Annotated in this window: 52 protein-coding genes (1 of these 52 cut by a window edge); 34 read left to right on the plus strand and 18 right to left on the minus strand. The window is 62.3% G+C overall.

The annotated features are described in order from the left end of the window. Window positions 1–8 precede the first annotated feature (8 nt). The 5 genes from fadA (at window position 9) to FQ664_RS10810 (ending at window position 5,211) form a co-directional block, all read left to right on the plus strand. Window positions 9–1,184 carry an acetyl-CoA C-acyltransferase FadA gene (gene fadA / locus FQ664_RS10785; RefSeq protein ID WP_144171905.1) on the plus strand — a complete coding sequence of 392 codons (1,176 nt, stop codon included), beginning with the start codon at window positions 9–11 and terminating at the stop codon, window positions 1,182–1,184. Window positions 1,185–1,261: 77 nt separating this feature from the next. Further along, window positions 1,262–1,513: a DUF1653 domain-containing protein gene (locus FQ664_RS10790; protein ID WP_144171906.1), complete on the plus strand. Its 252-nt coding sequence runs from the start codon at window positions 1,262–1,264 to the stop codon at window positions 1,511–1,513. A 100-nt stretch (window positions 1,514–1,613) separates the two neighbouring features. After that, window positions 1,614–4,223, plus strand: coding sequence for a type I DNA topoisomerase (gene topA, locus FQ664_RS10795; protein ID WP_144171907.1), 2,610 nt, complete (start codon window positions 1,614–1,616; stop codon window positions 4,221–4,223). A 188-nt stretch (window positions 4,224–4,411) separates the two neighbouring features. Further along, window positions 4,412–4,927, plus strand: coding sequence for a DUF6586 family protein (locus FQ664_RS10805; protein WP_144171908.1), 516 nt, complete (start codon window positions 4,412–4,414; stop codon window positions 4,925–4,927). Window positions 4,928–4,977: 50 nt separating this feature from the next. Continuing rightward, a complete protein-coding gene (locus FQ664_RS10810) occupies window positions 4,978–5,211 on the plus strand; it encodes a hypothetical protein (protein ID WP_003248777.1) in 234 nt (77 codons plus the stop codon). Between the two features lie 49 nt (window positions 5,212–5,260). Here FQ664_RS10810 and sulA read toward each other — a convergent pair whose 3' ends face one another. Together sulA and lexA are read right to left on the minus strand one after the other, a co-directional pair. Continuing rightward, window positions 5,261–5,737: an SOS-induced cell division inhibitor SulA gene (gene sulA / locus FQ664_RS10815; protein ID WP_144171909.1), complete on the minus strand. Its 477-nt coding sequence runs from the start codon at window positions 5,735–5,737 to the stop codon at window positions 5,261–5,263. Between the two features lie 13 nt (window positions 5,738–5,750). Beyond that, window positions 5,751–6,359 (minus strand): transcriptional repressor LexA, encoded by a 609-nt coding sequence (gene lexA, locus FQ664_RS10820; RefSeq protein WP_004376420.1) that lies wholly within the window; start codon window positions 6,357–6,359, stop codon window positions 5,751–5,753. A gap of 206 nt (window positions 6,360–6,565) precedes the next feature. On the opposite strand from lexA, the gene FQ664_RS10825 reads away from it, so the two are divergent. From FQ664_RS10825 to nagZ, 3 genes are read left to right on the plus strand one after another with little or no spacing between them, the layout of a single operon-like run. Continuing rightward, window positions 6,566–7,279 carry a TetR/AcrR family transcriptional regulator gene (locus FQ664_RS10825; RefSeq protein WP_144171910.1) on the plus strand — a complete coding sequence of 238 codons (714 nt, stop codon included), beginning with the start codon at window positions 6,566–6,568 and terminating at the stop codon, window positions 7,277–7,279. Window positions 7,280–7,318: 39 nt separating this feature from the next. Further along, window positions 7,319–7,843, plus strand: a complete 525-nt coding sequence (locus tag FQ664_RS10830; protein WP_144171911.1) for a L,D-transpeptidase — start codon at window positions 7,319–7,321, stop codon at window positions 7,841–7,843. A 22-nt stretch (window positions 7,844–7,865) separates the two neighbouring features. Then, window positions 7,866–8,864, plus strand: a complete 999-nt coding sequence (nagZ, locus tag FQ664_RS10835) for a beta-N-acetylhexosaminidase (protein ID WP_178090981.1) — start codon at window positions 7,866–7,868, stop codon at window positions 8,862–8,864. Window positions 8,865–9,086: 222 nt separating this feature from the next. Here nagZ and FQ664_RS10840 read toward each other — a convergent pair whose 3' ends face one another. Genes FQ664_RS10840 through mfd form a run of 3 tightly spaced genes read right to left on the minus strand, consistent with a single transcriptional unit; the run spans window position 9,087 to window position 16,461 of the window. After that, on the minus strand, window positions 9,087–12,428 hold the full coding sequence (locus FQ664_RS10840) for a DEAD/DEAH box helicase (RefSeq protein ID WP_144171913.1): 3,342 nt from the start codon (window positions 12,426–12,428) through the stop codon (window positions 9,087–9,089). Between the two features lies 1 nt (window position 12,429). Continuing rightward, window positions 12,430–13,002, minus strand: coding sequence for a CsiV family protein (locus FQ664_RS10845; RefSeq protein ID WP_144171914.1), 573 nt, complete (start codon window positions 13,000–13,002; stop codon window positions 12,430–12,432). A gap of 9 nt (window positions 13,003–13,011) precedes the next feature. Continuing rightward, window positions 13,012–16,461: a transcription-repair coupling factor gene (mfd, locus tag FQ664_RS10850; protein ID WP_144171915.1), complete on the minus strand. Its 3,450-nt coding sequence runs from the start codon at window positions 16,459–16,461 to the stop codon at window positions 13,012–13,014. Window positions 16,462–16,628: 167 nt separating this feature from the next. On the opposite strand from mfd, the gene FQ664_RS10855 reads away from it, so the two are divergent. From FQ664_RS10855 to sthA, 3 genes are all read left to right on the plus strand, one after another. Continuing rightward, window positions 16,629–18,092, plus strand: a complete 1,464-nt coding sequence (locus FQ664_RS10855; RefSeq protein ID WP_144171916.1) for a glyceraldehyde-3-phosphate dehydrogenase — start codon at window positions 16,629–16,631, stop codon at window positions 18,090–18,092. Window positions 18,093–18,288: 196 nt separating this feature from the next. After that, window positions 18,289–19,287 (plus strand): FAD:protein FMN transferase, encoded by a 999-nt coding sequence (locus tag FQ664_RS10860; RefSeq protein WP_144171917.1) that lies wholly within the window; start codon window positions 18,289–18,291, stop codon window positions 19,285–19,287. Between the two features lie 202 nt (window positions 19,288–19,489). Further along, window positions 19,490–20,884, plus strand: coding sequence for a Si-specific NAD(P)(+) transhydrogenase (gene sthA / locus FQ664_RS10865; protein ID WP_144171918.1), 1,395 nt, complete (start codon window positions 19,490–19,492; stop codon window positions 20,882–20,884). A 42-nt stretch (window positions 20,885–20,926) separates the two neighbouring features. Here the strand turns inward: sthA and FQ664_RS10870 are convergent, their stop codons facing one another. Beyond that, a complete protein-coding gene (locus tag FQ664_RS10870; RefSeq protein WP_144171919.1) occupies window positions 20,927–21,649 on the minus strand; it encodes a glycerophosphodiester phosphodiesterase in 723 nt (240 codons plus the stop codon). 31 nt (window positions 21,650–21,680) lie between these two features. Further along, a complete protein-coding gene (locus tag FQ664_RS10875; RefSeq protein ID WP_144171920.1) occupies window positions 21,681–22,265 on the minus strand; it encodes a PilZ domain-containing protein in 585 nt (194 codons plus the stop codon). A gap of 93 nt (window positions 22,266–22,358) precedes the next feature. Between FQ664_RS10875 and FQ664_RS10880 the strand changes: the two genes are divergently transcribed. The 3 genes from FQ664_RS10880 (at window position 22,359) to FQ664_RS10890 (ending at window position 25,603) form a co-directional block, all read left to right on the plus strand. After that, window positions 22,359–23,609: a lipoprotein-releasing ABC transporter permease subunit gene (locus FQ664_RS10880; RefSeq protein ID WP_144171921.1), complete on the plus strand. Its 1,251-nt coding sequence runs from the start codon at window positions 22,359–22,361 to the stop codon at window positions 23,607–23,609. A 7-nt stretch (window positions 23,610–23,616) separates the two neighbouring features. Continuing rightward, window positions 23,617–24,300, plus strand: a complete 684-nt coding sequence (gene lolD, locus FQ664_RS10885) for a lipoprotein-releasing ABC transporter ATP-binding protein LolD (protein ID WP_169774647.1) — start codon at window positions 23,617–23,619, stop codon at window positions 24,298–24,300. 61 nt (window positions 24,301–24,361) lie between these two features. Then, window positions 24,362–25,603, plus strand: coding sequence for a lipoprotein-releasing ABC transporter permease subunit (locus FQ664_RS10890; protein ID WP_144171922.1), 1,242 nt, complete (start codon window positions 24,362–24,364; stop codon window positions 25,601–25,603). 324 nt (window positions 25,604–25,927) lie between these two features. Here the strand turns inward: FQ664_RS10890 and FQ664_RS10905 are convergent, their stop codons facing one another. Together FQ664_RS10905 and cinR are read right to left on the minus strand one after the other, a co-directional pair. Further along, window positions 25,928–27,280, minus strand: a complete 1,353-nt coding sequence (locus tag FQ664_RS10905) for a heavy metal sensor histidine kinase (protein ID WP_144171925.1) — start codon at window positions 27,278–27,280, stop codon at window positions 25,928–25,930. Beyond that, the gene (cinR, locus tag FQ664_RS10910; RefSeq protein WP_144171926.1) at window positions 27,277–27,957 is read right to left on the minus strand and encodes a two-component system response regulator CinR; all 681 of its coding nucleotides are present in this window, start codon (window positions 27,955–27,957) and stop codon (window positions 27,277–27,279) included. The genes FQ664_RS10905 and cinR overlap by 4 nt, the downstream gene beginning before the upstream one ends. 264 nt (window positions 27,958–28,221) lie before the next feature. On the opposite strand from cinR, the gene queF reads away from it, so the two are divergent. Then, the gene (gene queF, locus FQ664_RS10915; protein WP_144171927.1) at window positions 28,222–29,052 is read left to right on the plus strand and encodes an NADPH-dependent 7-cyano-7-deazaguanine reductase QueF; all 831 of its coding nucleotides are present in this window, start codon (window positions 28,222–28,224) and stop codon (window positions 29,050–29,052) included. A gap of 104 nt (window positions 29,053–29,156) precedes the next feature. On the opposite strand, the gene FQ664_RS10920 is transcribed toward queF, so the two are convergent. Next, a complete protein-coding gene (locus FQ664_RS10920) occupies window positions 29,157–29,420 on the minus strand; it encodes a DUF4404 family protein (RefSeq protein WP_087503311.1) in 264 nt (87 codons plus the stop codon). 122 nt (window positions 29,421–29,542) lie between these two features. After that, complete coding sequence (locus tag FQ664_RS10925) at window positions 29,543–30,109, minus strand: HAD superfamily inactivated hydrolase PcrP (protein WP_144171928.1); 567 nt, start codon at window positions 30,107–30,109, stop codon at window positions 29,543–29,545. Window positions 30,110–30,310: 201 nt separating this feature from the next. On the opposite strand from FQ664_RS10925, the gene FQ664_RS10930 reads away from it, so the two are divergent. Next, window positions 30,311–31,018, plus strand: coding sequence for an MlaA family lipoprotein (locus FQ664_RS10930; RefSeq protein WP_144171929.1), 708 nt, complete (start codon window positions 30,311–30,313; stop codon window positions 31,016–31,018). Between the two features lie 137 nt (window positions 31,019–31,155). On the opposite strand, the gene FQ664_RS10935 is transcribed toward FQ664_RS10930, so the two are convergent. Further along, window positions 31,156–31,455, minus strand: a complete 300-nt coding sequence (locus tag FQ664_RS10935; protein WP_144171930.1) for a PilZ domain-containing protein — start codon at window positions 31,453–31,455, stop codon at window positions 31,156–31,158. A 281-nt stretch (window positions 31,456–31,736) separates the two neighbouring features. On the opposite strand from FQ664_RS10935, the gene rssB reads away from it, so the two are divergent. Both rssB and rssC read left to right on the plus strand, forming a co-directional pair. Continuing rightward, window positions 31,737–32,921, plus strand: a complete 1,185-nt coding sequence (gene rssB / locus FQ664_RS10940) for a two-component system response regulator RssB (RefSeq protein ID WP_063914082.1) — start codon at window positions 31,737–31,739, stop codon at window positions 32,919–32,921. Further along, window positions 32,918–33,400: an anti-sigma factor antagonist RssC gene (rssC, locus tag FQ664_RS10945; RefSeq protein WP_013971741.1), complete on the plus strand. Its 483-nt coding sequence runs from the start codon at window positions 32,918–32,920 to the stop codon at window positions 33,398–33,400. Before rssB ends, rssC begins: the two co-directional genes overlap by 4 nt. A gap of 140 nt (window positions 33,401–33,540) precedes the next feature. On the opposite strand, the gene FQ664_RS10950 is transcribed toward rssC, so the two are convergent. The 3 genes from FQ664_RS10950 to dusA all read right to left on the minus strand — a co-directional run bounded on the left by FQ664_RS10950 (window position 33,541) and on the right by dusA (window position 38,032). Further along, window positions 33,541–35,391 (minus strand): alkaline phosphatase D family protein, encoded by a 1,851-nt coding sequence (locus FQ664_RS10950; protein WP_144171931.1) that lies wholly within the window; start codon window positions 35,389–35,391, stop codon window positions 33,541–33,543. A 201-nt stretch (window positions 35,392–35,592) separates the two neighbouring features. Further along, on the minus strand, window positions 35,593–36,519 hold the full coding sequence (gene tal, locus FQ664_RS10955) for a transaldolase (protein ID WP_144171932.1): 927 nt from the start codon (window positions 36,517–36,519) through the stop codon (window positions 35,593–35,595). A 502-nt stretch (window positions 36,520–37,021) separates the two neighbouring features. Then, window positions 37,022–38,032: a tRNA dihydrouridine(20/20a) synthase DusA gene (dusA, locus tag FQ664_RS10970; RefSeq protein ID WP_144171934.1), complete on the minus strand. Its 1,011-nt coding sequence runs from the start codon at window positions 38,030–38,032 to the stop codon at window positions 37,022–37,024. A 278-nt stretch (window positions 38,033–38,310) separates the two neighbouring features. Here dusA and FQ664_RS10975 point away from each other — a divergent pair, with 278 nt between their 5' ends. Both FQ664_RS10975 and FQ664_RS10980 read left to right on the plus strand, forming a co-directional pair. Further along, a complete protein-coding gene (locus FQ664_RS10975; protein ID WP_144171935.1) occupies window positions 38,311–38,598 on the plus strand; it encodes a type II toxin-antitoxin system TacA family antitoxin in 288 nt (95 codons plus the stop codon). Further along, window positions 38,556–39,077 carry a hypothetical protein gene (locus FQ664_RS10980; protein ID WP_256675917.1) on the plus strand — a complete coding sequence of 174 codons (522 nt, stop codon included), beginning with the start codon at window positions 38,556–38,558 and terminating at the stop codon, window positions 39,075–39,077. The genes FQ664_RS10975 and FQ664_RS10980 overlap by 43 nt, the downstream gene beginning before the upstream one ends. Before the next feature lie 32 nt (window positions 39,078–39,109). Here FQ664_RS10980 and FQ664_RS10985 read toward each other — a convergent pair whose 3' ends face one another. Next, on the minus strand, window positions 39,110–39,979 hold the full coding sequence (locus FQ664_RS10985) for an AraC family transcriptional regulator (RefSeq protein WP_144171936.1): 870 nt from the start codon (window positions 39,977–39,979) through the stop codon (window positions 39,110–39,112). 258 nt (window positions 39,980–40,237) lie between these two features. Then, a complete protein-coding gene (locus tag FQ664_RS10990; RefSeq protein WP_144171937.1) occupies window positions 40,238–42,649 on the minus strand; it encodes a TonB-dependent siderophore receptor in 2,412 nt (803 codons plus the stop codon). Between the two features lie 244 nt (window positions 42,650–42,893). Between FQ664_RS10990 and FQ664_RS10995 the strand changes: the two genes are divergently transcribed. The 5 genes from FQ664_RS10995 (at window position 42,894) to FQ664_RS11015 (ending at window position 48,241) form a co-directional block, all read left to right on the plus strand. Beyond that, window positions 42,894–43,931, plus strand: a complete 1,038-nt coding sequence (locus FQ664_RS10995) for a sterol desaturase family protein (RefSeq protein WP_144171938.1) — start codon at window positions 42,894–42,896, stop codon at window positions 43,929–43,931. Window positions 43,932–44,183: 252 nt separating this feature from the next. Beyond that, window positions 44,184–45,728, plus strand: coding sequence for an FAD-dependent monooxygenase (locus FQ664_RS11000; protein WP_144171939.1), 1,545 nt, complete (start codon window positions 44,184–44,186; stop codon window positions 45,726–45,728). Beyond that, window positions 45,719–46,519 (plus strand): GNAT family N-acetyltransferase, encoded by an 801-nt coding sequence (locus tag FQ664_RS11005; protein ID WP_144171940.1) that lies wholly within the window; start codon window positions 45,719–45,721, stop codon window positions 46,517–46,519. The genes FQ664_RS11000 and FQ664_RS11005 overlap by 10 nt, the downstream gene beginning before the upstream one ends. A 141-nt stretch (window positions 46,520–46,660) precedes the next feature. Next, a complete protein-coding gene (locus FQ664_RS28085) occupies window positions 46,661–47,056 on the plus strand; it encodes a GFA family protein (protein ID WP_144171941.1) in 396 nt (131 codons plus the stop codon). A 30-nt stretch (window positions 47,057–47,086) separates the two neighbouring features. Then, window positions 47,087–48,241 (plus strand): winged helix-turn-helix domain-containing protein, encoded by a 1,155-nt coding sequence (locus tag FQ664_RS11015; protein WP_144171942.1) that lies wholly within the window; start codon window positions 47,087–47,089, stop codon window positions 48,239–48,241. A gap of 172 nt (window positions 48,242–48,413) precedes the next feature. Here the strand turns inward: FQ664_RS11015 and FQ664_RS11020 are convergent, their stop codons facing one another. Next, window positions 48,414–49,322 carry a LysR family transcriptional regulator gene (locus tag FQ664_RS11020; RefSeq protein ID WP_144171943.1) on the minus strand — a complete coding sequence of 303 codons (909 nt, stop codon included), beginning with the start codon at window positions 49,320–49,322 and terminating at the stop codon, window positions 48,414–48,416. On the opposite strand from FQ664_RS11020, the gene FQ664_RS11025 reads away from it, so the two are divergent. The 9 genes from FQ664_RS11025 to fdhF all read left to right on the plus strand — a co-directional run. After that, on the plus strand, window positions 49,321–50,238 hold the full coding sequence (locus tag FQ664_RS11025) for an SDR family NAD(P)-dependent oxidoreductase (RefSeq protein ID WP_218570403.1): 918 nt from the start codon (window positions 49,321–49,323) through the stop codon (window positions 50,236–50,238). The two genes, FQ664_RS11020 and FQ664_RS11025, sit on opposite strands and share 2 nt — an antisense overlap. Before the next feature lie 200 nt (window positions 50,239–50,438). Then, window positions 50,439–50,750, plus strand: coding sequence for a chorismate mutase (locus FQ664_RS11030; protein WP_144171999.1), 312 nt, complete (start codon window positions 50,439–50,441; stop codon window positions 50,748–50,750). A gap of 141 nt (window positions 50,751–50,891) precedes the next feature. Next, window positions 50,892–51,140: a hypothetical protein gene (locus tag FQ664_RS11035; protein WP_144171944.1), complete on the plus strand. Its 249-nt coding sequence runs from the start codon at window positions 50,892–50,894 to the stop codon at window positions 51,138–51,140. A 402-nt stretch (window positions 51,141–51,542) separates the two neighbouring features. Then, window positions 51,543–51,866, plus strand: a complete 324-nt coding sequence (locus tag FQ664_RS27770; RefSeq protein ID WP_256675918.1) for a hypothetical protein — start codon at window positions 51,543–51,545, stop codon at window positions 51,864–51,866. A gap of 35 nt (window positions 51,867–51,901) precedes the next feature. Next, a complete protein-coding gene (locus FQ664_RS27775; protein WP_256675919.1) occupies window positions 51,902–52,003 on the plus strand; it encodes a DUF3077 domain-containing protein in 102 nt (33 codons plus the stop codon). Window positions 52,004–52,125: 122 nt separating this feature from the next. Further along, window positions 52,126–52,701, plus strand: coding sequence for a hypothetical protein (locus tag FQ664_RS11045; protein WP_144171945.1), 576 nt, complete (start codon window positions 52,126–52,128; stop codon window positions 52,699–52,701). A gap of 468 nt (window positions 52,702–53,169) precedes the next feature. After that, complete coding sequence (locus FQ664_RS11055; RefSeq protein ID WP_144171947.1) at window positions 53,170–53,652, plus strand: formate dehydrogenase subunit gamma; 483 nt, start codon at window positions 53,170–53,172, stop codon at window positions 53,650–53,652. After that, on the plus strand, window positions 53,646–55,205 hold the full coding sequence (locus FQ664_RS11060; RefSeq protein ID WP_144171948.1) for a formate dehydrogenase beta subunit: 1,560 nt from the start codon (window positions 53,646–53,648) through the stop codon (window positions 55,203–55,205). Before FQ664_RS11055 ends, FQ664_RS11060 begins: the two co-directional genes overlap by 7 nt. Next, on the plus strand, window positions 55,202–57,220 hold the 5' portion of the coding sequence (fdhF, locus tag FQ664_RS11065) for a formate dehydrogenase subunit alpha (protein WP_144171949.1). It continues 864 nt past the right edge of the window; 2,019 of the gene's 2,883 nt are visible here — the first part of the coding sequence; the start codon lies at window positions 55,202–55,204; the stop codon falls past the right edge of the window. The genes FQ664_RS11060 and fdhF overlap by 4 nt, the downstream gene beginning before the upstream one ends.

Here is a 57,220-nt window from a genome sequence, read left to right on the forward strand (position 1 = left end):
GATTTGATATGAGCCTGAATCCAAGAGACGTGGTGATTGTCGACTTCGGTCGCACGCCGATGGGCCGCTCCAAGGGTGGCATGCACCGCAATACCCGCGCCGAAGACATGTCGGCGCACCTGATCAGCAAGCTGCTGGAACGCAACGACAAGGTCGACCCGAAAGAAGTCGAGGACGTGATCTGGGGCTGCGTCAACCAGACCCTCGAGCAGGGCTGGAACATCGCGCGCATGGCTTCGCTGATGACCCAGATCCCGCACACCTCGGCGGCGCAGACCGTCAGCCGCCTGTGCGGCTCATCGATGAGCGCGCTGCACACCGCTGCTCAGGCGATCATGACCGGCAACGGTGATGTGTTCGTGGTCGGTGGCGTGGAGCACATGGGCCACGTCAGCATGATGCATGGCGTCGACCCCAACCCGCACCTGTCCCTGCATGCCGCCAAGGCTTCCGGGATGATGGGCCTGACCGCAGAAATGCTTGGCAAGATGCACGGCATTACCCGTGAGCAGCAGGACCTGTTCGGCTTGCGTTCGCACCAGCTGGCCCACAAGGCCACGGTCGAAGGCAAGTTCAAGGACGAGATCATCCCGATGCAGGGCTACGACGAGAACGGCTTCCTGAAGGTATTCGACTTCGACGAAACCATTCGCCCGGAAGCCACCCTCGAAGGCCTGGCGTCGCTCAAACCGGCGTTCAACCCCAAGGGCGGCACCGTCACTGCCGGTACCTCGTCGCAGATTACCGACGGTGCATCGTGCATGATCGTCATGTCCGGGCAGCGCGCGATGGACCTGGGTATCCAGCCGTTGGCAGTCATCCGCGCCATGGCGGTGGCCGGTGTCGACCCGGCGATCATGGGTTACGGCCCGGTGCCATCGACCCAGAAAGCCCTCAAGCGTGCCGGCCTGACCATGGCCGACATCGACTTCATCGAGCTCAACGAAGCCTTCGCTGCACAGGCCCTGCCAGTGCTGAAAGACTTGAAAGTACTCGACAAGATGGATGAGAAGGTTAACCTGCACGGCGGCGCCATTGCCTTGGGCCACCCGTTCGGTTGCTCCGGGGCACGGATTTCCGGCACCCTGCTCAACGTCATGAAGCAAAATGGCGGTACCCTGGGGGTGGCGACCATGTGCGTCGGCCTCGGCCAAGGTATCACCACTGTCTTCGAACGCGTCTGATCGCGTAGCGGGACAGCGACCGGGGCCTTGTGCCCCGGTTTTGTTTTTTCAGGTTTTTTTTCAAGAGGGTGGGCAACATGCAGATACAACCAGGCGTTTATCGGCATTACAAGGGGCCGGAATACCGAGTGTTGGGTGTTGCGCATCATTCGGAAACCGATGAGTTGCTGGTGGTCTACCAGTTGCTATACGGTGATTACGGTTTGGGTGTGCGTCCCCTGGACATGTTCAAGGAAACTGTCGAGGTTGACGGCGAGCAGGTGCCACGCTTTGCTTTGGTCAAGGCCGAAGAGGGGCTACCCAGGTCGCTGGGCAAGTCGCACGAGTGATAGTCCGAACTTGACCTGACACTTTTGCCACTATATATAGCGGTGCCGCGTCTGGCACCTGACGCGTTTTTCATCTTCAGATTCAGGAATACTCCGATCCATGGGCAAATCGCTGGTCATTGTGGAATCCCCGGCCAAGGCCAAGACCATCAACAAGTACCTGGGCAACCAGTACGTGGTGAAGTCGAGTATCGGCCATATCCGAGACCTCCCCACCAGCGGTTCGGCCAGCGCCAGCAAAGAGCCGGCCGCCAAGCGTGGCAAGGCCGCGGGTGAGGCTCCGGCCCTGTCGCCGAAGGAAAAGGCTCGCCGCCAGCTGGTGGCACGCATGGGCGTCGACCCTGACCACGGCTGGAAGGCCAAGTACGAGATCCTGCCTGGCAAGGAAAAGGTGATCGAAGAGCTGCGCCGCCTGGCCAAGGATGCCGACACCATCTATCTCGCAACCGACTTGGACCGCGAAGGGGAAGCCATTGCCTGGCACCTGCGCGAAGCCATCGGCGGCGACGACACCCGCTACAAGCGCGTGGTGTTCAACGAAATTACCAAGAAAGCCATCCAGGATGCCTTCTCGCAGCCAGGCGAGCTGGATATCGACCGGGTCAACGCCCAGCAGGCGCGGCGCTTCCTCGACCGCGTGGTCGGCTACATGGTTTCGCCGCTGCTGTGGGCCAAGATCGCCCGTGGCCTGTCCGCCGGCCGCGTACAGTCGGTGGCGGTGAAGCTGGTGGTGGAGCGCGAGCGCGAAATCCGTGCGTTCATCCCGGAAGAGTACTGGGAAATCCACGCCGACCTCGGCACTGCCAAGAACGCCAAGGTGCGCTTCGAAGTGGCGCGCGAGAAGGGCGAGGCCTTCAAGCCGCTGAACGAAGCACAGGCCATGGCGGCGCTGGTGAAACTCAAGGCTTCCAGCTACAGCGTGGTCAAGCGCGAAGACCGCCCGACCAGCAGCAAGCCGTCGGCACCGTTCATTACTTCCACCCTGCAGCAAGCGGCGAGTAACCGCCTGGGCTTCGGTGTGAAGAAGACCATGATGATGGCCCAGCGCTTGTACGAAGCCGGCTATATCACCTACATGCGTACCGACTCGACCAACCTGTCGGCCGACGCGCTGGACATGGCGCGCAGCTACATCGAGCGCGAGTTCGGCACGCAGTACCTGCCCGAGGCACCGCTGGTGTACGGCAGCAAGGAAGGCGCCCAGGAGGCACACGAAGCGATTCGTCCTTCCGACGTGAACACCCACCCGACCAAGCTCAGTGGTATGGAGCGTGACGCCGAGCGCCTGTACGAGCTGATCTGGCGCCAGTTCCTGGCCTGCCAGATGCCGCCGGCGCAGTACCTGTCCACCAGCGTCACCGTGGCTGCCGGCGACTTCGAGCTGCGTGCCAAGGGCCGCATCCTCAAGTTCGACGGTTACACCCGTGTGTTGCCGCAGCAGAGCAAGCCGGGCGAAGACGACGTGTTGCCGGAAATGGTCCAGGGCGAAGCGCTGAAGCTGATCCAGATCGACCCGAGCCAGCACTTCACCAAGCCACCGGCGCGCTTCACCGAAGCCAGCCTGGTCAAGGAAATGGAAAAGCGCGGCATCGGCCGCCCGTCGACCTATGCGGCGATCATCTCGACCATTCAGGACCGTGGTTATGTAACCTTGCACAACCGCCGCTTCTACTCGGAAAAGATGGGCGACATCGTCACCGAGCGCCTGTCCGAGAGCTTCTCCAACCTGATGGACTACGGCTTTACTGCCGACATGGAAGAGAACCTCGACGACGTGGCCCAGGGCGAGCGTGACTGGAAGAACGTGCTCGACGAGTTCTACGGTGACTTCAGCAAGAAGCTGCAGACCGCCGAGTCCAGCGAAGACGGCATGCGCGCCAACCAACCGACCATGACCAACATTCCGTGTAAGGAGTGTGGCCGGCCGATGATGATTCGCACCGCCTCCACCGGCGTGTTCCTCGGTTGCTCGGGCTACAGCCTGCCGCCGAAAGAGCGCTGCAAGGCCACCGTCAACCTGGTGCCGGGCGACGAGATTGCCGCCGACGACGAGGGCGAATCGGAATCCCGCGTGCTGCTGGGCAAGCACCGCTGCCCGATCTGCGCCACGGCGATGGATGCCTACCTGCTGGACGAGAAGCACAAGTTGCACATCTGCGGTAACAACCCGGATTGCACCGGCTACGAGATCGAGGAAGGCAACTACCGCATCAAGGGCTACGAAGGGCCGAGCCTGGAGTGCGACAAGTGCGGCAGCGAGATGCAGTTGAAGACTGGCCGCTTCGGCAAGTTCTTCGGTTGCACCAACCCAGCGTGCAAGAACACCCGCAAGTTGCTCAAGAGCGGCGAGGCGGCGCCACCGAAGATGGACAAGGTGGACATGCCGGAGCTCAAGTGCGAAAAGGTCGACGACACCTACGTACTGCGTGATGGTGCTTCGGGGCTGTTCCTGGCCGCCAGCCAGTTCCCCAAGAACCGCGAAACCCGTGCGCCACTGGTGCTGGAGATCGTGCCGCACAAGCACGAGATCGATCCGAAGTACCACTTCCTGTGCGATGCGCCGCAGAAGGACCCGGAAGGCCGCCCGGCGGTGATCCGTTATAGCCGCAAGACCAAGGAGCAGTACGTGCAGTCCGAAGTGGATGGCAAGCCTACCGGCTGGAAAGCGTTCTACGACGGCAATGCATGGAAGGTTGAAGACAAGCGCTGATCTGGCAGTGCTTTGAATGGGGCCGCTTCGCGCCCCTTCGCGGGTAAACCCGCTCCCACAGGTACGGTGACGCTCTGAAGGCTGGTGCGTTTCCTGTGGGAGCGGGTTTACCCGCGAAGGGGCGCAAAGCGGCCCCAATCATTTATGATGCAGCTATCCGCCTTGCAGCCTTATGGGAGGGCACTGAGATGGCCCAGGAACTCTACACCCGCACCAACCAGAAACTGTTCTTTGCCGGCCTCGCTCTGGAGTCCATGGCCAAGGCCGAACAAAGCCAGGCCATGAATGCCCAGGGCCTGGTCCAGGCCGAACGCGAGTCGGCGCTGTTCCACCTGTACGGCGCGCTGCTGGGCTTGTGCCATGAGATCGGCGGCTTTTACCGCCTGCCGGTTGTGGCAACGGTCGAGCAAGCACTGGCTGATGACGCCCTGAACGGCATCGCCATCCCGGAGGTGGCCGAACTGCTGGAGCTGGCCCGTCAGCGCGAAACCTGGCTTGCGCAAATGCTCAGTGCTTATGCCGATTTGTTCCGACCACCGGTCGCGAAAAAAACACCGAAAACAGACGTCACCCAGCCACTGATCCAGGCGGTCAATCTCGATGAGCCCGAGCATCCGGCGTTGTCACGTGCCGAACTGGAAAGCTGGCGTAGCAACCTCAAGGGCCTGGTGAGACGTTTCCGCGACGCGTTGAGTGAGTGCTGATAGCCGCTACGGCTGGTACAATGCTGGCCTTTCGCGGAGAACTGCCATTTATGTCTACGTCGTTTCTGGAAATTGTCGAGTTGCCTGATGGCCGCATCGAACTGCGTCGCGCCGAGGATGAGGGCTCTCTGGTAACCCTGGATTTCTCGGAGGACGCCAAGGTGTTCCTGCAGGGTCAGCATGTTGAAGTGGCCAAAGCCATGCTCAGTGTGGGCGTGCAGATGGCCGGGCGTCTGATGGACGGCGAGCTGGAGCGTGATGAAGGGCCGCGTGTGCTGCACTGAGGTGCAGCAGGGCATCAGCTTTTATGCAGTGACAGGCAAAGCCTGAACATCAGCCGAGGCGGATGTTCAGGCTTTGTGCGTTTCCGGCACTGGCAGCGCGCAGCAATTGCTGGCGTGCAGTGGCGTTGATATTGCCCAGCCAGCTGACCACGGTGTGGCTGCGGCCCAGGCGCAAGGCCTCGCAGGCCAGTTGCAGTGGGCTTTGATTGCCGCGAGGTTGCAGCAGCAGAATGCGTTCACGGTTGAGCCCGGCATCGCGTAGCCATGCTTGGGTCAGGCTCGACGGCGGGGCGATCAGGGTCAGCCAGCGGGCGTCATCCTCCTCGCTCAGCTCGCGCAGCACTGGTGCCAGCAGGCTTTGGCAGTGCCCGGGGGCGCCGCACAGCGACAGTTCGCTGAAAAGCTCGGGTTGGCTGCTCTTGCGCGCCAGTTCGCTGGCTTTCAGCCCTGGCAATACGGGCTGGGCGAGGAATGCTTCGAACAATGGCAACTGGGCTTGCTCGGGTGCGTGAATGAACTGCTGCATGACGCCTCCTGGATCAGCGGCGAATGACGCCGACGCTCAAGCCCTCGATCACCAGTTCCTGTTCTTTCAGGTCGACTTCGATGGGGGCGAATTCGGGGTTTTCGGCAAGCAGCCAGACCTTGCTGCCTTCACGCTTGAAGCGCTTGACGGTGACTTCGTCGCCGATACGGGCAACGACGATCTGGCCATTGCGTGCTTCGCGACAGGTGTGTACCGCCAGCAGGTCGCCATCGAAGATGCCGACGTCCTTCATGCTCATGCCGTGTACGCGTAGCAGATAGTCGGCTTGGGGGTGGAAGAAGTCGGGGTTGATGTTGCAGGATTGCTCGATGTGTTGTTCAGCAAGGATCGGTGCGCCGGCGGCAACCCGGCCGATGATTGGCAGGCCGCTTTCTTCGGCCTTGGCCTCCAGACCGGGGATGCGGATGCCGCGGGAGGCGCCCGGTGTCATCTCGATCGCACCTTTCCGCGCAAGCGCCTTGAGGTGCTCCTCGGCGGCGTTGGGCGACTTGAAGCCCAGCTCCTGAGCGATCTCGGCGCGCGTCGGCGGGAAGCCGTTGTCTTCCAGGCAGCGCTTGATGAACGCAAGAATTTCGGCTTGGCGTGGCGTCAGTTTCAACATGGTGAGCGCTCTGTCTTTTTGTACAGTGACTGGAATTATATACAGTACTGTGTGCGCTGCAAGCCATAACGCGCAATTAACAGCAGGTTTGGCGCTTGCAGCGGCCGGCCTGGCGCTTTTAAATGGCGACCGACCGGTCACCGAGCCTTGACAGGCGCGGAGCTGAAACGTATGTTTCAAACACCTGTTTGTCTGGCGGAGTAGTCATGGCCCAATCGGAAACCGTTGAACGCATTCTCGATGCTGCCGAGCAGCTGTTCGCGGAAAGGGGGTTCGCAGAAACCTCGTTGCGGCTGATTACCAGCAAGGCCGGGGTCAACCTGGCGGCGGTCAACTATCACTTCGGCTCCAAGAAGGCCCTGATCCAGGCGGTGTTCTCGCGCTTCCTCGGGCCGTTCTGTACCAGCCTCGAACGTGAGCTGGAGCGGCGCCAGGCCAAGCCGGAGCACAAGCCCAGCCTTGAAGAGCTGCTGGAAATGCTGGTGGAGCAGGCTTTGGCCGTGCAGCCACGCAGCAACAACGACCTGTCGATCTTCATGCGCCTGCTGGGCCTGGCCTTCAGCCAGAGCCAGGGCCACCTGCGGCGTTACCTGGAAGACATGTACGGCAAGGTGTTCCGCCGCTACATGCTGCTGGTCAACGAGGCAGCACCGCGCATTCCGCCGCTGGAACTGTTCTGGCGCGTGCACTTCATGCTCGGTGCCGCCGCCTTCAGCATGTCCGGCATCAAGGCCCTGCGGGCGATTGCCGAGACCGATTTCGGCATCAACACCTCGATCGAGCAGGTGATGCGCCTGATGGTGCCGTTCCTGGCTGCGGGCATGCGTGCCGATAGCGGTGTTACCGACGACGCCATGGCCACCGCACAACTGCGCCCGCGCACCAAGACCAGCGCAAGCGCCACCACCGCCAAGGCCTGAAGGCTGGGCGGGGCAGGGCGCTTCGGCTAAGCTAGCGCCATGCCTGACCTCGACTTCCTGCACATTTCCCTTGCCGATCAGCGCCTTTATGGCTTTGTCCATGGCCAGCTGCGCGTGCGCCTGCCGGTTTCCACGGCACGCAATGGCGCCGGCGAGCGCAATGGTTCTGGCTGTACGCCGCGTGGCTTGCACCAGGTGCGGGCGAAGATTGGTGCGGGCTTGCCGCTGAATGCGGTATTGGCTGGGCGGCGCTGGACCGGCGAGGTGTGGTCGCCCGCCTTGCATGCGCAATACCCCGGCCGGGACTGGATCCTTACCCGCATTCTCTGGCTCAGTGGTTGTGAGCCGGGTGTCAACCGGCTGGGCGCGGTCGACACCTTCCGCCGTTATATCTACTTGCACGGCACCCCGGATACGGAACCCATGGGCGTAGCGCTGTCCCATGGTTGCATACGCCTGCGCAACACCGATTTGCTAAGCCTGTTCGAGCAGGTGCCGGCCCATTGCCCGGTACGCATCGAGCAGGCCGCCTGCCCCCAGTGGGCGTCTCTCAGTCTTCTATGAAGGATTACCCATGACTGTCAGCCTGCAAGGCTCCCTGATGGTGGATATCGCCGGTAAATGGCTGACCGCCGAGGACCGTCACCTGCTGCGCCAGCCTGAAGTGGCCGGCCTGATCATCTTTGCCCGCAACATCGACAGCCCGCGCCAGGTGCGTGAGCTGTGCGCGTCGATCCGCGCCATCCGCCCTGACCTGATCCTGACGGTGGACCAGGAGGGCGGCCGCGTGCAGCGCCTGCGTCAGGGCTTTGTGCGCCTGCCGGCCATGCGTGCGCTGGCCGACAACGCCAACGCCGAGTACCTCGCCGAGCAGTGCGGTTGGTTGATGGCGACCGAGGTGCTGGCGGTTGGCCTGGACCTCAGCTTTGCCCCGGTACTTGATCTGGACCACCAGCGCAGTGCCGTGGTTGGCAGCCGCGCCTTCGAGGGTGAGCCGCTGCGCGCCACGCAACTGGCCGGGGCGTTCATCCGTGGCATGAATGCGGCGGGCATGGCTGCCTGCGGCAAGCACTTCCCGGGGCATGGCTGGGCCGAAGCGGACTCGCATGTGGCCATTCCCACCGATGAGCGCAGCCTCGAACAGCTGCGCCAGGCCGATCTGGTGCCGTTCACCCGTTTGAGCGGGCAGCTGGCGGCGGTGATGCCGGCACATGTCATCTACCCGCAGGTCGACAACCAGCCGGCCGGCTTCTCGCGGCGCTGGTTGCAGGACATCCTGCGTGGCGAGCTGGGCTTTGACGGGGTGATCTTCAGTGATGACCTGTCGATGGCTGGTGCGCATGTGGTCGGCGATGCGGCCAGCCGGATCGAGGCGGCGTTGAGCGCTGGCTGTGACATGGGCCTGGTGTGCAATGACCGGGCGGCGGCGGAGCTGGCGTTGAGTGCGGCGCAACGGATGAAGGTCAAGCCGTCGCCGCGGATTGCGCGGATGCGTGGGCAGGGCTTTGCGCGGACCGATTATCGCCAGCAGCCGCGGTGGCTTGAGGCGTTGGGGGCGCTGAAGGAAGCTCAGCTGGTCGATTGACCTGGTTGCGTCTGTCTTGAGGTTTTTGTCGCTTGTGAGATCGAGCGCGACCGCCTTGTTTGCCCCAGATATCCAGGTGAACGCCAGAGGGCCGCGCGCCCCTACCTCAGGAATAACTGGTCCGAAACAAACGTAGGAGCGAGCGACAGCTCGCGATGCGCCGCGCGGGCGGCGCTCGATCTCACAGGCGACAAAACCCCCAAGTCATGCACCCCAGGACAATCACCGCCGAGGCTTACCAGGCAACGGCGCAAACAGCGCTTCGATTTCTTCATCCCCCAGCCGCCAGTGTCCGACCTGCCCGCCATCCAGCAGGCTCGCCGCCAGTGCCGCCTTCTCCTGCTGCAACAGCTGGATCTTCTCTTCCACCGTCCCCCGGGTGATCAGCTTGAACACGAACACCGGCTTGTCCTGGCCGATGCGGTAGGCACGGTCGGTGGCCTGGTTTTCGCTGGCCGGGTTCCACCAGGGGTCGAAGTGGATCACCGTATCTGCGGCCGTCAGGTTCAAGCCCACGCCACCTGCCTTGAGGCTGATCAGGAACACTTCGCTATCACCCTGCTGGAACTGTTGCACCGGCGTACGCCGGTCGCGGGTGTCACCGGTCAGCAGGCTGTAGCGGATCTTGCGCTTTTCCAGCTCCTGCTCGATCAACGCCAGCATCGAGGTGAACTGCGAGAACAACAGCACCCGGCGACCTTCGCTGAGTAGCTCTTCGAGCATCTCCAGCAGCGCACCCAGCTTGCCCTTGTCCGCCTGGCTACCCTTGGTCTCGACCCCTTTGACCAGCCGTAGGTCGCAGCACACCTGGCGCAGCTTGAGCAAGGCATCAAGGATGACGATCTGGCTGCGCGAGGCCCCGTTGCGGGCGATTTCATCGCGAACCTTCTTGTCCATGGCCACCCGCACGGCCTCGTAAGTATCGCGCTGGGCGTCGCTTAGCTCGACCCAGTGCACTACTTCGGTCTTGGCCGGCAGTTCGGTGGCCACCTGTTCCTTGGTGCGGCGTAGCAAAAACGGGCGAATGCGGCTGACCAGGTGGGCCAGGCGCTCGGCGTCGCCATGGCGTTCGATCGGCGTGCGGTAGTCCTGGTTGAAGCGCTTCTGGTCACCCAGCCAGCCTGGCATGAGGAAGTGGAAGATCGACCACAGCTCGCCCAGGTTGTTTTCCATCGGTGTGCCGGTCAGGCAGACGCGTTGGGTGGCTTGCAGCTCGCAAACCGCCAGGGCGGCCTTGCTGGTGCTGCTCTTGATGTTCTGCGCCTCGTCCAGTACCAGCACGTGCCAGGCTTGGGCGCGCAGGTGCTCGAGGTCGCGCGGCACCAGGGCATAGGTGGTCAGCACCAGGTCGTATTCGTGCAGCTTGGCGAAATGCTTGCTGCGCCCCGGGCCTTGCAGGGCCAGCACGCGCAGCTCGGGGGCGAAGCGCTGGGCTTCGTCCAGCCAGTTGGGTACCAGGCTGGTTGGCATCACCGCAAGGGCCGGTGCGCTCAGGCGCCCGGACTGTTTCTCCAGCAGCAGGTGTGCCAGGGCCTGCAGGGTCTTGCCCAGGCCCATGTCATCGCCAAGGATGCCGCCGGTGCCCATCTCGCGCAGCGCCTGCAGCCAGTTCAGGCCCTGTTGCTGGTAAGGGCGCAGGCTGGCCTGTAGCCCTGTCGGCGGCTCTACCTGCAGGTCGCGGGCATCGCGCAGGCGACGGCCCAGGTCGCGCACATGCTCGCCACCCTGCCAATGCAGCGGCAGGCCTTCGATGTCGTTCAGGCGTGCGGCATCGGCACGGTCCAGGCGCAGGGACGGGCCTGCGGCGTCTTCGTGCAGGTACAGCTCGCCCAGGGTGCCCATCACTGCCTTGATGCGGCCATAGGGTAAGGCAACGCGCAGGGCCGGGGCATCGAGGCGGCCGCGGTTGAGGTCGATCAGCAGGTGCTCGTCGTCATTGCGCCGGGCCAGTTCGCTGGGGCGCAGCAGTTCCGGGTTGCTGCGCAGCAGTTGCAGCACGATCGGCAGCAGGCTGTGGCGCTGGCCATCGACCACGATGCCCAGTTCCAGGTCGAACCATTCATGGCCGGGCGCTTCATCGATGGTCGCGTACCAGTCGTCCACCTCCTGCAGGTTGAAGGCAAAGTCACGGTGGATGTCGATGTTCCAACCGGCTTCGCGCAGGCGCGGCAGGCCTTCGCGGGCAAAGCGCAGCCAGGCTTCGTCATCGGGCAGCTGGTACATTTCGCCGGCGCTGTCGGGTAAAGCCTTGCTCTGCCGGGTAGCAGCCTTGAAACCCAAGTCGCGTAGCGCCTTGCGCAGCGCCTGTTCGGCCTGGGGCTGGCGGCGAATACGTTGACTGGTGGCGTCCACCAGGCGGGTCAGTGGCTTGTCGTCGTTGCCTATGGCGCGCAGGCCGTCGTAGTCGAACGCCAAGGCGGCACGGTGTTGCATCTGCCGTTGCATGCGGCCGGTCTTGGGCATGTAGGCACTGAATTCGAGGCTGCCAAGGGTCAGCTGGGGCCTGGGCTGAATATGCTCGATCACTTCACTGCGCACACTTGTGGGAGTTGGGACCTGGCGGTTCAGCGCGTTCAGCCGGTGGCTCAGCGGAATGATCAGATGCTCCGGCACCGTCGGTGCGCTGGCAAGCTGGCTGGCAACGAAGGGGTCAAGATCATGCAGCAGTTTGCCGGTAAGCCCCGTCTGGGTATCAATGTAGTAGAGCGGGTCCAGTGGCAGTGCCATATCGTGCACTTTGTCAGCGTTCTGCCAGGCGCCACGATAGCTACCGTTGTCGAGCCTCACCCAGCGGAATTCGGCATGGAGTGCTGGCCCGGGGGATAACAGCGTTTGGTGGCCCAGCAGCAAGCGTCCGCTAGCCAGTGCGAACTCGTACAACTCGGCGCCTTTTTTACCTTCCAGCCTGGCAATGGGCAGGCTGTAATCTTTGCCGAGGGCGTCAACCAACCTCAGGATGCGCAGGTCTTCATCCGTTACATAGCGTGGCGTGTAGTAGAGCAGTTCAGGCAGCGAGCTGGGGCGCCCCAGATTCAGCTGCCCATCAGCTTGCCGGGTGCCTTTGAAAACGCTGAGCATGCACCGGCCTTGCTCGTTGCTGAGCAGATAGTAGAGCGAGGGGCCTTTGCGTTTGGTGGGCTCTACAGGCTCTGCCGTAACCTCCAGTGCTTCGACCCAATGGGCGAGTTCAGGGGGCAGGTCAAGCGACTGCTGTGCGGCTTCGGTGGGGGGATGCGAAGGTTCTTGAGTGCCTTCGGGGCAATCCGGTCCCTGTTCCAGCAGGTAAAGAGCGGCGGCGCAATGCTTGCAGTTCTCGCCTACCGGGCAAGAGCACGTGCCCTCGCATTCCAGGCCATCTTCAGTCATTTCCAGGGTGATGCGCTGATAGTAGGTGCGTCCTGCCGAGCCTGTGCATTGAGCGCGGATCGTCAGGCCATGGATCGACACGATTTCGCTTCTACCTTCTTCGGCATATTCCTGGCCACGGCGCAGGGTCTTGCGATCAAACGCAAGGGTCCAGCCGTTGTGCCCGCGCACGAAGAACTGCGCATCGCTCTCGCTCACATCACTGCTCCATCATCTTCGGGTCCATCACCGGCATTTTCGGTGTGCCCGGTGGTGTCACTTTCAGCAGCAGCGCCAGGTGCCCGCCGTCGAGGAAGGTCAGTTGGCCGCCCTTGACGTTGCTGTTGCTCTGCTTGAACTGCTCGCTCTGCAGCACGCTGCCGTTGCCGTCCAGCTGGTTGACCCAGAAGTTGGCGTCGACCGCGATGAAGCGGCCTTCAGTGATGCTCAGGTTGCCTTCGATGGGGAAGTGGCCGAACTGTTCGGCACCTTCGCCCAAGGCGATGCGGCTGGGTTCGCTGCCAACCTGCTGCTGCCAGGCCTTGTGCATCAAGACGGTGTAGTCGGCGGTGGCTTCCAGGCGGGTGGCTTCGTCTTCCAACGCCGGGCGGCGCTCGGCGTCCTTTTTCAGGCGCGGGGCGCCGGCGCTCCAGTTTTCCGGGGCGAACGGGCTGGTGAAGGCGGGCACGCTGTTCTGCCGCACCAGAATCATTTCCACCTGATACAGGCCTTCGGCGAAGGCGGCCGGGGCGAACAGCGCCAGCAACAGGGTCAGGCAACGGATGGCACGCATGGGTCTTCCTTAGGCAGGCTGTGGGGTCAGGCGCTCGAACAGCGCCTCCAGGGTATTGAAGCGTTCGTCGGGGCGTTCCATCGGTACCAGGAAGCGGAACTGGGTGGCGCCTTCGAACTTGTAGCGTTTGGGCTGGCCCTGGATCAGCTTGATCAGGGTCAGCGGGTCGACCGGGGTCTCGGCCTCGAACTCGAGCTTGCCGCCGTTGGGGCCGGCGTCGACTTTCTTGATGCCGAGCTTTTCCGCGTGCAGCTTGAGCGAGGTCAGGCGCACCAGGTTTTTGGTCGGCTCGGGCAGCAGGCCGAAGCGGTCGATCATCTCCACCTGCAGGTCCTTGAGGCCTTCTTCGTCGGCGGCCGAGGCGATGCGCTTGTACAGGATCAGGCGCGCGTGCACATCGGGCAGGTAATCCTCGGGGATCAGCGCCGGCAGGCGCAGGTTGATCTCCGGGCCGCCGCCCAGCGGTTGTTCCAGGTTGGGCTGGGTGCCCTTGCGAATCGCCTTGACTGCGCGTTCGAGCATTTCCATGTACAGGGTGAAGCCCACTGCCTGGATCTGCCCGCTCTGGCCTTCGCCCAGCAACTCGCCGGCGCCGCGGATTTCCAGGTCGTTGGTGGCCAGTACGAAGCCGGCACCGAGGTCCTGGGTGTTGGCGATCGCCTCCAGGCGTTTCTCGGCATCGGCGCTGACCTTCTGCCGGGTCGGCGTCAGCAGGTAGGCGTAGGCCTGGTGGTGGCTACGGCCAACCCGGCCGCGCAACTGGTGCAACTGGGCCAGGCCGAACTTGTCGGCACGCTCGATGACGATGGTGTTGGCGCTGGGCACGTCGATGCCGGTTTCGATGATGGTCGAGGCCACCAGCACGTTGAAGCGCTTGTGGTAGAAGTCGCTCATCACCTGTTCCAGCTCGCGCTCGCGCATCTGCCCGTGGCCGATGCCGATGCGCGCCTCGGGCACCAGTTCGGCAAGGTCGGCGGCGCATTTCTCGATGGTTTTCACATCGTTGTGCAGGTAGTACACCTGGCCGCCGCGCAACAGTTCACGCAGCAGCGCCTCCTTCACCGTGCTCTTGTTCTGCTCCATGACGAAGGTGCGCACCGACAGGCGCCGCGCCGGTGGCGTGGCGATGATGGACAGGTCGCGCATGCCCGCCACGGCCATGTTCAGCGTGCGCGGAATCGGTGTGGCGGTGAGGGTGAGGATGTCCACCTCGCTGCGCAGGGCCTTGAGTTGTTCCTTCTGACGCACGCCGAAGCGGTGTTCTTCGTCGATGATGGCCAGGCCCAGGTCCTTGAAACGCACATCGTCCTGCAGCAGCTTGTGGGTGCCGATAAGGATGTCGATCTTGCCTTCGGCCAGCTCGGCGGCTGCGGCGGCCACTTCCTTGGCCGATTTGAACCGGCTCATCACTTCCACGGTCACCGGCCAGTCGGCAAAGCGGTCGCGGAAGCTGTTGTAGTGTTGCTGGGCGAGCAGGGTGGTGGGCACCAGCACAGCCACCTGGCGGCCGCTGTGCACGGCGATGAACGCTGCGCGCATGGCCACTTCGGTCTTGCCGAAGCCGACGTCGCCGCACACCAGGCGGTCCATCGGCTTGGGCGCCAGCATGTCGGCGCGCACAGCTTCGATGGCAGCCTGCTGGTCCGGGGTTTCCTCGAACGGGAAACCGGCGCTGAAAGTGGCGTAGTCGGCGGACGGGTCGGCAAACGCATAGCCCTTGCGCGCGGCGCGGCGGGCATAGATGTCGAGCAGTTCGGCAGCCACGTCGCGCACCTGTTCGGCGGCCTTGCGCTTGGCCTTTTGCCAGGCCTCCGAACCCAACCGGTGCAGCGGTGCCAGGGCGTCGTCGCTGCCGGTGTAGCGGGCGATCAGGTGCAGGTTGGCCACCGGCACGTACAGCTTGGCGTTCTCGGCGTATTCCAGGGTGAGGAATTCGGCGGCCTGGTCGTCGATTTCCAGGGTGGCCAGGCCCAGGTAGCGGCCCACGCCATGGTCGATGTGCACCACCGGCGCGCCTTCGCGCAACTCGGTCAGGTTCTTGATCACCGCGTCATTGGCGGTTTCGCCGCGCTTGTCGCGGCGGCGGCGCTGCATGACCCGCTGGCCGAACAGCGGGCTTTCGGCGACCAGGGCCAGGCCTGGGTCGTCCAGCAGCAGGCCGTCGTCGAGCGGGGCGATGGTGATCGCCAGGCGCTCGCTGCCGGTGATGAAGTCGGCCCAGCCGTCAACGGTGTGCGGGCGCAGTTTCAGCCGATCGAGCAGCTCCAGCAGCACTTCGCGGCGGCCCGCCGATTCGGCGGTGAACAGCACGCGGCCGGGGAACTGGTCGAGGAAATTGGCCAGTTCGGCCAGCGGCTGGTTGGCCTTGGCCTCGATCGCCAGGTTGGGCAGGGCGCGCGCCGGGAAGCGCTCGCGGCCCACGCCCGGGTCGAGGTCTTCAGTGCTGACCACCACCCGTGGCCATTGCTTGAGCCGGGCGAAACAGTCTTCCACTGGCAGGAACAGCTCGGCTGGCGGCAGTAGCGGCCGGCTGAGATCGCCACGGCGGTCTTCATAACGCCCGCGCACGTCGTTCCAGAAGTGTTCGGCGGCCTGTTCCACGCCGGGCAGCGAGAACACCTGGGTGTCGGCCGGCAGGTAGTCGAACAGGGTCGAGGTTTCTTCGAAGAACAGCGGCAGGTAGTACTCGATGCCGGCGGGGATGATGCCGCTGGCCAGGTCCTGGAAGATCGCGCTGCGGCGGAAGTCGACGTCGAAGCGTTCGCGAAAGCGCGCCTTGAAGCGGGTCACTTCCTCTTTCTGCATCGGGAATTCGCGCGCCGGCAGCAGGCGCACCGAACCCACCTTGTCGATCGAGCGCTGGGTCTCGGGGTCGAAGGTGCGCAGCGTCTCGATCTCGTCATCGAACAGGTCGATGCGGTAGGGCAGCTTGCTGCCCATCGGGAACAGGTCGATCAACGCGCCGCGTACGGCGAACTCGCCATGCTCGTAGACAGTGTCGACGCAGCGGTAGCCACTGGCCTCTAGGCGCAGGCGCATCTGCTCCACGTCGATGGTCTGGCCCACGTCCAGGACCAGGCTGCTGCCTAGCAGGAAACGGGTCGGCGCCAGGCGGTGCAGGGCGGTGGTGATCGGCACCACGAGGATACCGTGGCTCAGCTCCGGCAGGCGGTAGAGGCTGGCGATGCGCTGGGAAATGATGTCCTGGTGCGGCGAGAACAGGTCGTAGGGCAGGGTTTCCCAATCGGGGAACGGCAGCACCGGCAGGTCCGGGGCAAAGAAGCGAAGCTCCTGTTCCAGACGGTCGGCAGCCTGGCTGTCGGCAGTCAGCAGCAGAGTGAAGCGGCCTGCGCTGCTGGCGGCCTCGGCGATGGCCAGGCTGAGGGCGGCACCGGGTAGATTGCCCCAGGTTTGTTTGCCGGCCGTAGCCGACATTTGCGGAAGGCGCAGAACTGACACGGGAGAATGCACTCCAAGCGTTGCGGCAAAGAGATCGATTGTACCGGTGACGGTGCCGGCTGTCAGGCTCGAAAGGGCATGAACGCTGGCTTGCGTGGCCGCGACAGGCGCTCATTGCCCGTAACGCGTTGGGGCGTCATAATGTAGCCCCTTTTTTCTGTCCCTACATGTGGAAGGTTCCCGTGACTCAGAAGCCCGACCAGTGTCTTGGTGAGTGGATCGATCGTGAAGCCCTGGCTGAAGCGATGATCCCGCTTATCGGTCAGCTCTACCGCAACAACAACGTGGTGAGCTCGATTTATGGCCGTAGCCTGATCAACCGTTCGGTTATCTCGATCCTCAAGGCGCACCGCTTTGCGCGTCATCGTCAAGCCGACGAAACCGAACTGTCCGTCCACGAGACATTCCCCCTGCTCAAGGCCATGAGCGAGCTGAAACTGGGCGCCGCTTCGGTCGACCTGGGCAAGCTGGCCAGCAAGTTCAAGCAGGAAGGCAATGGCCGTACTGCCGAGCAGTTCGTCCGTGAAGAACTGGCCGAGGTGGTTGGCCAGCAGAACGCTTCGGCGCGCAAAGGCACCGACGTTGTCCTGTATGGCTTCGGCCGCATCGGCCGCCTGCTGGCGCGCATCCTGATCGAGAAGACCGGTGGTGGCGACGGCCTGCGCCTGCGCGCCATCGTCGTGCGCAAAGGCGCCGAGAACGATCTGGTCAAGCGTGCCAGCCTGCTGCGCCGTGACTCGGTGCATGGCCCGTTCGATGGCACCATCACCATCGACGAAGCCAACAACACCATCACCGCCAACGGCAACCTGATCCAGGTTATCTACGCCAAGAGCCCGAGCGAAGTCGACTACACCCAGTACGGCATCAAAAACGCGCTGATCGTCGACAACACCGGCGTATGGCGTGATGCCGACGGCCTGGGCCAGCACCTGGCCTGCCCGGGCGCTGCCCGCGTGATCCTCACCGCACCTGGCAAGGGCGCGCTGAAGAACATCGTGCACGGCATCAACCACGGTGACATCGCTGCCGATGACAAGATCATCTCGGCCGCTTCCTGCACCACCAACGCCATCGTGCCGGTGCTCAAGGCCATCAACGACCAGTACGGCATCGTCAACGGCCATGTCGAAACCGTTCACTCGTTCACCAACGACCAGAACCTGATCGACAACTTCCACAAGGGCAGCCGCCGTGGCCGTGCCGCGCCGCTGAACATGGTCATCACCGAAACCGGCGCCGCCACTGCTGCCGCCAAGGCACTGCCAGTGCTGAAGGGCAAGCTGACCGGCAACGCCATTCGCGTACCGACGCCGAACGTTTCGATGGCCATCCTCAACCTGAACCTCGAGAAGGCCACCAGCCGCGACGAGATCAACGAGTACCTGCGCCAGACCGCCATGCACTCGGAGCTGCACAAGCAGATCGATTACGTCAGCTCGCAGGAAGTGGTGTCGACCGACTTCGTAGGTTCCCGCCACGCCGGTGTGGTTGACGCCGAAGCGACCATCTGCAACGACAACCGCGTTGTTCTGTACGTCTGGTACGATAACGAATTCGGTTACAGCTGCCAGGTGGTTCGTGTGATGGAAGAAATGGCCGGTGTGAACCCGCCAGCGTTTCCGCACTGATACGCTTGTAAGGCAATGAAAAAACGGGAACCTTCGGGTTCCCGTTTTTTTATCCAGAATTTGTGTTGCCTGGGCCGGCCTCTTCGCGGGTAAACCCGCTCCCACAGGGGTATCACATACTCTCAAGGCTGTGACATCCCTGTGAGAGCGGGTTTACCCGCGAAAGGGCCGGCACTGTCAACCGAGAAGTCAAACCTTGCGCACAGTCTTGATGCTCATCCTGATGCTTCTGACCGCCTGCAACCAGGGCCCTACCATGGAGCGCCTGGGCGGCCCGACCATGGGCAGCAGCTACAGCATCCAGTACGTGCGCGAGCCCGGCGGCCCGGCGCCGGTCCAGGTGCAGGCGGCAGTCGAAACCATCCTGCACGACATCGACCAGCACTATTCGACCTACCGCGGCGATTCCACCGTCAGCCAGTTCAACCAGTTGCCCGCCAACCAGTGCTTGGCCTTGCCGCCCGACATGTTCGAACTGCTCAGCCTTGGTCAGCAGTTGGCCGAGCAGAGCAGCGGCGCCTTCGATCTCACCGTCGAACCCTTGCTCGACCTGTGGGGCTTCGGCCCCCAGGCCCGTCACGAGCAGGTACCCGATCCATTGGCCCTGGCCCAGTTGCGCCAGCGCGTGGGCTACCGGCATTTGCACATCCAGGGCCAGGCCCTGTGCAAGGACGCCGCGGTACAACTCGACTTCAACAGCATCGCCGCCGGCCATGCCGTCGACCTGATTGCCGCGCGACTGCAGGCCATGGGCGTGGCCAGCTTTCTCGCCGAAGCCACCGGCGAGCTCAAGGCCGTCGGCCGCAAGCCCGATGGCAGCCCCTGGCGCATCGCCCTGGAGCTGCCCCGCGAAGACCGCCAGATCGCCCGCCAGATCATCCCGGTCAATGGCCTTGCAGTATCAACCTCGGGTGACTATCGGCACTATTTCGAGGAGAATGGCCGGCGCTATTCGCACACCTTCGATGCCCGCCTTGGGCGCCCGGTGCGGCACGACCTGGCTGCGGTCACCGTGCTCGATGCCTCGGCGCTGCTGGCTGACGGCTATTCGACGCTGCTGTTGATCCTCGGTCCGGAACGTGGCTGGGATTTTGCCGTGGCGCATGGCCTGGCCGCGGTATTGGTGACTCGGGCCGAGGGTGGCTTCGTCTCCCGAACTACGCCCGCATTCGAACGGGCAGTGAAAGGCGAGTGAAAGCACAAGCAGGGATGATCGCTGCCAGGGAATGGTTCACACATGTAGTGCGGGCAAAATTGGCCTACGACGCGACCAAGGGTTAATGTGCGCGGCGTTCACGCTTGATTAGACTGCACCCGAATTTTCTCATGGCGCCCCGGCGGCATGATCGCGCCCCGCGAGCGACCGTGGCTTGCGGGCCAGTTCTGAAGGAGTACGCATGGCTGTCTACAACTACGACGTAGTGGTGCTGGGGTCCGGCCCGGCCGGAGAAGGTGCGGCAATGAACGCCGCCAAAGCAGGGCGCAAGGTGGCGATGGTCGATAGCCGTCGTCAGGTCGGAGGCAACTGCACCCACCTGGGCACCATCCCGTCCAAGGCACTGCGTCACTCGGTGCGGCAGATCATGCAGTTCAACACCAACCCGATGTTCCGTGCCATCGGTGAGCCGCGCTGGTTCTCGTTCCCGGACGTGCTGAAAAGCGCCGAGAAGGTCATCGCCAAGCAGGTAGCATCGCGCACCGGCTACTACGCCCGTAACCGCGTCGACGTGTTCGTCGGCACCGGCAGCTTCGCCGACGAGCAAACCGTCGAAGTGGTCTGCCCGAACGGTGTGGTGGAAAAGCTCAACGCCAAGCACATCATCATCGCCACTGGCTCGCGCCCGTACCGTCCGGCCGACATCGACTTCCACCACCCGCGTGTCTACGATAGCGACACCATCCTCAGCCTCAGTCACACCCCGCGCAAGCTGATCGTGTACGGTGCCGGCGTGATCGGTTGCGAGTACGCCTCGATCTTCAGCGGCCTGGGTGTATTGGTTGAGCTGGTAGACAACCGTGGCCAGTTGCTGAGCTTCCTCGACTCGGAAATATCCCAGGCGCTGAGCTACCACTTCAGCAACAACAACATCACCGTACGCCACAACGAAGAGTATGAGCGCGTCGAAGGCCTGGATAACGGGGTGATCCTGCACCTGAAGTCGGGCAAGAAGATCAAGGCCGACGCCTTGCTGTGGTGCAACGGCCGTACCGGCAACACCGACAAGCTGGGCCTGGAAAATATCGGCATCAAGGTCAACAGCCGTGGTCAGATCGAGGTCGACGAGGCCTACCGCACCAGCGTGCCGAACATCTACGGTGCCGGCGACGTGATTGGCTGGCCGAGCCTGGCCAGTGCCGCCCATGACCAGGGCCGCTCTGCCGCCGGCAGCATCGTGGATAATGGCAGCTGGCGCTTCGTCAACGACGTGCCGACCGGCATCTACACCATTCCGGAGATCAGCTCGATCGGCCGGAACGAACAGGAACTGACCCAGGCCAAGGTGCCTTACGAAGTGGGCAAGGCCTTCTTCAAGGGCATGGCTCGCGCGCAGATCGCCGGTGAGCCGCAGGGCATGCTGAAGATCCTGTTCCACCGTGAAACCCTGGAAATCCTTGGCGTGCACTGCTTCGGCTACCAGGCTTCGGAGATTGTCCACATCGGCCAGGCGATCATGAACCAGCCGGGTGAGCAGAACAACCTGAAGTACTTCGTCAACACCACGTTCAACTACCCGACCATGGCCGAAGCCTATCGGGTAGCTGCCTACGACGGCCTGAACCGGCTTTTTTGAGCGGCTCCGACCGGTGGCCTGAGCCGGTCGGAGAGACCGATTTCAACCCTGCCCGAGGGTGGTCTTGGCCAAACCGGGAAAGTCTGTAATCAGGCTGTCCACGCCAAAATCAGCGAGCCGGCGCATCAGTGCCGGTTCGTTGACCGTCCACACCGACACGTGCAAACCCTGGCTCTGGGCTTTCAGCAGGCGCTCGGGGGTACACAGTGTCCAGTTCAATGCCAGCAGCTCGCAGCCGTAGTTCTGTGCCACCTTCAACGGGTCGAGCCAGGCGTATTCGGCCACCAGACCGCGTTTGACGTCCGGCACCAGCTCCAGGGCGGCACCCAGCACCTCGCGTGAGCTGGAGGTGATGGTCACCTTGTCCAGCAGGCCGTACTGCTGGGCCAGTTCGCGGATCGCCAGCACGGTGGTGGCGGCACGGGTACGCGAGGCGCTTTTCACTTCCAGCTGCCAGTGCTCGAACGGGCATTTCTCGAACAGTTCTTCCAGTTTAGGGATCGGGCACCGCTGGACATGGCCCGGGCCACCTTTGCGGGCATCGATCTTGACCAGTTCGGCGGCCGGGTGCTCGACCACCTTGCCGCGTTTGCCGGTGGTGCGCTTGAGGGTGGGGTCGTGGATCACCATCAGCTCGTTGTCGGCCGACAGGTGCAGGTCCAGCTCGCAGCGGGTTACGCCATGGGCGAGGCATTGCTGGAAGCTCTTCAGGGTATTCTCGGGCGCTTCGCCCTTGGCACCGCGATGGCCGTAGATCAGGGTCACGTTCGTTCCTTCAAATCAGAGAAAAATGGGCTCAGGAGGCCGGGTCGTTCTGTTCCAGCTGCTGGCGCCGTTGTTGCTGCTGGCGCTGCAGGATGTAGCGTGCCAGCAGTTGCCGTTGGGCGTCGGTCATGTCGATGAATTCGGTGCCCAGCTCGAAGCCGCCCTCCGGGTGCGGGGCGCAATGAGTGACCTTGCCGCGCAGCAGCAGGCCATGGGCGCGCGGCATCAGCACCATCTTCACCTTCACCCGGGTGCCGGGGGCAACCGCTGTGGCTTGCGTGAATTCGATGCCGCCTTCGGAAATGATCACCGGCTGGGGCTGGCCAACTTCGCCGATCAGGGTCTGGGCAACCACCGCGCTAAGCAGGTCGAGGCGTTTGTTCTGCGCGCGCAGGAAGGCGGCGAGGGTGCGGTCCTTTTCGCTCAGCTGGCGCAGCAGGTGCTGCGACTCGAAGTCGGACAGGTGCAGCTCGCTGAGCAGGTTGAATAATGGCGAATCATCTTGCAACACATCTGGGTCAAGGGCTTCGGCCGCGCTGAGGGGGCTGATTTGAAGTGCGATCCGATCTTCGATGCGGTAGTATTCGCGGCGATCTTCTTCGTCTAATGTCGTCATGGCGAACCCAAGGTAGCGGCGGTGGTCCGAGTGTAAAGCCGCCGTAGGCGCCTCGCCACAAGGACGTTCCCTTTCATCCGAACAAGCCCCGACATGTTCAGACCTCTTTTCGCATTCATCGGCACGCGTTATACCCGTGCCAAACGTCGCAATCACTTCGTCTCGTTCATTTCCCTGACCTCGATGATCGGCCTCGCCCTGGGCGTGGTGGTGATGATCGTGGTGCTGTCGGTCATGAACGGTTTCGACCACGAGATGCGCACCCGCGTGTTGGGCATGATCCCCCATGCCACGCTGGAGAGCGGCCAGCCCATTGCCGACTGGCCGACCCTTGCCCAACAAGTAAAGCAGAATCCCCAGGTGGTGGCGGTTGCGCCCTTCACCCAGATGCAGGGCCTGCTGACCCATGAAGGCAAGGTGCAGAAGGTGCTGCTCAACGGCATCGACCCGGCCCGCGAGCGCGAGGTGTCGATCATCGACAAGTTCGTCCTGCAAGGCCGCCTCGACCAGCTGGCACCGGGCGAATGGGGCATCATGATCGGCGACAAGGCCGCGGCCAAGCTGGGCGTGGGCATTGGCGACAAGCTCACCTTCGTCGCCCCCGAGGTCAGTGTGACCCCGGCCGGCATGTTCCCGCGCATGAAGCGCTTCACCGTGGTCGGCACCTTCCACGTGGGCGCGGGCGAGATCGACGGCTACCTGGGGCTGACCAACATCAGCGACCTGTCCCGCCTGCACCGCTGGAAGCCCGACCAGGTACAGGGCCTGCGCCTGAAGTTCGACGACCTGTTCCAGGCGCCGCGGGTGGCCTGGGACATCGCCCAGCGCCTGGGTGACCAGGAGTTCTATAGCCGTGACTGGACCCGTACCCATGGCAACCTGTACCAGGCGATCCGCATGGAAAAGGCCATGATCGGCCTGCTGTTGCTGCTGATCGTGGCGGTGGCGGCGTTCAACATCATTTCCACCCTGGTGATGGTGGTCAACGACAAGCGTGGCGACATCGCCATCCTGCGTACCCTGGGCGCCACGCCGGGGCAGATCATGCTCATCTTCATGGTCCAGGGCACGGTGATCGGGGTGATCGGTACCCTGATCGGCGCCGTGGTCGGGATCGTCGCCGCGCTGAATGTAAGCGCGGTGATCGCCGGCATCGAGAAACTGATCGGGCACAAGTTCCTCAACGCCGATGTGTACTTCATCGATTACCTGCCGTCGCAGATCCAGGCCCAGGACGTGTACATGGTCTGTGGTGCGGCGCTGGTCCTGAGTTTCTTCGCCACCCTGTACCCGGCCTGGCGTGCGGCCCGCACCCAGCCTGCAGAGGCGCTACGTTATGAGTGAGTCGCGCATGAGTGATAAAGCCGTTTTGAGTTGCCGCAACCTGGGCAAGTCCTACGACGAGGGTCCGGAGTCGGTGCAGGTGCTGTCCGGGCTCAACCTCGAGCTGCATGCCGGTGAGCGGGTAGCCATCGTGGGCAGCTCCGGCTCGGGCAAGAGTACCTTGCTCAACCTGCTGGGCGGCCTCGACCGGCCGACCCAGGGCAGCGTCTGGCTGGCCGGCGAGGAGCTGTCGGCACTGGGCGAGCGTGCCCGTGGCCTGCTGCGCAACCGCGAACTGGGTTTTGTCTACCAGTTCCACCACCTGCTGCCGGAATTCACTGCCATCGAGAACGTGTGCATGCCGTTGCTGATCGGTCGCACGCCCATCCCCGAGGCCCGTGAGCGTGCCGAGGCGCTGCTCAAGCGCGTGGGCCTGGCCCACCGCTTCAACCACAAGCCGGCCGAGCTGTCCGGTGGTGAGCGCCAGCGGGTGGCGATTGCCCGGGCACTGGTCAATCGCCCCGGCCTGGTAATGCTCGACGAGCCGACCGGCAACCTCGACCACCACACTGCCCAGGGCATCCAGGAGTTGATGCAGGAACTGTCCAGCGCATCGCGCACGGCGTTCCTGGTGGTCACCCACGACCTCAACCTGGCGCGCCAGATGGACCGAGTATTGAAGCTCGACGACGGCCACCTGGTGGCGATCTGATCGACTGCACGGGGTGGCTGGTGCCGCCCCGTTTTCCTGTTTTCTTTGGGTGTTTTCGTACATGTTCAGACCCTTGCCCATCTTCATCGGCGCGCGCTACACCCGAGCCAAGCGCCGCAACCACTTCATCTCGTTCATCTCGATGACCTCGATGATCGGCCTGTCGCTGGGCGTGCTGGCGATGATCGTGGTGCTGTCGGTGATGAACGGTTTCCAGCGCGAAATGAGCTCGCGCATCCTCGGCCTGGTGCCGCATGCCGCCATCCTCGGCGTGCAGCCGCTGGACGACTGGCACAAGGTGGCCGATGCGGCCATGCGCGACCCGGCGGTGATGGCGGCGGCGCCGATTACCGAAATGGAAGGCATGCTGTCGTACAAGGGCGCGATGCAGCCGATCCAGGTCGGCGGTATCGACCCGGCCGAAGAGGGCAAGGTTTCGATCGTCGGCCAGCACATCGTCCAGGGCCGCTTGCAGGACTTGCAGCCGGGTGAGTTCGGCGTGGTCATCGGTGAGCTGACTGCGCGGCGCTTCCGCCTGAACACCGGCGACAAACTGACCCTGATCGTGCCGGAAATCAGCAAGGAGCCGGGCGGCATCACCCCACGCATGCAGCGCCTGACCGTGGTCGGCATCTTTAAAGTCGGCGCCGAGCTGGATGGCTCGCAGGCTTACATTCATGTGGCCGATGCTGGCGCCATGCAGCGTTGGGCGCCGGGCCAGGTGCAAGGCGTGCGCCTGAAGCTGCACGACCTGTATGCCGCGCCGCTGGTGTCCAAGGCTATCGCTGCCGGGTTGGGCGATGCCTACCGTGCCGATGACTGGTCGCATACCCAAGGCAGCCTGTTCAGCGCCATGAAGATGGAAAAGACCATGATCGGCCTGCTGCTGATGATGATCATTGCGGTGGCAGCGTTCAACATCATCGCCACCCTGGTGATGGTGGTGAACGACAAGGGGCCGGACATCGCCATCCTGCGCACCCTGGGTGCCACGCCGGCGCAGATCATGGGCACGTTCATGGTCCAGGGCAGCCTGATCGGCATTGTCGGTACGCTGATCGGTGGCGTGCTGGGGGTGATTGCGGCATTCAACGTCAGCCAGATCGTCGGTTGGCTGGAGCGGGTGAGCGGGCAGCACATCTTTACTTCGGATGTGTACTTCGTCAGCAGCTTGCCGTCGCAGTTGCAGTGGGGTGATGTGGCGATCATCTGCACTGCCGGGTTGGTGATGAGCTTCCTGGCGACCATTTACCCGGCTTATCGGGCATCGCAGGTGCAGCCGGCGATTGGCCTGGCTGTCTGATGTTTGCTTCAGGTTACTGAGGGATTCTGTGGGAGATGGCCCAGCCCTTTGGGCTGCGCTGCCGCATAGAGAACTGAATTCGCAAGCGGTCCGTGCATCCTGTGGGAGCGGCTTTAGCCGCGAAGAATCCAACGCGGTGCATGGCACCGGCTGCGCCGGTGTTCGCGGCTAAAGCCGCTCCCACAGGGGCCCTGCTAATTCAACGAGTTATGTGCAGTTCTATGAGAGCGGGGTTACCCGCGAAGCAGGCACCGCGGTGTCTGGCACCGGCTTTGCCGGTGTTCGCGGGTAAACCCGCCCCACAGGGATCGCGCCAGCCTGATATCACCGGTCTTCAGTGAACTCGATCACGAATCGCGTCCAGCCATCCGCACACTCCGCCCTGATGTGCCCGCCATGGGCCTGCACGATCGACCGGGTAATCGCCAACCCCAACCCGGCATGCTCGCTACTGCCTTCCCGCCGTGCCGGGTCGACCCGGTAGAAGCGGTCGAACAACCGCGGTAACGCAGCCGCTTCGATAGCCGCCCCGGTATTGGCCACACCAATCCTCGGCCCTGGTCCCAAGGTCACCCGTATCTGGCCACCCGCCGGGGTAAAGCGCAAGGCATTGTCCAGCAAGTTGGACAGCGCCCGGCGCAGCATATGCCGGTCGCCCTGCAGCAGCGCCTCACCCTCGCGCAGCATCTGCACACCGCTGTCCTCTGCCAGCGGCGCGTAGTACTCCATCAGCGCATCCACCTCGTCATGCAGCACCAGCGGTGTTTGCCCCGGCACCAGCAGGCCATGGTCGGCCTTGGCCAGGAACAGCATGTCGTTGATCATCTGCGCCATCCACTGCAGCTCTTCGAGGTTGCCGTGCAGGGCCTCGCGGTACTCTTCGAGGCTGCGCGGGCGGGTGAGGGTGACCTGGGTGTGGGTCAGCAGGTTGGACAGCGGCGTGCGCAGTTCGTGGGCGATGTCGGCAGAGAATGCCGACAGGCGCTGGAAGGCATCGTCCAGGCGCTGCAGCATCGCGTTCATGCTGCCGGCCAGCTCGGCCAGCTCTTCGGGCATCTGTGCCACCGGCAGGCGGGTGGTGAGCGAGCGGGCCGATACGCTGGCGGCTACCTGACCCATCTGCCGCAAAGGGCGCAGCCCGCGGCGTGCTGCCCAGGCACCGAGCAGCGCGGTGGTCAGTGCCGACAGGCCGACCGTCAGCCAGATCAGCCGTTGCATGCCTTGCAGGAAATGCTGGTGGTGGGTGATGTCGAGGTACAGGGTCAGTTGTGGCGACTGCGGGGCGCCTTGCGCCAGGTGTACGGCCAGGCCCCGGTAGTCGGTGCCTTGCGCATGCAGGGTTGCCAGCCCGTCGGGCAGCGGTGCCTGGGGCAAGCCAGTGCGGCTTTCGAACCAGGTGGCGCCGTCGTTGCCGTTGATGCGCAGGGCCAGGTCGGCGTGATGGCCCAGTTCATCGCGCAGGGCGGGCAGGCGCGCCTGCAGTTCGGCCGGGGTGGCGATACCGGCCAGCTGGGTGCGGAACAGCGACAGGCGCGAGTCCAGCAGTTGCTGGTCCAGTTCGACGAAGTGCTGCTCGCTGGCCCGGCTGAATATCAGGCCGGCGCCGAGCGAGACAGCGGCGGTGCAGGCGGCGAACAGCAGGGCCAGGCGGCTGCCGAGGGAGACCCGGCGCATCACTGCGCGCGCTCTTCGAGTACATAACCCATGCCGCGTACGGTGTGGATCAGCTTGTTGGGGTGCGGGTCGTCGATCTTCAGGCGCAGGCGGCGGATCGCCACTTCGATCACATTGGTATCGCTGTCGAAATTCATGTCCCACACCTGTGAGGCGATCAGCGATTTGGGCAGCACCTCGCCCTGGCGGCGCAGCAGCAGTTCAAGCAGGGCGAACTCCTTGGCGGTCAGGTCGATGCGCTGGCCGGCGCGCTCGGCGCGGCGGCGGATCAGGTCCAGGCGCAGGTCGGCCAGGCCCAGGGTGGTGTCCTGGCTGGGGCTGGTGCCCCGGCGCAGCAGGCTGCGCACCCGGGCCAGCAGTTCGGAGAAGGCGAACGGCTTGACCAGGTAATCATCGGCGCCCAGTTCCAGGCCGTGTACCCGGTCTTCCACAGCATCGCGGGCGGTGAGGAACAGCACCGGGGTGTCCAGGCCGGCCTGGCGCACGGCCTGGAGGATTTGCCAGCCGTCACGGCCGGGCAGCATCACGTCGAGAATCAGCAGGTCGTGCTCACCGGTCAGGGCGAGGAACTGGCCGGTCTCGCCATCAGTGGCCAGTTCGGTGGCGAAGCCGGCCTCGTTCAGGCCCTGGCTCAGGTACTGGCCGGTACGGGCCTGGTCTTCGACGATCAGCAGTTTCATTGGGGGACTTGACTCCAGCAGGCGGCGCGAAGCCCTGTGGGAGCGGGTTTACCCGCGAAGCATTCAACACGGTGCATGGCACCGGCTTTGTCGGTATTCGCGGGTGAACCCGCCCCTACAGGGAACGAGTGATGCCGAGATGATACGTGACGATGCGCCCGCTCGCCCCAAACTGACGAAGTTGTAATCCTGCTGACTTGCGCTCCAAGGCGAGGTGCAAAACCGGTAGACTAGGGGCAATTTCGAACCTTCAGGTCAGTTTCCATGCATCCCGCTGCCGAACATTCCCCGCTGGGCAAGTCCAGCGAATACATTGCCACCTACTCCCCGGAGCTGCTGTTCCCCATTCCGCGTACCGCCAAGTGGGCCGAGCTGGGTGTTACCGCCCAGACCTTGCCCTGGCAGGGTGTGGATTACTGGAACTGCTTCGAGCTGAGCTGGCTGCTGCCGTCGGGCAAGCCGGTGGTGGCGATCGGCGAGTTCGCCATCCCCGCCGATTCGCCGAACATCATCGAGTCCAAGTCGTTCAAACTGTACCTGAACTCGCTGAACCAGACGGTGTTCGCCTCGCTGGGTGAGCTGCTGGCGTGCTTGGAGAAAGACCTGTCCGCCGCCGCCGGCAAGCCGGTTGGCGTGAAGGTGCGCACCCTGGCCGAGGTCGAGGCCCAAGGCGTGGTGGCCTTGCCAGGGCAGTGCATCGATGTGCTGGACGTTGCCATCAGCAACTACCAACAGCCGCAGCCAGAGCTGCTGCACTGCAACCCGGAGCGGCTGGTGGAAGAAACCCTGCACAGCCATCTGTTGAAGTCCAACTGCCCGGTCACCGGCCAGCCGGACTGGGGCAGCGTGGTGGTCGAGTACAAGGGCAGGGCGCTGGACCACGCCAGCCTGCTGACCTACCTGATCAGCTTCCGCCAGCATGCCGACTTCCATGAGCAGTGTGTGGAACGGATCTACCTGGACTTGAAGAACCTGCTGCAGCCGGAGCATTTGACGGTGTATGCACGCTATGTGCGCCGGGGTGGGCTGGATATCAACCCGTATCGCAGCACTGGGGTGATCAGCCCTGATAACACGCGCCTGGTTCGCCAGTAAGGCTGAAACAGGACCCTGTGGGGGCGGGTGTACCCGCGAATGCAGTGGTGATGCCACCGACGAATTTGCGGGTAAAACCGCTCCCACAGAGGGCTCGGGGCAGATTAGATGCCCATGCTGTGCAGCGAGTTGGCAATGCTGCGCAGGGTGGCGGTGAGGTCGGGGTGGTCGGCCTCGAAGCGTTCGATCGCCAGGTTCACGCCGTCCACCAGGTTATGGTCTGGTGTGGCTTCTTCAAGCTTCAGTTGCGCCTCGATCTGGCGCGCTTCTTCGTGTAGCGCGGCCAGTTCTTCGTCCGAAAGCGGCACGTTGCGTTCCAGTTGCTCGCGCAAGCTGTTCAGGCGCTCTTGCAATTCGCGGGCAGGCATTGGCAGTTCTCCATCAATGGCTTGGCAAACCATGGACCTCAGCGAAGCGGCAAAGGTTCTGGCCTGTCTTCAGCGTAATCCACCTGCCGTTGCTTTGCATGATCCGCGTCAAAGGTGCTGTGTCAGGGTTTTTCGCCCTTGCGTCGGCGCTGGGCGATGTCCTGCAGGCAGGTGTCCAGCGCTTCCAGGTGGTCGATCACCGAGTGCACACCCAGGCTGAACAGTTCCAGCGTCGCCTTGCCACGGGCCAGGTCCTGCTCCTGTGGGGGCATGGCTTGCCATTGCCGCGAGCTGCGGTCGCAGAACGGGCTGCAGGCGGCCAGCCCCACCGTCCACAACCCCGCGTTCAAGCCAGACTGCAGCAGGCGTGGGTCGCCGCTGACCAGCACACAACCGTCCAGGCGTTCGCTGTCCAGCGTCATCAGAGCCTGCCAGCAGGCGTTCGGTGCCGGCCAGCGTACGCCGTTCACCGAATGCCCCGGCAGCCAGGCGGGCAATACGTGGGCCAGGCGCTGGCTTTGGGTGGCGTCGAGATCATCCAGCCAGATGCATGGCACCTGGCGCTGGCGCAGGCTGGCGAGGGTTGCGAGTGCCCCGGGGGCAGGCGAGGGGGCGCCACCATTGGCGGCTTGCACCAGGCAGCCGCGCAAGCCAAACAGCACAGCGGTGAAGGCGGGTGCAGCGTCCATGGCAACTTCCCTCAAATAGTCCGCAGGCTATTCGGCGATTGTTACCAGCCTGTGACGGCGGGTGCCGTGCAACAGTTGTTCACAAATTATTGAGCAGAGATGTGTAAAGCTGTTTATCAGCCCGCAAGCCTCTATACTGCCGCCGTACAGCAGCGCGACCCGTTTGCGCTTGCGGCCGAGAAATTCGATGGAGAAACACCTATGCGTAGGATCGGTGCCAGTGTGATCGAACGAGTCACCCAGGCCTGTGTCTGCGCCAGCATGCTGCTGGCGCCCGTGGCAGCCACCCAGGCCGCCACCGAGGAAGATCCCTGGGAAGCGGTCAACCGCCCGATCTTCCGTTTCAACGATGCCCTCGACACCTATGCCCTCAAGCCGTTGGCCAAGGGCTACCAGGCGGTCACCCCGCAGTTTCTCGAAGATGGCATCCACAACATCTTCCGCAACCTGGGTGACGTTACCAACCTGGTCAACGACCTGCTGCAGTTCAAGCCCCATGCGGCGGGCGTGGACACTGCGCGGCTGATCGTCAACACCACCTTCGGCCTGGGCGGCTTCTTCGACGTCGGCACCAGGATGGGCCTGCAGCGCAACGACGAGGACTTCGGCCAGACCCTCGGCTACTGGGGCGTGCCGAGTGGTCCGTACGTGGTCATCCCGCTGCTGGGCCCGAGCACCGTGCGTGACGGCGTGGCCAAGTACCCGGACACCTACACCGAACCCTACCGCTACATCGACCATGTGCCGACGCGCAACTCGATCTTCGCCCTGGACATCATCGACACCCGCGCCGACCTGCTGTCGGCCGAGAAGCTGATCCAGGGTGACAAGTACATCTTCATTCGCAATGCCTACCTGCAGAACCGCGAGTTCAAGGTCAAGGATGGCGAAGTCGAAGACGACTTCTGATCCTGCGCGGTCCGTGTGGGAGCGGCCTTGTGTCGCGAAAGGGCTGCGTAGCAGCCCCCTGACTCAGCATCCCCGCGTGCATTGCCGGGGCCGCTTTGCGGCCCTTTCGCGACACAAGGCCGCTCCCACAGGGCCAATCAGTGCATCGCCAGGATCCGCAATCCGAACTTCTGTTGCCCGCCCGGCTGGTCGGCGATCCACACCACCGCGGTGCTGGCGTGCAGCCCCTTCAGTGCCGGGTGCTCGGAGTCGATCCGCACCTCGATCTGATCCCCCACCTGGAAGCGCTGCGGTGCCTGCACCTGCATGCCGCTGCTGGACAGGTCCAGGCACACCGCAGCGATCACCTGGCCTTCGTGCAAAAGGCTGACCTCGGTGTCGATGCGCATGCGGATGAAATCGCGTTTCTCGCCATGGCTGGAGGGCGTGTGGGGCATGCTGCATCCTTCCCGTCGGGTTGCGCTGGTCGAGTTTCTTATAACTCCCGGTGATTTGCCCTGTAAAGTGCGGCGAGGTCGACCCTTGCATGCTTGAAACGCCTGCCGGATGGGAGTACCGTCTGCGCCTTACAAGGTAGCTCTCACAGTTGCCGGACAGTTGCCGGACAGGTGTTCTTGTCCTACAACTCAAGTAGAGTGTGACCACAAAGAATTCCCGTAGCTGGCCGTCTGCCTTGCCGACACCGCTGCACCAACCCAAATCGGCGCCGTTCGCCCACATGCAGAAAACCAGTGCAACGCTGCTGATCATCGATGACGACGACGTGGTCCGTGCAAGCCTCGCCGCCTATCTTGAAGACAGTGGCTTCAGCGTCCTCCAGGCCGGCAATGGCCAGCAGGGGCTTCAGGTCTTCGAAGAACACCAGCCCGATCTCGTGATCTGCGATCTGCGCATGCCGCAGATGGGCGGCCTCGAACTGATCCGCCAGGTCAGCGAGCGCGCCCCGCAGTTGCCGGTGATCGTGGTGTCCGGTGCCGGCGTCATGAGCGATGCGGTGGAAGCGTTGCGCCTGGGCGCCGCCGACTATCTGATCAAGCCGCTGGAAGACCTCGCCGTGCTCGAACATTCGGTGCGCCGTGCCCTCGACCGTTCGCGCCTGGTGCTGGAAAACCAGCGCTACCGTGACAAGCTCGAAGCCGCCAACCGCGAACTGGAGGCCAGCCTGCACCTGCTGCAGGAGGACCAGACCGCCGGTCGTCAGGTGCAGATGAACATGCTGCCGGAAAGCCCTTGGGTCGCCGGCGAGTTCGCCTTCGAGCACCAGATTATCCCGTCGCTGTACCTGTCGGGTGATTTTGCCGATTACTTCCGTGTGGACGAGCGGCGCATCGCTTTCTATCTCGCCGATGTCTCCGGGCATGGCGCTTCGTCAGCGTTCGTCACTGTGCTGCTGAAGTTCATGACCACACGGCTGTTGTTCGAATTCAAGCGCGGCAGCAAAATGCGCGAGTTCAAGCCCTCACAGGTGCTCAGCCACATCAACCGCGGGCTGATCAACTGCAAGCTGGGCAAGCACGTGACCATGGTTGGCGGGGTGATCGACGAAGACACCGGCCTGCTGACCTACGCCGTTGGCGGCCATCTGCCGCTGCCGGTGCTGCACACCCCTGAGCACACCCGCTACCTGGAAGGCCGCGGCCTGCCGGTGGGGCTGTTCGACGAGGCTACCTACCAGGACCTGGTGGTGGAGTTGCCGCCGCAGTTCAGCCTCAGCCTGATGTCCGATGGCATTCTGGACCTTTTGCCGGGTGACACGCTCAAAGATAAAGAAGCCGCCCTGCCGGAAATCGTCAGGGCCGCAGGTGGCAGCCTGGATGGGCTGCGTCAACGATTTGGATTGGCTACGCTTGGGGAGATGCCGGATGATATCGCCCTATTGGTATTGAGCAGGAACCTTCAATGAGTACCGGTAGAATCCAGTTCGCCGAGCAGAGCGGTACCTTCGTCCTGAAATTCGTCGGTGAAGTGCGCCTGACCCTGTGTTCGGCGCTGGATGCGACGATCGAGAAGATTTTCACCGCGTTGAACTTCTCGGCGATTGTCATCGACCTGACCGAAACCGAGAGTATCGACAGCACCACCCTGGGCCTGCTGGCCAAGCTGTCGATCCTGTCGCGCCAGAAGGTGGGCCTGCTGCCGACCGTGGTTACCACCAACCCGGACATTTCCCGGTTGCTGCAGTCGATGGGCTTTGATCAGGTGTTCAACATTGTCGATCGCCCGATTCCGTGCCCGGAATGCCTGACCGATCTGCCGTCCCAGGACCAGAACGAAGACGTGGTGCGCTCCAAGGTGCTGGAGGCGCACAAGATCCTCATGGGCCTGAATGACTCCAACCGCGAAGCTTTCCATGACCTGGTCAATGCGCTGGAGCGGACCTGATCTTTAGCCTGCTCCGGCCTCTTCGCGGGTAAACCCGCTCCCACAGGGATCTCCACAGTTCTGAAAGCGGAGTTGTACTTGTGGGGGCGGGTTTACCCGCGAAGAGGCCGGCAAGGCCTACACAAGCATTACCTGCCCAATCACTCCCGCCGCGCAAACTCGGTCGCCTCACCCCCACCCGCATCCAGCTGATATACCCGCGTCGGCCGCCCCTGTTCATCGAAGAACACCTGCCCCAACCCCGCCCCATTCCACAACCGTTCGCCCGCCTTGCTATGGCTGGGCGTACGCGGCACCACCTCCATTTCCCGCCGCCTGGTGAACCAGTTGAGTGGCGAGCGCGGCGCATACAGCCAGCGGTTGAGCCGGTCGAGCACATCCAGCAGGCGCCGTGGGAATTCGTTCTTGATCCCGCTACTGGTCACCTGCCACAAGTGCGGGCTGCGCTGGCGGTGGCGGATCAGCACTTCATAGACGAACGAGTAATGCACATCGCCGGACAGCACCACGTAGTGCCCCGGCGTGCGCGAGTGGCGGAAGATGTTGAGGATGACCTGCGCCGCACCGCGGTGGGCCATCCAGTTCTCGGCATCCACCAGCAGCGGGTAGCCCAGCCAGCTGAACAGTTTCTGCACTGTCTCGATCAGTTTCACGCCAAAAATCGGCGCAGGCGACACGATGATCGCTGACGGGTGGTCCAGCAGTGCTTGCTGCAACTCGCTCAGCGCCTCCCAGTCGAGCAGGCCGGACGGCTTGGCCAGGCTGCTTTCGCTGCGCCAGCGACGGGTGCGGGTGTCCAGCACCAGCAAGGGCGGGTTGCTGGGCAGGCTGAACTGCCAGCCCTGGAAGCGCAGCAGGGCGCCGATCAGCTCATCCTGGGTCTGGCTGTTCAACGCCTGGCATTGCCCGAGCAGTGGCTTGCAACCCTGCGGGTCGTTACCCCAGGCCTGGCACAGCAGGTAACCGAGCAGGGCATTGCCGATGATCCGCCGCGAGAAGGGGTGGCCGTAGGCGGTTTCTTCCCACTGCGCCGAGAGGTTCCAGTCGTCGGTGATGTCGTGGTCGTCGAAGATCATCAGGCACGGCAGGTGGGCCATCACCCGCGCCACCTGGCCGAGGTTGCCGGCAAACGCCTGGATCAGCGGCAGCTCCTCCCGGTAACGGGTCTGGCGCGGGGCGGTGAGCCCGTTGGGCATGTCCAGGTTGACCAGCTGCCAGGGCAGCGGTGACCACACCAGCAGGTACATGGCCATGACCTCGGCGAAGGTCACCAGGTGGTTGTCGGCATTGCTGGACGAGAAGATCGGCTTGCGTTTGCCGCCGAAAAAGCGCTCGCGCAGGGTTTCGTTGCGTTCCTGCGCCGGCAGCAGGTCGGCGCGGTGGTAATAGCAGGCCGGGTGCTGGTACAGCGCCTGGCTGTCGGGTACCACCGCGCCCTCCAGTTGCTCGTCGAACAGGCCCAGGCGCGCAATCAGGCTGTGGATGGCGCGCAGCATCGGGCCGGCGACGTCGTCGGCATAGACCTGGTCGCCGGTCATCAACAGCACGGCGGGGCGCTCTGCGGGTTTTTCGCAGGCCTGCAGCAGGCGGTCGGCGCATAGCAGGCCGTCGGCGGCCGGATAATGCGGCTTGCGGCACGAACCGTGCAGCAGGTGGTCGAGCCGATCGCGCAGTACCAGGCCTGGGCGCCGGGCGCCGGGGTAGAGCAGGTGCGGCGCCCAGTCGACGATGCCCTGGCCGTTGACGAGCAGGTCATAGTCGAGCAGCTGGTTGCAGGGCAGGGGGTGGGTGAAGTGGATGTCCAGCAGGTGGATGAAGGCGTGCTGGCCCACCGCGACCACCTGGCAATCGACCTGGGCCTCGCTTGCCGGGAAGATGAATTCGGGTTGCAGCGGTTGCGTGGCGACCAGCCAGATGGCCAGGCGCTGGGCTTCCAGGCGGCGCAGTACCGGGCCGGCGAGTACGAGGGGTAATGCGCTAGAGGAGGTCATCGACAGCTCGGGTTATCGGGCCTTTTCGCGGGTAAACCCGCTCCCACAGGAATACCCACAAGTCTGAAGGTGGCGCCGTACCTGTGGGAGCGGGCTTACCCGCGAAGAGGCCCTGGAATTCAATACACAACTAAGGCCAGGGAAACAAAACGGGCGGAAAATGCTGAACACTTCCCGCCCGTCAGGCAATCCCGATATGTATCAGGCCTTTTCAGCCATCAACTTCTCCAGCTTTTCCTGGTCCCGCGCGAACTGGCGAATACCCTCGGCCAGCTTCTCGGTACCCATGGCATCTTCGTTCATGGCCCAGCGGAACTGGCTTTCGCTCAGCTGCTGCTTGGGCTCGCCGGCATTGCCTGGCTTCAGCACCTGCGGCAGGTCGCCCTGGTCATCGCTGAGCTGCTGCAGCAGCTCTGGGCTGATGGTCAGGCGGTCGCAGCCGGCCAGCTGCTCGATCTGGCCGATATTGCGGAAGCTGGCGCCCATGACCACAGTGTTGTAGCCATTGGCCTTGTAGTAGTTGTAGATGCGGGTGACCGACTGCACGCCCGGGTCTTCGGCACCTACGAATTCCTTGCCGGTGCTCTTCTTGTACCAGTCGTAGATACGGCCCACGAACGGCGAAATCAGGAACACCCCGGCATCGGCGCAGGCCTGGGCCTGGGCGAAGGAGAACAGCAGGGTGAGGTTGGTCTGGATGCCTTCCTTCTCCAGCTTTTCGGCGGCGCGGATGCCTTCCCAGGTGGCGGCCAGCTTGATCAGCACGCGCTCGCGGCCAACACCGGCGGCTTCGTACAACTCGATCAGCTTGCGCGCCTTGGCCAGCAGGGCGGGTTCATCGAACGACAGGCGGGCATCCACCTCGGTGGAGATACGCCCCGGGATGACCTTGAGAATGCCCGAGCCCACGGCCACCGCGAACTTGTCGCAGGCCAGGTCGACATTACCCTTGGCATCGGCCTTTACCTGCTTGAGCAGCTCGGCGTAGCCCGGGATGGCCGCAGCCTTGAGCAGCAGTGACGGGTTGGTGGTGGCATCGACCGGTTTCAGGCGGGTGATGGCGTCCAGGTCCCCGGTGTCGGCGACCACGGTGGTGAACTGCTTGAGTTGTTCCAGCTTGGAGGTCATGGGCGTGCTCTGTCCTGTGCAATGACTCGACATTACCCGAGCCCCGACGGCCACTCAAGGGCCTGTGGGAGTGGGCTTGCCCGCGAAGGGCGGTACGAGAGGTGAAGATTCGAGTCTCAAGCCGTCACGAGGTTCCGCATGTGCTTGCCAGGGCCGCTGTGGATACAACTGGCTTACACAAAATCCGGAAGTTTGCGCGATTCCTGTGGGAGATGGCCCAGCCCTTTGGGCTGCGCTGTCGCATAGAGAACTGAATTCGCAAGCGGTCCGTGCATTCTGTGGGAGCGGCTTTAGCCGCGAAGAATCCAACGCGGTGCATGGCACCGGCTGCGCCGGTGTTCGCGGCTAAAGCCGCTCCCACAGGGGCCCTGCTAATTCAACGAGTTATGTGCAGTTCTATGAGAGCGGGTTTACCCGCGAACACCGGCGAAGCCGGTGCCATGCACCGCGTTGCCTTCTTCGCGGGGGGCTGGCTTGCCGACGATTACGCCCGCCTGCCAAATCACCGCCCCTGCAACAACTCCACCGCCTGGTCGAACACCGCCAACGGCTCCGCCGCCTTGTGAATATCCGCCGACAGCAGTTGGCGGAAGCGCCGCGCCCCCTTGAAGCCTTGGGCCAGCCCCAGAATATGCCGGGTGACGTGGTGCATCGCGCCACCACTTTCCATATGCGCGACAATATAAGGCCGCAACTGCGCCAGCGCCTCGCTGCGGCTGACCACCGCGGCCTCGCTGCCGAACAGCTGCTGGTCCACCTCGGCCAGCAGGTAAGGGTTGTGGTACGCCTCACGCCCCAGCATCACCCCATCGAAGGTTTCCAGGTGCGCCTGGCATTCGGCCAGGGTCTTGATCCCGCCGTTGAGCACGATCTCCAGGTCCGGGAAGTCCGCCTTCAACTGCGCCGCCACGTCATAGCGCAGCGGCGGAATCTCACGGTTCTCCTTCGGCGACAGCCCTTCCAGAATTGCGATGCGCGCGTGCACGGTAAAGCTCCGGCAGCCTGCATCGCGTACCTGGCCGACGAAGTCGCACAGCTCGGCGTAGCTGTCGCGGCCATTGATACCGATGCGGTGCTTCACCGTCACCGGGGTCGATACCGCGTCACGCATGGCTTTCACGCAATCGGCCACCAGCGCCGGGTGGGCCATCAGGCAGGCGCCGATCATGTTGTTCTGCACCCGGTCACTCGGGCAGCCGACGTTGAGGTTGACCTCGTCGTAGCCGGCTTCCTCGGCCAGGCGGGCACAGGCGGCCAGGTCGGCCGGCTCACTGCCGCCCAGTTGCAGCGCCAGCGGGTGCTCGGAGACGTCGTGGCGCAGGAAGCGGTGGGCATCGTTGTGCAGCAGGGCACCGGTGGTGACCATTTCGGTGTAGAGCAGGGTTTGTTTGGAGAGCAGGCGCAGGAAGAACCGGCAGTGGCGGTCTGTCCAGTCCATCATCGGTGCAACGCTGAAACGACGGGAAGGCTCAGGTTGCGTGGTTGCTGGGTTAGAGCCTGGTTCAGTGGTCATATCGTTCAACGTTTTCAGTACCGAATTCTGGATTTTTGGGGCGTTGTAGCCAATTGCAGGGGCGGCGTAGTAAATGCCGGCAACAAAAAGGATCTGCGTTTGTCTGGGCTGTCAGCTAGTTTACCAAGGCAGCCTGGTATCCGTCAGGCGTCAGGTCGACCGCTCGCTTTTATGGTTCTGGGAGAGTGAGTCAAACTGATGCATGTGTGTAGACGTTAGCTACACGGGCTGCTACCGTTGCTGTGTGGAGATCGCTCCACAGCCATGGAGAAACAGTCATGTCGGCTCAAACCAATGAGCGTGAAAAGCCCGTACCGATCAACATGCGGGTAGATATCAGGAAACGTAGCCTGATCGATGCGGCTGTCGAGCTGCTAGGAACAGACAGAACCAGCTTCATCGTCGATGCTGCCTGCAAGCGAGCGGAAGAGGTGATCATGGACCGCCAATTGTTCCTGCTTGGCGACGAGGCCTTCGATCGCTTCGAACAGGCACTGGAGCAGAACGCGTTAAAGGATAACAAGTGCCTACAGAAACTCATGTCCAAACCCGCCCCGTGGAGCTAAGCAAGCCGGTAAAGCTGAATGAGGCCCATGATTTCTCGGGTTTTGACTGTGGCGAGCGCTCTATCAACGAGTACCTTCACAAGCGGGCAAGAAAGGCCCAGCAAGAAAAACTGGCGGTGGTGTATGTGACATGTTTCAAGGGTACCCGACAAGTTGCAGGGTTTTACACCTTGTCCAGCGGTTCGATTGCGCGGCAGTCGGTGTTGCCCAGGAAGCTGCAACGCAATACGCCGTCCGTACACCCCGTGACCATTCTGGGTCGGATGGGGGTGACCCTTGTGGCTCAGAGGTACGGGTTTGCCGAAGGGTTGTTGCAGGATGCGATTTTTCGGGTCATGGCGTCCACAGAGCTGGTGGCTTCATCGGCGATTCTGGTTCATCCGCTTAATGAAGCGCTTGCAGACTTCTATGCCAGCAAGGCCGGGTTTGTAAGGTGTCCCGATTTGTCGCCGCTGACCATGATGTTGTCCTTGCGCTAGGTCATGGTGGCCGTCTCTGCCCACCAGCCAACTTACTTCAGCGGCACGTAGATATCCGTTTGCCATTGCTCCAGCGGCGTTTCCGGATACACGCTCAAGTAGTGAAAGAACAACGGATGATCACGCAGTTCCTCGTGACTCGAAGGCAACCAGTCCCGATAAAGCGGATAGATGGTTTCACCAATGTAGTCAGGCGAGCCGGTATGCCGGATCACGGCGCAGCGGCCTGCCGGGATGACGCGTTCGTGCACGCCGAAATCATTGGGCTGCACGGCTTCGTCTATCTCGCCACACACGGCGAAGCGAAAGGCGTGCGCCGGGGTGGTGTCGGGGTTGTCGTAGGGAATGCCGAAGGTTCGGCTGCTGGCCACCGGTGACTGGCCGCTGTGAATGCGCCATTGGCGAAAACGCGCGACGCTTTCACTGACCAGGCCGGGCGCCCCTTGGTGTTCGAGCGCGGCCACATGGGTTTCGGCGAAATCCACGATACGGATCTGCATGGTGATGCTCCTGGAAAGGTGGGGAACAACGAAAGCCGCACTCCAGGCCTGCCAGTTCGGGGCCTTGGCGAATACGCTCGGCGCCATGCCAAAAGCACGCTTGAAGGCCCTGGAAAAGGCTTCGGGGCTTTCGAAGCCGGCGCCGAAAGCTGCTTCCAGCACGGAGATGGCAGGCGAGGCGACCAGTTGATGCGCTGCGCGTCGAAGCCTCATCAGTTGCACATACCGTGAAACCGGAACGCCGATGTATGCCGTGAACTGCCGATGGAAGTGAAATGCCGAGAAGTGGGCGATGCGGCTCAGGGCATTTACCGACAGGTCACCTTCCAGGTGGCTGTCGATATAGACAAGCACGGCTTCGAACCGTTTTGCGTAGGTTGGGTTGTGCTGTGAGTCAGTCAACGAACGGAATCTCCGGAAGGTGCGGTAAGCGCTAGCATCCGTTGTTCAGGCACGGAGGTGCCTAGCCGTGATTGCTCTATCGGGGATTGTCTTGACCGTGCTGTGGATGGTACCGGCGTTGCCGATGTTCGCAGGGGAGGGCAGGAGGGTGAGTACGATCACTGGCGCATCCGTGCAGGTCGAAAGCGCCAGCGTAACTGCCCCAGCATGATCAGTCGACCGGGCGCAGCAGAACTGCGACCAGTCTCTGCGGCTGGCTCAGAACGCGTACACCAACGTGGCCGTGGCGCTACGCGGGCTGCCATACCAGCCACGTGAGCCGATTGCCGTGTAGTAGGTCTTGTCGAACACGTTGTCGAGGTTCAGCGAGACGCTGGTATGCGGCGTGAAGGCATATTGCGCCATGAGGTTGACCACGCTGTAGGCGTCCTGGGTGAAGGTTTCGCGGTGGGGGCCTGCGCTTTTTTTGTACTCTGCGCCCTGCCAGCGCACACCACCGCCCACTTTCAACTGTGGCAGTGACTGCAGGCGGTAGCTGGTGAACAGTTTGAGGGTGTCGCGCGGCACTTCGGTGAGCAGGCGGTCGCCATCCGCGTTCTTGCTCACGGCATAGGTGTAGCTGGCCGACACTTGCCAGTCAGGCAGGACCTCGCCCGCCACTTCCATCTCGAAACCGCGGGTCTTGGTGTTGGACTCGGCACGGTAGGCCTGGTTGCCGTCCGGCGCCTTGTTGTCGCCGTCCGCCACGGCCAGGTTGTCCTGGTGCACTTCGAACACGCTGAGTGCAGCAGTCAGGCGCTTGTCCCAGAACTCGCTCTTCAGGCCCAGCTCGTAGTTCACGCCCTCCAACGGGTCGATGTAGCTACCCGTTGCGGTCTGTTTGTCTTGCGGATTGAAGATGGTGGTGTAGCTGGCATAGGCCGACCAGTTGTCGTCAATGTCGTAAACCAGCCCGACGTAAGGGGTGACGATCCCGGTTTCGTTTTGCGAGGTGCGTTCGGTTTTACCGCTCGCCAGCTTCTCGTGGGTTTCGTCACGTTGCCAGTCGATCACCCGTGCGCCGGTAATCAGCGACAGGTCGTCGGCCAGGCTCCAGCGTACCGAAGCCACCAGGCCGTCCTGGGTTTCATCCAGCGCATCCTCCGTCGTCTTGTTGTAGATGGCGTCAGGTATTGGCAACGAGCCATCCCAGTCATGGATGTTGTCGATATCCTGATACGTCCACAGATCGTAGCCATTGTTGCGGAAGTAGGCCCGGTAGTGGCTTAGCCCGACGTACGCCTGGTGCTCGCGCGACAACAGTTCGAACGGGCCCGTAGCCGACAGGTCGAACGAGGTCTGCCGAGGTTCGCCTGCCCAACGGCCAGTCCAAGTCTGGATGCCGCTGCCATCAGGTTTGACGGTGCCGCTGGCGGCGGTGGCAAATACGTCGTCATAGCTTCGGCGACTGTGCTCAGCGTTGAATTTCAGGTGCCAGCCGTTGGCCAGGTCGTGATCCAGCGTGGTGAACAGCGTCTTGGTGCGACGCTTGTGGTAGCTCCAGTCAGAGGCCGAATTGAACGAGCGGGAAGGGCTGAAGTGACTGCCATCGGAGTTGTACATCGGGAAGCCGTGGTTACCGGCGCCGTCGTTGTCCATTTCCTGATACTCCGCCCCCACGGTCAGCATCGTGCTGTCGGTGATGTCCCATTCCAGCACCCCGTATGCCACTTGCCGTTCCAGGGACTGGCGGTCGACGTAGCTCTGGCTGTCGGTGTTCGAGGCGACCAGGCGCCCGCGTACATGGCCGCTTTCCGACAACTTGCCGGACACGTCCAGCTCGGTGCGGTAGGTGTCCCACGAGCCTGCTTTCAGGGTCAGCTTGCGTTGCGTTTCAAACGTCGGCTTCTTGCGAATCAGGTTGACGGTCGCACCGGGGTCACCGGTACCGGACATCAGCCCCGTGGCCCCGCGTACCACCTCGACGCGGTCATACGAGACCATGTCGGCAAGGTCATCGCGAAAGCCAAAACTGTCGGGCCGGTTGAGGCCGTCGACCTGGATGGTGCCGACCTCGAAGCCACGTACGTAAATATGGTTGGCGTCGCTGCCGGCCGGCCCCATGCTGTCGACGACCACGCCTGGGGTCTGTTCCAGTACTTGGGCAACATCGTTCAGGTTCTGGTCTTCGATCTGCTGGCGGGTCACCACGCTGATCGACTGTGGTGTCTCGCGTGCCGAGAGGCGCAGCCCGGTTGCCGTGCTGGCCGAGCCTGTGGTGTAGCTGCCAGTGCCTTCGCTGGTGGCACCCAGCCCCACGCTGGATACCGTCGTTGCAGCGAGCTCCATCGTGCCATCCTGGCTGGGGCGGGTCAGCATGTAGAGCTTGGCTCCCGCTTGCTGCACCTGCAGGCCACTGCCTTGCAGCAGTTGCGCAAGGCCTTGCTCCAGCTCGTAACTGCCCTGCAGTCCCTCACTGCGCAGGCCAGCGACTTCTTCGTTGCCGAAGCTGACAATCACCCCGCTCGCCGTGGCGAACTGGTTGATGGCAGCCCCTAGCGGCCCCGCCGGGATGCTGTAGCTGACAGGCACGGCCCAGGCGTTGGCACTGGCCAGCAGCGAGCCCGAAAGGCTCGCCACCAGCGCGGCTTGGCGAATGCTGAAGGCGGGGGGAGAAAAACAGGCGGACATCCATTGGCTCCTTTCGATGGATTATGCGGGCACCATTATGAGAAGCGTATTGATAATAATAATGCTTCTCATAAATTCGGCCGGATAGTTATCTTTCCTCCTGCAGATGTCAATCGGTGCCTTGTGTTTTTGCGGGCAGGGGCAAGCCATTGCCAGGTGCTTGAAGCACTAGGCCATGTATAAAACCACTTGAGTAAATCAATCTGATTTACAATTGCGTCCCTTTTGCCGAGGCTGTCGTTTCGTGGATGCCCTGTCGCTTGTCTATGAGCACCTGACCGAGTGGGTGATCGCGCCTGTTACCGAGCAGTTTCTCGGCATTTTCAATCTGAACGGCCGTTTCGGGGTCTTGTTCCTGTGCATTTCCTATAGCGTCGCCTATGGCCTGTTCCGCTTCAGGAAGCCGCGCGGCCTGAGCGACGCCCATTCGTTCTGGCAATTCATCGGCGGCGCCCGGGTACACCTGCATGCCTCGGCACTGCTGGATTACCGCTACTACTTCGTGCGCGCCATTCTCAAGGTCGCGCTGGTGCTGCCCATCGTCCATCTGGTCGACCCCTACATCCTGCGCTCCGGCGATTACCTGGCCTTTTTCAGCCACCTCTGGGGCGCCCGCCCGCGCCTCGGCGAGAACCTCGTACTGTCGCTGCTCTACGGGTTGGGGGTGTTCCTGCTCAAGGACTTCATCCATTACTGGGCGCACCGGGCCTTTCACTCCCGCTGGCTCTGGGCCTTTCACAAGGTTCATCATTCGGCACCCGTGCTGGTGCCGGCGACGGCGAGCCGGGTGCATTTCGTGGAAAAGATCGTCGAGAAGCTGAGCACCGGCATTGGCATCGGCCTTTACGCCGGTTGCTTCTGGTACGTTTGCGGCGGTGAAGTCAGCCGCTACACCCTGTTCGGCGTGACCTACCTGGTGTTCATCTTCAACAGCCTGGCGGCCAACCTGCGGCATAGCCATGTCTGGCTGTCGTTCGGCCCGCAGCTGGAACATGTGTTGAACAGCCCCGCCCAGCACCAGATCCATCACAGTGACGCCCCCCGCCATTTCAACCGCAACTTCGGCACCAACCTGTCCCTCTGGGACTGGATGTTCGGCACGCTCTATGTCACCACATCAACGCCCGAAAACATCCGCTTTGGCATCGGAGCACAAGACCACCAGCGTTACCTGACGGTCTATAGCCTAATCGTCACGCCCTTTGTCGATACAGGCCGTAAGGTCCTGGCGAAACGCCAGCGCAAGGCTGTGCTCGGCGCGTCCGGCAGGGCGGGCCGTTAGCTGATCCCGCTGTTGGCAAATTCGTCGCCAAGGAAGTCCAGTAGCGGCTCTCCAAAAGAACTGATTTCGCAAGCGCTCCGCGTACCCAGTGGGAGCGGCTGATTCAATAAGTTATGTGCGGTTCTGTGGGACCGGGCGTGCCCGCGATGACGCCAGCCCAGGCATTGATAGCGAGCGACCTATGAATTGTTGACTTTACGTGCTCTCAGGAACATTTATGACTCTGTAGTGATTTATCTTCGAGGTGAGATCATGGCGGCGCAAACCGACGTTCTCATTGTTGGAGCTGGTCCTACCGGGCTGGCTTTGGCGCTTTGGCTCACCAGACAAGGCGTCGCCATAAGGATCGTCGACAAGAGCCGTGGTCCAGGCGCAGCCTCCCGCGCCATGGCTGTTCAAGCCCGCACGCTCGAGCTCTATCGCCAACTCGATATGGCCGATGCAGTGATAGATGCTGGTTATAAAACACCTGCCATGAACCTGTGGGCCCGAGGCAGCCGCAGAGCGCGCATCCCCTTGAAGGATGCAGGTGCAGAGATTTCAGCGTATCCCTTCGTGTTGATCTATCCCCAGGACCGCCATGAGCGATTACTGGTGCAGCAGCTCCATTCACTTGGCGTGGACGTGGAGTGGCAGACCGAACTGCTGTCCTTCGAAGAGGGTGAAAGCCATGTCACCGCCATTCTGAAACAGGCTGATGGGCGGGAAGGGGCCTTGACTGCGGCTTACCTGGCGGGATGTGATGGCGCTCGGTCGCTCGTTCGGCATCAGATCGGCAGCGGTTTCCAGGGCGGCACCTATAAACACCTGTTCTATGTCGCGGATGTCAGGGTAACCGGCGTCGAACCTGCGGGTGAGGCACATATCGCTTTTGACAAGTCCGACTTTGTGCTGCTCCTGTGCTATGGCGAAAAGGACCAATACCGCCTGATCGGCACCGTGCGAGACGAGCGTGCCGAGCATCCTGAGCATCTGACGTTCGCGGACGTTGCCCACGATGCCATCAACGGCTTGAACCTCAAGATTACCGAGGTGAACTGGTTTTCCACCTACCGGGTTCATCATCGTGTCACGGATCATTTCCGCCGTGGAAGAGCGTTTTTGCTCGGCGATGCTGCGCATGTCCACAGCCCGGCAGGTGGGCAGGGCATGAACACCGGCATTCTGGACGCGAACAACCTGGCCTGGAAGTTGGCAGCGGTGGTGAAAGGCAAGGCGCCCGATACGTTACTCGACAGCTATCAGCTCGAGCGCCAGGCATTTGCCCGCAAGCTGGTGGAGACAACCGACAAACTGTTCAGTTTCGTTACCGCTCAGGGCGGCTTCGCTGACTTTGTGCGCACGCGCATCGCGCCGATCTTCGCCAGCGTTGCGTACAAGAGCGGGAACGTGCGTGAGTACCTGTTCCGGGTGGTTTCGCAAACCTCCCTTGATTATCGCGACAGCCCGCTGAGTCAAGGTAAGGCAGGTGAGGTGCAGGGCGGCGATCGTCTGCCTTGGCTGCCAGGGGGCATGGCAGACAACTACGATTCACTGACAGCTATTGAGTGGCAAGTGCACGTTTATGGCGAGGCCAGGGCAGACCTGGTCCAATGGTGCTCAAAGCACGGCATTGCACTGCATGTTTTTGCTTGGGAGCATGCGTACGAGAAAGCCGGGGTTGCCAGAAATGCTACTTATCTGTTACGGCCGGATACCTATGTCGCGCTGGCTGATCCTGAGGGGGAAGCATCCACATTGAGCCGATATTTCGAGGAGCACGGAACCTTTATCAAGGATGTCACATCATGGATGTAGCACGGGTTCATGAAATTGAGGCTGCTGAAAGCGAGTATTTATGTTCACGCGTTGAGACGCTGCTAGGTATAAGCGGAAATCCCTACGATGCGCACGTTTTTTTCAACGTAGACTTCCCGTGCTTTCATGTAAAAGCTTATCCCAGCCCAATGCTGAATCGCATCTACGGTGACATCGCTCGCGCACCTTCGGCGCTCCTGAGGCTGCTTGACGAGTCAGCGCAGCTCTCAACGGTAACCCCCCTTGTTGGAAAACCTTCGGCGTTGGGGCGATACGCTTTTGTGGGAGACGTGCGACTTGAACGTTTAAGGGGATGGAGTCACTTGCAATTTGCTTGCGCCATTGAAAAAGTGGTGCTGAGTCGTCACCCATTCGAGATCGAAGAAGTCACGTCGCAGACCCTGGCTCTGTTCGCTGATGTACACGCAGGTGCCTTTCATACCAAACCGGAACACCGGCTGCTGAATCAGGCCTCTTTTGCCGGGATGGGGGCAGGTGGACGTCTGAGGCTCTACGTGCTCAGCGTGGACGGGAACGTCGTAGCAGGGGCATCAATGTTCCTGGCCAGTAATGGCATCGCCTACCTTGGCACGGCTGCAACCCAAAGGGACGCGCGAGGCTTCGGCTATCACGGAGCGCTAATCTCTCACCGTATAGAGCAAGCAAAGAAGCACGGTTGTCACTGGGTTGCTGCAACCGCACTGGCCGGTTCCCAAAGCCGCCGAAATTTGCTGCGTGCAGGCTTGGCGGTATCTCATGCCCAAGCACTCTATCGTCTGTCAGATGTTTGAGATAACTGGCTGGATGCGACTGTCCGCTTCTGGCCGTTAGCTGCCCTTCCTCCATCTGAGAATCCTGAAATTTTTGCAGAGGCACTCTTTCAATCTGTACTGTATTTATATACAGTTGCTGTTCATTTTTGAGGAAAACCCATGCTTAAAGGTAGTTGCTGCTGCGGAGCTGTGAGGTTCCTGGTGTCGAGTCCTCCAACAATGATGGGAACATGTCATTGCTCTCGTTGCAGAAAGGTCGGGGCGAGTACCTTCGTCTTCGTAAAGCGCTCATCGTTCGAGCTGATTTCCGGCTCAGATTCCATCACCACCTTCAAGCCTGAAGCACCTTACAAGTACAACCGTTGCTTCTGTTCACACTGTGGAACAGCATTGGGCGAGGTGACGTCAACCGCCGAGTCGTTTCCCGTGGCTGCGAACTGCATCGATGACGCATTGACAATCACCAATCTCTTCCATGAATTCGTCAAGGAAAAGCCAAGCTGGTACGACATCTGCGACAGCGCGAAGCAGTTTCCGGAACATCCACACCAATAAGACGGTACGCGCCCCGACGAAGGATCGAATGTGGCAACTCAATCTAACCTGACTTATTGGCGGCGACTGGCTCTGGATCATCAAGGACTAGGTTCGAGCAAGGCATTTGGCCATGGTCTTGAGGGCACGCTCCGCGCTATAGAGCATTTAGGGTATGTGCAAATCGACACGCTGTCTGTCGTTGAGAGAGCACATCATCACATCCTGTGGAGTCGCGTCCCCGGGTATTCCTTGGACTATCTCAACCAGCTGACGTGTACTGGGCAGGTTTTCGAGTATTGGTTTCACGCTGCCGCTTATCTGCCGATTCAAGACTACCGTTTTGCATTGCCGCGCATGCTGTATTTTCGGCGTGGTGAGAGTCCCTATTTCAGGAATGTAAATGCCAAGTTGATGGCGGAAATCCTGGACCGGGTGCGAGGTGAAGGCATGCTGCGCACACGCGACCTCAGAGAGTGGGGCAAAGGTAAGGGTTCATGGTGGGACCATGGGCCTGGCCGACGTGCGCTTGACAAGTTGTTCATGCAAGGCGATTTGATGATCCGCGAGCGCAGAGGCATGGAAAAACTCTATGTATTGCCTGAGCAGTTGTTGCCAGATGGCCTGGATCTTCGAGAACCGTCAGCCGGTGAGATGGCTGCCTATCTGCTTGACAACGCAGTCCGTGCCCATGGAATCGTCACCTGGAAGCAGCTTATGCACTTGCGCACCGGACAACCATTGCGTAATGCAATGCGAGAGCTATTGCAGGCCCGTGTGGAGACCGGCGAATTGGCCCGCGTGAATGCTCCTGGGATGCCCGACGCTTATGTCATCGCACAGGCGGGCGCGGGGTGTGATGCCAAAGCCAGTGCGCAAGTCCATCTGCTCTCGCCGTTCGACAACGCAGTGATCCATCGAGAGCGCTTAGCGCAATTGTTCGGTTTTGACTACCGGCTCGAAAGTTACACCCCTGCGGCTAAACGCGGATACGGCTATTTTTGCCTGCCGGTCCTTTGGCAAGGGAATTTTATTGGTCGAGTCGACTGCAAAGCTGACCGAGCTGCAAATCGCTTTGAGGTCATCAGCCTGCATTTTGAGAGTCGTGCAAAGCATACCGTCCGGCTTACAACATTGCTGAATGACGCATTAAACAAGCTCGCCAGCTTCTGTGGCTGCGCTTATGTGCCGCGCGACTTTAGATGAAGGGCTCTGATGGTTTACCTTGAAGAGCTTCTGGCCGACAGCTGACATGCACGAATGACCGCTATGGGGCGGTCGAAAGCTGCAGCTCCTATCGACCTACGACGGCCATGAATCAAGGGCTGCAATGCGGGCAATACCCTTGGCGACAACCCAGACGGTGGCCTTCCTTGTGTTAGCCTAGTGAGCGCAACAACGGCCCGATTCGCTCAACCAGGAAGTCGATAAAGACCCGTACGCGCTGCGGCATGTAGCGTTGACTATTGAAGATCGCGTGGATCTCTTCAGTGTCACCTGGATTGAAATCAGCGAGCAGTTCGACGAGCCGGCCCGCCTTCAAATCGTCGGCGATATGAAACAGCCCTAGCCGACTGATCCCCAACCCATTGATCGTCATCTGGCGCATGGTTTCGCCATTGTTGGTCAGCATATCGCCGCGCACCGCCAGGTACTGTGTTTGCTGGTTGACTTTGAACGGCCACTCGTCGCGGGATCGGCGGAAGTTGAAATTGAAGCAGCGATGACTCTCCAGTTCCTGCGGTGTTCTCGGTACACCATGGCAAGCCAGATACGCCGGTGAAGCCACCACTGCCCGGCGGCTGCTACCCAATGCGCGTGCGCGGAAGCTGGCGTCGTCCAACGGCCCCATACGTATCGCTACATCCATGCGTTCACGCCTCAGATCTACCAACGCGTCTGTCAGCGACAGGTCGAGGGTAATGTTGGGGTACAGCAGGTTGAAGTCACTGATAATCGGCAATAGCTGATGCGTGCCGAAAGGCACCGAGGTATTGATCCGCAGGACACCGCTGGGGGTAGCAGAGGAGCCGACAGCGTTGTTCTCTGCTTCTTCGATGTCGTTGAGTATGCGCACGCAACTGTCGTAGAAGCCTCCACCCTCACCCGTGATTGCCAATTGTCGAGTGGAGCGCTCGAAGAGCAGCACGCCTAAGCGCTCCTCAAGTCGGGTGATGAGTTTGCTGACTGCTGAAGGGGACAGCTTCAGAAGCTTCCCTGCCGCTGAAAAACTACCGGTTTCAACGACCTTGGTGAATACCAGCATCTCTCCGCTGCGACTGTCCATGACTATCTTGCCTGTGAATTTTATTCCGCAATGCTATGCCATTACCTGCACTAATCAAAGCAATCCAAGCCCCTCATACTGCCCCAGCGAATTGATCCACACCTCAAATACCTCGTCGGAGAAGAGAATGAACCTTGGGTTAGAAGGCAAGACTGCGTTGGTAAGTGCCTCCACTGCAGGCATCGGCTTGGCCATCGCCACACAGCTACTGGAAGACGGCGCCCGCGTGATCATTAACGGACGTAGCGAAGCTGGTGTGCTACAGCGAGTCAGCGAGTTGAATAATCGGTTTGGTGAGGGGCGTGCCCTACCACTGGTGGCAGATGTCAGCCAAGCTGGCGGTGAGTCGGTCGCTGCCGCCGCATATCCGCACATCGATATTCTGATCAACAACATGGGTACCTACGCGCTGAGCGACTTCTTCAGTACCAGCGACGAAGACTGGCAGCGCATGTTCGAGACCAACGTCTGGAGTGGGGTGCGGTTGGCCCGGATCTACATGAAGGGCATGCTGGAGCGCGGCCATGGTCGGGTGATTTTCATTTCAAGTGAAGTCGCGCTGACGCCAATGGCTGCGATGGCTCATTACAGTGCGAGCAAGGCGACGCAATTGTCGGTCTCCCGCAGTCTGGCTGAGCTGACCAAGGGAACATCGGTCACCGTCAATGCGGTGCTGCCAGGGCCTACCGAAACAGAAAGCCTGAAAAGCTTCATCGAGTCTGTGAATCCGGGACTGCCTTACGCTGAAGCAGAGAAGAAGTTCATGGCAGAAAATCGTCCTTCTTCGCTGATTTATCGCCTGGCCAAACCTGCCGAAGTGGCAAATGTGGTGGCTTTCCTATCCAGTGAGCGCGCTGCTGCGATCAACGGTGCGGCGATTCGTGCAGAAGGCGGGACAGTCCAAACCATCGCGTGATCCGTTGCGTTAAAAGCCTGCTCTCTGACAAAGGCTGAAACGGCTTCGTCGCAGGCAGGCTCAACAGTACACGGGCTGCTCGGCTTTGCGCTGTTGAAAGGGAATGGAGCTTCGATCACCAGCGGCTACAATGCATGCCTGAACCACTGGCAACTGCCTGTCCCAATCAAGCACAGGCTCATGAAAAGGATGTCAAGCAAATGGATGTACGTTGCACCTCTCTGGACGAGGTCCGCCAACGGATCGATGAAATCGACCGCAGCCTCGTTTCTCTTCTCGCCAAACGTGGGAACCTCGTGACGCAAGCTGCGGGCTTCAAGAAAACCACCGATGATGTGCGTGCGCCTGCTCGGGTCGAGCAAGTGATCAAGAAGGTTCGTGAAATGGCCGACGAAACCGGTGCCTCGGCTGAGGTCGTGGAACAGGTCTATCGGGCGATGATCTCGGCCTTCATCGCTGAAGAGCTGGCTACCCATGCGAAGCTGAGCAACGAGCCTTCAGCATCTTGCTGACAACGCGGGGCTCATCCGCAGCCCCGCCGCTTTGTCACTCCCTCTATCTCTGGCTCGACGCCGCAATCGAAACGCCAGCGACGACCAAGGTGAGACCTGCGCCCACGTTCAGCCCATTCACCACGAACAAGCCCATGATGCTTGCACCAGCTCGCCAATGCCGACATCGAGCAGGCGGAAAAGGCCATGAAAGCGTTGGTTGCATTGCTCCACGCCGTCCTGCGGTCGATTTACATGGCAGAGGACATGCTTGCGTTGCAACGGCAAACAGAGATGAATCAGACTGAATTGCTGAAGGCTGTGATCGCGCGTATCCAGGCGGATGTGCTGCAGAATCGGGATCAGGAGGTGATTCAAACTTCGCAGCGACTGGTGCGGCTGGCGTTGTAGTGAGCAGTCAAAGAAGCGCAGCGTACCGCTAAGCATTGTGCTCTCGCCTGCAACAGGCAAGGCTCATGCGCTGCCGCGAAACTCGGTTCCTACAAGAATTGATCAGATTTTCCCCCTTCCTCGTAGTCCATTTCTGAATCATCCTTTTCAAGCCGTTTCACCATTGCGATGGAAACCTGAGCCCCCTAGTCTCGCCTTGTCGTTGCAAATTCAACGACCGGGTCTGCAAGCTTGGGGAAGTATCGAAAGCGTGCTCATCATCGAGCCGTTGGTCTATGCCAATGGTTGTGCTTAATGGTGGCTGCGTACGGGTGACCTTCGGGGCAGCCGGGTTTTTCTCGATCTTCCCCGGTCTTGCAGGCCCGTACGCAGCCGCCACCCATTCTCTGCAAGGGATGGGGCGTGGTTTTCTCTCACGATGCCGGGGATCAACTGTTGTGGGAGATGGCACGGGCTGCGCCCGTGTTCGCGGGCGCGCCCGCTCCCACAGAGATCACGCAAGCTGTTGGATTTTGCGCAAGACAGTTGTTCCTATCGGGAAACGCACTGGCCGGCAGATTCAAAAGTGGGTTTCAGATCGACAAGGAATTGGATGACGACACCGGCACACTGGGCCTGACCGTAGGTTCAGCCACGTTCCTCGACGGTGTGCTGGATGGCAAGAAACTGTCCCGCGTAGAAGCGGGAAACTGCTGTGACCATCCATCGAACAAGCGTCGGTATTGATGGGCTGCTCTCGGCGAGCGTCGTTCATCGGGGTGATGGATAACGAACCGGTGCTGGTCTGGGCTTCGCACTTTCTCTGCGATATGGCCAAGGCGCTGCTGGATGACGCGCATATGGGCATGCGCAAGCACCGATGACCTAACCATGGGCGGCGATGTTGGGCCCCCGGCGTTGGCAGGGTGGGCTTGGCACCCTGCCAGTATTGTCTGATTGTCATGTAGGGGTTAGGTTGCTGGGCTCTTTTCAAGGAAGACGACCGATGAAACGGACCCTACCGCTGGTATTCGCCTGCGCGCTTTTTCCCCTGCAAGCCTGGTCGGCGCTGGAAGTCGGCCAGTTCACCCTGGGCATGCCCAAGCCCCAGGCCATGGCCATTCTGCAGCAGCAGTTCGGCGAGGTTGAGCATTTCACCGGCTATCACTACCAGATGCCCACCGAGTTCTTTCAGGGGCGCAACCCGAAGGGCAATTACAACCTGGGTGGTATTGCCATCACGCAAGTGAAGGCGTCGTTCAACCAGGCCGACCAGCTTCGCCAGGTGGAGGTACGGCTGGCCAGCACCGACGAGGCGCGGGTCCAGCAACTGCTGCCGATGACCAGGCAGGCCAAGCCTGTGCCAAATAGCGGTGGCCGGCTCGAGGCGTTTTCCGCGGACGGTGAGCTGGTGTACTGGGTATCCAAGGACCGCGAGTGGACGGTGGTAACCATCGCCGACAAGGCCAGCTCGGAGAAGAATATCAAGGCGCGGGCCGAGAGTGATGAGCGCTTTGTCCAGAGCAACCGCAAGTTCGACAAGCTGATCGAGACGGCCAAGGCGGTGGAAGGCAAGCACTGATCGAGAAAGCCGCGCAGCTTTGAAGCCTTGCGCATACCATGCATTCATGGGACTGCACATAACTCATTGAATTAGCAGGGGCCCTGTGGGAGCGGCTTTAGCCGCGAACACCGGCGCAGCCGGTGCCATGCACCGCGTTGGATTGTTCGCGGCTAAAGCCGCTCCCACAGGGTACGCGGACCGCTTGCGAATTCAGTTCTCTAAGCGACAGCGCAGCAGACTGCATAAGGCCAGAAACAGCCCGCGTCGGTTTCAGGATGCGCCTGGTCGTTCGCACGCAACCCCCCGACGCCACAAGTGCCATGCTTGCAGGATGCCTTCGGACCAGCGCGCGCAGACGTGCGGCCGTAGGCAAGGAGGCCGCTGGCACCACGCAACCGTGACGTGACCGGCGCGCCGCAGCAGAACACGCCGGATACCTGCCCTCACGACAATTCAGGCAGGGTCCGTGATGCCGAGGTCCGCTGTATGCCTGATGAATTGCTCCACCTGCCTGTGATCCACCGCATTCTGGACCGTGACAAGGATACCCCCGGCGCCCTGTTGCCGATCCTGCATGCCATCCAGCACGACATCGGCTACATCCCCGATGCCGCTGTCGCCGAAATTGCCCATGCCTTGAACCTCAGCCTGGCCGAGGTGCGTGGGGTGATCAGCTTCTACCACGATTTTCGCACCACGCCGCCGGCGCGCCACACCCTGCGCCTGTGCCGCGCCGAGTCGTGCCAGAGCCGTGGCGCCGAGGCCCTGGCCGCGCAACTGCGCGACCAGCTGGCGCTGGACGACCATGGCACCAGCGCCGACGGCGCCATCAGCCTGCGTCCGGTCTATTGCCTGGGGGCCTGCGCCTGTTCGCCGGCGCTGGAACTGGACGGCCAGGTGCATGCACGCCTTACCCCTGAGCGTCTGCGCGCACTGGTCAATGCTTGCCAGGAGGACGCAGCATGCTGAAGCTGTATATCCCCTGCGATTCGGTAGCCCGTGCCGTGGGCGCCGACCAGGTCGCCGATGCTTTGCAGCGTGAGGCCGAGCGCCGTCAGCTATCGCTGGACATCCAGCGCACCAGCTCCCGCGGGCTTTACTGGCTGGAGCCGCTGCTGGAGTGCGACAGCGCGCAAGGGCGCCTGGGTTTCGGCCCGGTCACCCCGGAAGACGTGCCGTCCTTGCTCGACGCCTTGGCCGGTGAAGCCGGTGGCCACTCGCTGGCGCTGGGGCCGGTCGAGGACATCCCGTACCTCAAGACCCAGCAACGCCTGCTGTTCGCCCGTGCCGGCATCACCCGCCCATTGTCGCTGGACGACTACCGCGCCCATGGCGGTTTCGCCGGCCTTGAAGCAGCCGTGGCCCTGGACGGTGCCGAGGTGGTCGCCGCCGTGCTCGATTCCGGCCTGCGCGGCCGTGGTGGCGCGGCGTTCCCGGCCGGCATCAAGTGGCGCACCGTGCGTGACGCCGGGGCCGGGCAGAAGTACGTGGTGTGCAACGCCGACGAGGGCGACTCCGGTACCTTCGCCGACCGCATGCTGATGGAAGGCGACCCGTTCCTGCTGATCGAGGGCATGATCATTGCCGGCCTCGCCGTGGGTGCCGACAAGGGCTACATCTATGTGCGTTCGGAATACCCCGATGCCATCCGCGTGCTCGACCAGGCCTTCGCCATCGCCCGTGACGCCGGCTACCTCGGCAGCGACGTGGCCGGCAGCGGCCAGGCCTTCGACCTGGAAGTGCGGGTCGGTGCCGGCGCCTATATCTGCGGCGAAGAAACCGCACTGCTCGAATCCATCGAAGGCAAGCGCGGCATCGTCCGCGCCAAGCCACCGCTGCCCGCGCTGCAGGGCCTGTTCGGCCTGCCGACGCTGGTGCACAACGTGCTCACCCTGGCCTCGGTACCGATCATCATGGCCAAGGGCGCGGCGCATTACCGCGACTTCGGCATGGGCCGCTCGCTGGGCACCATGCCGTTCCAGCTGGCCGGCAACATCCGCCAGGGCGGCCTGGTGGAACGCGCCTTTGGCCTGACCCTGCGCGAGCTGGTGGAAGGTTATGGCGGCGGCACGGCCAGTGGCCGGGCGCTGAAGGCCGCCCAGGTTGGTGGCCCGCTTGGTGCCTGGGTACCGCCCAGTCACTTCGACACGCCGCTGGACTATGAAGCCTTCGCCGCCATCGGCGCGATGCTCGGCCATGGTGGTGTGGTAGTGGCCGACGACACCCTGAACATGGCCAGCATGGCGCGCTTCGCCTTGCAGTTCTGTGCCGAAGAGTCCTGTGGCAAGTGCACCCCGTGCCGCATCGGCTCGACCCGGGGTATGGAAGTGGTCGACCGGTTGATCGCCACCAGCGACGTGACCGAGCGGCATGACCAGGCCCTGTTGCTGCGCGACCTGTGCGACACCATGCAGTACGGCTCGCTGTGTGCCATGGGCGGCATGACCGCTTATCCGGTGGCCAGCGCCCTCAAGTATTTCCCCGCCGATTTCGGGCTTACCCACACGGAGGCCGCGCAGTGATCAATTTCTTCGACCCCGCTTCTGATAAGAGCAGCGACCTCGGCACCCCGGCCCGTGACAGCGAGGTGCAGGTCAGCCTGAACATCGATGGCCGTGCCATCACGGTGCCCGCCGGCACCTCGGTGATGCGTGCCGCCGCCATGCTCGGCACCAGCATCCCCAAACTGTGCGCCACCGACAGCCTCGAAGCCTTCGGCTCCTGCCGCATGTGCATGGTGGAAATCGAAGGCATGCGCGGCTACCCGGCCTCCTGCACCACCCCGGTCAGCGAAGGCATGGTGGTGCACACCGAAACTCCGCGCCTGGCCGGCCTGCGCCGCAACGTGATGGAGCTGTACATCTCCGACCACCCGCTGGACTGCCTGACCTGCTCGGCCAACGGCAATTGCGAGCTGCAGACCGTGGCCGGCAAGGTGGGCCTGCGCGAGGTACGCTACGGCTACGACGGCGCCAACCACCTGGCCGAGAAAAAGGACGTATCCAACCCGTATTTCGACTACGAGCCGAGCAAGTGCATTGTCTGCAGCCGCTGCGTGCGTGCCTGCGAGGACATCCAGGGCACCTTCGCCCTGACCATCACCGGGCGCGGCTTCGAATCGCGGGTGGCGGCGGCGGGTGGTGACAACTTCCTCGCCTCCGAGTGCGTGTCGTGCGGCGCCTGCGTGCAGGCCTGCCCGACCGCGACCCTGACGGAAAAGAGCCTGGTGCAGCTTGGCCAACCTGAGCGTGCGGTCATCACCACTTGCGCCTACTGCGGCGTCGGCTGCTCGTTCCGCGCCGAAATGAAGGGCGACCAGCTGGTGCGCATGGTCCCGGACAAGAACGGCGGCGCCAACCATGGTCACGCCTGCGTCAAGGGCCGCTTCGCCTGGGGCTACGCCACCCACCCGGACCGCATCACCAAACCGATGATCCGCAAGCGCCTGGAAGACCCGTGGCAGGAAGTCAGCTGGGATGAGGCGGTGACCTACGCCGCCAGCGAGTTCCGCCGCATCCAGCTCAAGTACGGTCGCGATTCCATCGGCGGCATCACCTCCAGCCGCTGCACCAACGAAGAAGCCTACCTGGTACAGAAGCTGGTGCGTGCGGCGTTCGGCAACAACAACGTCGATACCTGCGCACGGGTATGCCATTCACCCACCGGCTATGGCCTGAAGCAGACCCTGGGTGAGTCGGCCGGTACGCAAAGCTTCGACTCGGTGATGCAGGCGGACGTGGTGCTGGTGATCGGTGCCAACCCCACCGATGCCCACCCGGTGTTCGGTTCGCAGCTCAAGCGCCGCCTGCGCCAGGGTGCACGGCTGATCGTGATCGACCCCCGTCGCATCGACCTGGTCGATTCGCCGCACGCCCGCGCCGAGCTGCACCTGCAACTGCGCCCGGGCACCAACGTGGCCATGCTCAATGCCCTGGCTCACGTGATCGTCACTGAAGGCCTGCTGGCCCAGCGCTTCATCGATGCCCGCTGTGAAACCGAGGACTTCGCCCGTTGGCGCGACTTCGTCAGCCTGGCGGAAAATGCCCCTGAAGTGCTCGGCCCTGTTTGTGGCGTGCCCGCCGAGCAGATCCGCGCCGCTGCCCGCCTGTACGCCACCGGTGGCAACGCGGCCATCTACTACGGCCTGGGCGTTACCGAGCACAGCCAGGGCAGCACCGCGGTGATGGGCATCGCCAACCTGGCCATGGCCACCGGCAACATCGGCCGTGAAGGGGTAGGGGTGAACCCGCTGCGCGGGCAGAACAACGTGCAGGGCTCGTGCGACATGGGCTCGTTCCCCCACGAACTGCCCGGTTACCGGCACATTTCCAACGAGGGGGTGCGCGCCGAGTTCGAGCGTGCCTGGGGCGTGACCCTGCAGCCCGACCCGGGCCTGCGCATCCCCAACATGTTCGAGGCGGCGCTGGACGGCAACTTCAAGGCCCTGTACTGCCAGGGCGAAGACATTGCCCAGAGCGACCCCAACACCCAGCACGTCACCGCGGCCCTGCTGGCCATGGAGTGCGTGGTGGTGCAG

Origin of the sequence: Pseudomonas persica (genome assembly GCF_900291015.1) — a bacterium.
Lineage (GTDB): Bacteria > Pseudomonadota > Gammaproteobacteria > Pseudomonadales > Pseudomonadaceae > Aquipseudomonas.

Bases quoted from the DNA above. Each gene is read 5' to 3' on its own strand.
- FQ664_RS10875 (WP_144171920.1), bottom strand. From the start codon at position 22,265: ATGACGACATTAGACGAAGAAGATCGCCGCGAATACTACCGCATCGAA.
- FQ664_RS10920 (WP_087503311.1), bottom strand. From the start codon at position 29,420: ATGCCTGCCCGCGAATTGCAAGAGCGCCTGAACAGCTTGCGCGAGCAA.
- cinR (WP_144171926.1), bottom strand. From the start codon at position 27,957: ATGAAACTGCTGATCGTCGAAGACCAGGCCCGTACCGGCCAGTACCTG.
- FQ664_RS11025 (WP_218570403.1), top strand. From the start codon at position 49,321: ATGACTATCTTGCCTGTGAATTTTATTCCGCAATGCTATGCCATTACC.
- FQ664_RS10975 (WP_144171935.1), top strand. From the start codon at position 38,311: ATGTCGGCTCAAACCAATGAGCGTGAAAAGCCCGTACCGATCAACATG.
- tal (WP_144171932.1), bottom strand. From the start codon at position 36,519: ATGACCTCCAAGCTGGAACAACTCAAGCAGTTCACCACCGTGGTCGCC.
- FQ664_RS11030 (WP_144171999.1), top strand. From the start codon at position 50,439: ATGGATGTACGTTGCACCTCTCTGGACGAGGTCCGCCAACGGATCGAT.
- FQ664_RS10935 (WP_144171930.1), bottom strand. From the start codon at position 31,455: ATGCCCCACACGCCCTCCAGCCATGGCGAGAAACGCGATTTCATCCGC.
- rssC (WP_013971741.1), top strand. From the start codon at position 32,918: ATGAGTACCGGTAGAATCCAGTTCGCCGAGCAGAGCGGTACCTTCGTC.
- FQ664_RS10890 (WP_144171922.1), top strand. From the start codon at position 24,362: ATGTTCAGACCCTTGCCCATCTTCATCGGCGCGCGCTACACCCGAGCC.
- FQ664_RS10990 (WP_144171937.1), bottom strand. From the start codon at position 42,649: ATGTCCGCCTGTTTTTCTCCCCCCGCCTTCAGCATTCGCCAAGCCGCG.
- topA (WP_144171907.1), top strand. From the start codon at position 1,614: ATGGGCAAATCGCTGGTCATTGTGGAATCCCCGGCCAAGGCCAAGACC.
- FQ664_RS10790 (WP_144171906.1), top strand. From the start codon at position 1,262: ATGCAGATACAACCAGGCGTTTATCGGCATTACAAGGGGCCGGAATAC.
- FQ664_RS10810 (WP_003248777.1), top strand. From the start codon at position 4,978: ATGTCTACGTCGTTTCTGGAAATTGTCGAGTTGCCTGATGGCCGCATC.
- FQ664_RS10825 (WP_144171910.1), top strand. From the start codon at position 6,566: ATGGCCCAATCGGAAACCGTTGAACGCATTCTCGATGCTGCCGAGCAG.
- FQ664_RS10855 (WP_144171916.1), top strand. From the start codon at position 16,629: ATGTGGAAGGTTCCCGTGACTCAGAAGCCCGACCAGTGTCTTGGTGAG.
- FQ664_RS10830 (WP_144171911.1), top strand. From the start codon at position 7,319: ATGCCTGACCTCGACTTCCTGCACATTTCCCTTGCCGATCAGCGCCTT.
- FQ664_RS11000 (WP_144171939.1), top strand. From the start codon at position 44,184: ATGGCGGCGCAAACCGACGTTCTCATTGTTGGAGCTGGTCCTACCGGG.
- queF (WP_144171927.1), top strand. From the start codon at position 28,222: ATGCATCCCGCTGCCGAACATTCCCCGCTGGGCAAGTCCAGCGAATAC.
- FQ664_RS11045 (WP_144171945.1), top strand. From the start codon at position 52,126: ATGAAACGGACCCTACCGCTGGTATTCGCCTGCGCGCTTTTTCCCCTG.
- sulA (WP_144171909.1), bottom strand. From the start codon at position 5,737: ATGCAGCAGTTCATTCACGCACCCGAGCAAGCCCAGTTGCCATTGTTC.
- fadA (WP_144171905.1), top strand. From the start codon at position 9: ATGAGCCTGAATCCAAGAGACGTGGTGATTGTCGACTTCGGTCGCACG.
- FQ664_RS11055 (WP_144171947.1), top strand. From the start codon at position 53,170: ATGCCTGATGAATTGCTCCACCTGCCTGTGATCCACCGCATTCTGGAC.
- FQ664_RS10805 (WP_144171908.1), top strand. From the start codon at position 4,412: ATGGCCCAGGAACTCTACACCCGCACCAACCAGAAACTGTTCTTTGCC.
- lolD (WP_169774647.1), top strand. From the start codon at position 23,617: ATGAGTGATAAAGCCGTTTTGAGTTGCCGCAACCTGGGCAAGTCCTAC.
- sthA (WP_144171918.1), top strand. From the start codon at position 19,490: ATGGCTGTCTACAACTACGACGTAGTGGTGCTGGGGTCCGGCCCGGCC.
- rssB (WP_063914082.1), top strand. From the start codon at position 31,737: ATGCAGAAAACCAGTGCAACGCTGCTGATCATCGATGACGACGACGTG.
- dusA (WP_144171934.1), bottom strand. From the start codon at position 38,032: ATGACCACTGAACCAGGCTCTAACCCAGCAACCACGCAACCTGAGCCT.
- FQ664_RS10950 (WP_144171931.1), bottom strand. From the start codon at position 35,391: ATGACCTCCTCTAGCGCATTACCCCTCGTACTCGCCGGCCCGGTACTG.
- FQ664_RS10845 (WP_144171914.1), bottom strand. From the start codon at position 13,002: ATGCGTGCCATCCGTTGCCTGACCCTGTTGCTGGCGCTGTTCGCCCCG.
- FQ664_RS10925 (WP_144171928.1), bottom strand. From the start codon at position 30,109: ATGGACGCTGCACCCGCCTTCACCGCTGTGCTGTTTGGCTTGCGCGGC.
- FQ664_RS10930 (WP_144171929.1), top strand. From the start codon at position 30,311: ATGCGTAGGATCGGTGCCAGTGTGATCGAACGAGTCACCCAGGCCTGT.
- FQ664_RS27775 (WP_256675919.1), top strand. From the start codon at position 51,902: ATGGATAACGAACCGGTGCTGGTCTGGGCTTCGCACTTTCTCTGCGAT.
- FQ664_RS28085 (WP_144171941.1), top strand. From the start codon at position 46,661: ATGCTTAAAGGTAGTTGCTGCTGCGGAGCTGTGAGGTTCCTGGTGTCG.
- FQ664_RS11020 (WP_144171943.1), bottom strand. From the start codon at position 49,322: ATGGACAGTCGCAGCGGAGAGATGCTGGTATTCACCAAGGTCGTTGAA.
- FQ664_RS10880 (WP_144171921.1), top strand. From the start codon at position 22,359: ATGTTCAGACCTCTTTTCGCATTCATCGGCACGCGTTATACCCGTGCC.
- lexA (WP_004376420.1), bottom strand. From the start codon at position 6,359: ATGTTGAAACTGACGCCACGCCAAGCCGAAATTCTTGCGTTCATCAAG.
- FQ664_RS11005 (WP_144171940.1), top strand. From the start codon at position 45,719: ATGGATGTAGCACGGGTTCATGAAATTGAGGCTGCTGAAAGCGAGTAT.
- FQ664_RS11060 (WP_144171948.1), top strand. From the start codon at position 53,646: ATGCTGAAGCTGTATATCCCCTGCGATTCGGTAGCCCGTGCCGTGGGC.